The sequence below is a fragment of the Segatella asaccharophila genome (assembly GCF_054687055.1).
Window position 1 is genome coordinate 115,343 of sequence record NZ_BAACAN010000002.1, and the last position, 57,671, is coordinate 173,013.

48 protein-coding genes (2 of these 48 running past the window's edge) are annotated in these 57,671 nt (G+C 49.6%); 25 read left to right on the forward strand and 23 right to left on the reverse strand.

From position 1 onward, the window contains the following. A protein-coding gene (locus ACYRYG_RS01795; RefSeq protein WP_460197441.1) for an AMP-binding protein crosses the window boundary here: on the reverse strand, positions 1-231 show its 5' end (the start). It extends 1,263 nt beyond the left edge of the window; only the first 231 of its 1,494 coding nucleotides appear in the window; the start codon lies at positions 229-231; its stop codon lies off the left edge, out of view. Positions 232-997: 766 nt separating this feature from the next. Here ACYRYG_RS01795 and ACYRYG_RS01800 point away from each other — a divergent pair. Together ACYRYG_RS01800 and ACYRYG_RS01805 are read left to right on the forward strand one after the other, a co-directional pair. Further along, a complete protein-coding gene (locus tag ACYRYG_RS01800) occupies positions 998-1,636 on the forward strand; it encodes a lactate utilization protein (RefSeq protein WP_294075466.1) in 639 nt (212 codons plus the stop codon). Between the two features lie 101 nt (positions 1,637-1,737). Next, positions 1,738-2,148: a secondary thiamine-phosphate synthase enzyme YjbQ gene (locus ACYRYG_RS01805; protein ID WP_293422472.1), complete on the forward strand. Its 411-nt coding sequence runs from the start codon at positions 1,738-1,740 to the stop codon at positions 2,146-2,148. Positions 2,149-2,806: 658 nt separating this feature from the next. Here ACYRYG_RS01805 and ACYRYG_RS01810 read toward each other — a convergent pair. Beyond that, positions 2,807-5,095 carry an NADP-dependent malic enzyme gene (locus ACYRYG_RS01810; RefSeq protein ID WP_460197444.1) on the reverse strand — a complete coding sequence of 763 codons (2,289 nt, stop codon included), beginning with the start codon at positions 5,093-5,095 and terminating at the stop codon, positions 2,807-2,809. 200 nt (positions 5,096-5,295) lie between these two features. Between ACYRYG_RS01810 and ACYRYG_RS01815 the strand changes: the two genes are divergently transcribed. Continuing rightward, positions 5,296-5,901: a TetR/AcrR family transcriptional regulator gene (locus ACYRYG_RS01815; RefSeq protein WP_460197445.1), complete on the forward strand. Its 606-nt coding sequence runs from the start codon at positions 5,296-5,298 to the stop codon at positions 5,899-5,901. Continuing rightward, positions 5,879-6,934 (forward strand): glycerate kinase family protein, encoded by a 1,056-nt coding sequence (locus ACYRYG_RS01820; protein WP_293422482.1) that lies wholly within the window; start codon positions 5,879-5,881, stop codon positions 6,932-6,934. The genes ACYRYG_RS01815 and ACYRYG_RS01820 overlap by 23 nt, the downstream gene beginning before the upstream one ends. Here ACYRYG_RS01820 and ACYRYG_RS01825 read toward each other — a convergent pair. Continuing rightward, positions 6,924-7,904, reverse strand: a complete 981-nt coding sequence (locus ACYRYG_RS01825) for a GNAT family N-acetyltransferase (RefSeq protein ID WP_293416753.1) — start codon at positions 7,902-7,904, stop codon at positions 6,924-6,926. The genes ACYRYG_RS01820 and ACYRYG_RS01825 overlap by 11 nt on opposite strands. A gap of 225 nt (positions 7,905-8,129) precedes the next feature. Here ACYRYG_RS01825 and ACYRYG_RS01830 point away from each other — a divergent pair, with 225 nt between their 5' ends. The 3 genes from ACYRYG_RS01830 to ACYRYG_RS01840 are packed head-to-tail and all read left to right on the forward strand — an operon-like array spanning position 8,130 to position 10,057. Continuing rightward, positions 8,130-8,915, forward strand: a complete 786-nt coding sequence (locus tag ACYRYG_RS01830) for a Rossmann-like and DUF2520 domain-containing protein (RefSeq protein WP_293416750.1) — start codon at positions 8,130-8,132, stop codon at positions 8,913-8,915. Next, the gene (locus ACYRYG_RS01835; RefSeq protein ID WP_293416747.1) at positions 8,912-9,430 is read left to right on the forward strand and encodes a KdsC family phosphatase; all 519 of its coding nucleotides are present in this window, start codon (positions 8,912-8,914) and stop codon (positions 9,428-9,430) included. Before ACYRYG_RS01830 ends, ACYRYG_RS01835 begins: the two co-directional genes overlap by 4 nt. 33 nt (positions 9,431-9,463) lie before the next feature. Further along, on the forward strand, positions 9,464-10,057 hold the full coding sequence (locus tag ACYRYG_RS01840) for a Maf-like protein (RefSeq protein WP_293416744.1): 594 nt from the start codon (positions 9,464-9,466) through the stop codon (positions 10,055-10,057). Positions 10,058-10,092: 35 nt separating this feature from the next. On the opposite strand, the gene ACYRYG_RS01845 is transcribed toward ACYRYG_RS01840, so the two are convergent. The 3 genes from ACYRYG_RS01845 to ACYRYG_RS01855 form a co-directional block, all read right to left on the reverse strand. After that, positions 10,093-11,631: a DUF5687 family protein gene (locus ACYRYG_RS01845; RefSeq protein ID WP_293416741.1), complete on the reverse strand. Its 1,539-nt coding sequence runs from the start codon at positions 11,629-11,631 to the stop codon at positions 10,093-10,095. A gap of 114 nt (positions 11,632-11,745) precedes the next feature. Continuing rightward, complete coding sequence (lolA1, locus tag ACYRYG_RS01850; protein ID WP_293416738.1) at positions 11,746-12,345, reverse strand: outer membrane lipoprotein periplasmic chaperone LolA1; 600 nt, start codon at positions 12,343-12,345, stop codon at positions 11,746-11,748. Between the two features lie 76 nt (positions 12,346-12,421). Next, positions 12,422-14,998 carry an FtsK/SpoIIIE family DNA translocase gene (locus ACYRYG_RS01855; protein ID WP_293432184.1) on the reverse strand — a complete coding sequence of 859 codons (2,577 nt, stop codon included), beginning with the start codon at positions 14,996-14,998 and terminating at the stop codon, positions 12,422-12,424. Positions 14,999-15,105: 107 nt separating this feature from the next. Here ACYRYG_RS01855 and ACYRYG_RS01860 point away from each other — a divergent pair, with 107 nt between their 5' ends. From ACYRYG_RS01860 to ACYRYG_RS01890, 7 genes are all read left to right on the forward strand, one after another. Beyond that, positions 15,106-15,819 (forward strand): 3'-5' exonuclease, encoded by a 714-nt coding sequence (locus ACYRYG_RS01860; RefSeq protein WP_293416771.1) that lies wholly within the window; start codon positions 15,106-15,108, stop codon positions 15,817-15,819. A 1-nt stretch (position 15,820) separates the two neighbouring features. Further along, positions 15,821-17,008, forward strand: coding sequence for a class I SAM-dependent rRNA methyltransferase (locus ACYRYG_RS01865; RefSeq protein ID WP_293416732.1), 1,188 nt, complete (start codon positions 15,821-15,823; stop codon positions 17,006-17,008). A gap of 41 nt (positions 17,009-17,049) precedes the next feature. Further along, a complete protein-coding gene (gene kdsB / locus ACYRYG_RS01870; RefSeq protein ID WP_293416768.1) occupies positions 17,050-17,805 on the forward strand; it encodes a 3-deoxy-manno-octulosonate cytidylyltransferase in 756 nt (251 codons plus the stop codon). Positions 17,806-17,864: 59 nt separating this feature from the next. After that, a complete protein-coding gene (tilS, locus tag ACYRYG_RS01875) occupies positions 17,865-19,196 on the forward strand; it encodes a tRNA lysidine(34) synthetase TilS (RefSeq protein ID WP_460197481.1) in 1,332 nt (443 codons plus the stop codon). A 110-nt stretch (positions 19,197-19,306) separates the two neighbouring features. Next, positions 19,307-20,422: a phosphatidylinositol-4-phosphate 5-kinase gene (locus ACYRYG_RS01880; RefSeq protein WP_293416726.1), complete on the forward strand. Its 1,116-nt coding sequence runs from the start codon at positions 19,307-19,309 to the stop codon at positions 20,420-20,422. Between the two features lie 48 nt (positions 20,423-20,470). After that, positions 20,471-22,495 (forward strand): alpha amylase C-terminal domain-containing protein, encoded by a 2,025-nt coding sequence (locus tag ACYRYG_RS01885; RefSeq protein WP_460197447.1) that lies wholly within the window; start codon positions 20,471-20,473, stop codon positions 22,493-22,495. A gap of 24 nt (positions 22,496-22,519) precedes the next feature. After that, positions 22,520-23,665 (forward strand): DUF6057 family protein, encoded by a 1,146-nt coding sequence (locus ACYRYG_RS01890; protein WP_460197449.1) that lies wholly within the window; start codon positions 22,520-22,522, stop codon positions 23,663-23,665. Between the two features lie 9 nt (positions 23,666-23,674). On the opposite strand, the gene hisC is transcribed toward ACYRYG_RS01890, so the two are convergent. Genes hisC through hisG form a run of 3 tightly spaced genes read right to left on the reverse strand, consistent with a single transcriptional unit; the run spans position 23,675 to position 26,906 of the window. Further along, positions 23,675-24,748 (reverse strand): histidinol-phosphate transaminase, encoded by a 1,074-nt coding sequence (hisC, locus tag ACYRYG_RS01895; RefSeq protein WP_293422500.1) that lies wholly within the window; start codon positions 24,746-24,748, stop codon positions 23,675-23,677. Between the two features lie 2 nt (positions 24,749-24,750). Further along, entirely contained in the window at positions 24,751-26,049 is a 1,299-nt protein-coding gene (gene hisD, locus ACYRYG_RS01900) for a histidinol dehydrogenase (RefSeq protein ID WP_293416718.1), read from the reverse strand. A 5-nt stretch (positions 26,050-26,054) separates the two neighbouring features. Further along, positions 26,055-26,906: an ATP phosphoribosyltransferase gene (gene hisG, locus ACYRYG_RS01905; RefSeq protein WP_293416716.1), complete on the reverse strand. Its 852-nt coding sequence runs from the start codon at positions 26,904-26,906 to the stop codon at positions 26,055-26,057. Between the two features lie 88 nt (positions 26,907-26,994). Here hisG and ACYRYG_RS01910 point away from each other — a divergent pair, with 88 nt between their 5' ends. Further along, positions 26,995-28,197, forward strand: a complete 1,203-nt coding sequence (locus tag ACYRYG_RS01910; RefSeq protein ID WP_293416765.1) for a transglycosylase SLT domain-containing protein — start codon at positions 26,995-26,997, stop codon at positions 28,195-28,197. 23 nt (positions 28,198-28,220) lie between these two features. Here ACYRYG_RS01910 and ACYRYG_RS01915 read toward each other — a convergent pair whose 3' ends face one another. From ACYRYG_RS01915 to ACYRYG_RS01940, 6 genes are read right to left on the reverse strand one after another with little or no spacing between them, the layout of a single operon-like run. After that, positions 28,221-29,003 (reverse strand): hypothetical protein, encoded by a 783-nt coding sequence (locus tag ACYRYG_RS01915; RefSeq protein WP_293416714.1) that lies wholly within the window; start codon positions 29,001-29,003, stop codon positions 28,221-28,223. Beyond that, positions 28,927-31,062: a YgiQ family radical SAM protein gene (locus ACYRYG_RS01920; RefSeq protein ID WP_460197451.1), complete on the reverse strand. Its 2,136-nt coding sequence runs from the start codon at positions 31,060-31,062 to the stop codon at positions 28,927-28,929. The genes ACYRYG_RS01915 and ACYRYG_RS01920 overlap by 77 nt, the downstream gene beginning before the upstream one ends. 13 nt (positions 31,063-31,075) lie before the next feature. Further along, a complete protein-coding gene (locus ACYRYG_RS01925; RefSeq protein ID WP_293416712.1) occupies positions 31,076-31,408 on the reverse strand; it encodes a hypothetical protein in 333 nt (110 codons plus the stop codon). A gap of 26 nt (positions 31,409-31,434) precedes the next feature. Continuing rightward, positions 31,435-34,119, reverse strand: coding sequence for a golvesin C-terminal-like domain-containing protein (locus ACYRYG_RS01930; protein WP_294075445.1), 2,685 nt, complete (start codon positions 34,117-34,119; stop codon positions 31,435-31,437). 59 nt (positions 34,120-34,178) lie between these two features. Next, on the reverse strand, positions 34,179-34,733 hold the full coding sequence (locus ACYRYG_RS01935) for a 1-acyl-sn-glycerol-3-phosphate acyltransferase (RefSeq protein WP_293416707.1): 555 nt from the start codon (positions 34,731-34,733) through the stop codon (positions 34,179-34,181). Between the two features lie 11 nt (positions 34,734-34,744). Further along, positions 34,745-35,023, reverse strand: a complete 279-nt coding sequence (locus ACYRYG_RS01940) for a hypothetical protein (RefSeq protein WP_293442766.1) — start codon at positions 35,021-35,023, stop codon at positions 34,745-34,747. A gap of 195 nt (positions 35,024-35,218) precedes the next feature. Here ACYRYG_RS01940 and ACYRYG_RS01945 point away from each other — a divergent pair, with 195 nt between their 5' ends. Together ACYRYG_RS01945 and ACYRYG_RS01950 are read left to right on the forward strand one after the other, a co-directional pair. Continuing rightward, positions 35,219-36,862 carry a diphosphate--fructose-6-phosphate 1-phosphotransferase gene (locus ACYRYG_RS01945; protein WP_293422506.1) on the forward strand — a complete coding sequence of 548 codons (1,644 nt, stop codon included), beginning with the start codon at positions 35,219-35,221 and terminating at the stop codon, positions 36,860-36,862. A 128-nt stretch (positions 36,863-36,990) separates the two neighbouring features. Next, positions 36,991-37,926, forward strand: coding sequence for a glycoside hydrolase family 25 protein (locus tag ACYRYG_RS01950; RefSeq protein WP_460197482.1), 936 nt, complete (start codon positions 36,991-36,993; stop codon positions 37,924-37,926). A 45-nt stretch (positions 37,927-37,971) separates the two neighbouring features. On the opposite strand, the gene prmA is transcribed toward ACYRYG_RS01950, so the two are convergent. Continuing rightward, positions 37,972-38,844 (reverse strand): 50S ribosomal protein L11 methyltransferase, encoded by an 873-nt coding sequence (gene prmA / locus ACYRYG_RS01955; protein ID WP_460197452.1) that lies wholly within the window; start codon positions 38,842-38,844, stop codon positions 37,972-37,974. A gap of 146 nt (positions 38,845-38,990) precedes the next feature. On the opposite strand from prmA, the gene ACYRYG_RS01960 reads away from it, so the two are divergent. The 4 genes from ACYRYG_RS01960 (at position 38,991) to ACYRYG_RS01975 (ending at position 43,623) form a co-directional block, all read left to right on the forward strand. After that, the gene (locus ACYRYG_RS01960) at positions 38,991-39,506 is read left to right on the forward strand and encodes a hypothetical protein (RefSeq protein WP_460197454.1); all 516 of its coding nucleotides are present in this window, start codon (positions 38,991-38,993) and stop codon (positions 39,504-39,506) included. Further along, positions 39,433-39,969: a hypothetical protein gene (locus ACYRYG_RS01965; protein ID WP_460197455.1), complete on the forward strand. Its 537-nt coding sequence runs from the start codon at positions 39,433-39,435 to the stop codon at positions 39,967-39,969. Before ACYRYG_RS01960 ends, ACYRYG_RS01965 begins: the two co-directional genes overlap by 74 nt. Before the next feature lie 48 nt (positions 39,970-40,017). Next, positions 40,018-41,583, forward strand: a complete 1,566-nt coding sequence (locus tag ACYRYG_RS01970) for an OmpP1/FadL family transporter (protein ID WP_293416695.1) — start codon at positions 40,018-40,020, stop codon at positions 41,581-41,583. 555 nt (positions 41,584-42,138) lie between these two features. Beyond that, positions 42,139-43,623, forward strand: coding sequence for a glycoside hydrolase family 10-like protein (locus tag ACYRYG_RS01975; RefSeq protein WP_294075440.1), 1,485 nt, complete (start codon positions 42,139-42,141; stop codon positions 43,621-43,623). A gap of 52 nt (positions 43,624-43,675) precedes the next feature. Here ACYRYG_RS01975 and ACYRYG_RS01980 read toward each other — a convergent pair whose 3' ends face one another. The 4 genes from ACYRYG_RS01980 to ACYRYG_RS01995 form a co-directional block, all read right to left on the reverse strand. Next, a complete protein-coding gene (locus ACYRYG_RS01980; protein WP_460197457.1) occupies positions 43,676-45,574 on the reverse strand; it encodes a RecQ family ATP-dependent DNA helicase in 1,899 nt (632 codons plus the stop codon). A gap of 35 nt (positions 45,575-45,609) precedes the next feature. Beyond that, the gene (gene recJ, locus ACYRYG_RS01985; RefSeq protein WP_293418005.1) at positions 45,610-47,367 is read right to left on the reverse strand and encodes a single-stranded-DNA-specific exonuclease RecJ; all 1,758 of its coding nucleotides are present in this window, start codon (positions 47,365-47,367) and stop codon (positions 45,610-45,612) included. Positions 47,368-47,455: 88 nt separating this feature from the next. Then, a complete protein-coding gene (locus ACYRYG_RS01990; protein WP_293422521.1) occupies positions 47,456-48,658 on the reverse strand; it encodes a C1 family peptidase in 1,203 nt (400 codons plus the stop codon). 117 nt (positions 48,659-48,775) lie between these two features. Then, positions 48,776-50,185 (reverse strand): aminopeptidase P family protein, encoded by a 1,410-nt coding sequence (locus ACYRYG_RS01995; protein WP_460197483.1) that lies wholly within the window; start codon positions 50,183-50,185, stop codon positions 48,776-48,778. 124 nt (positions 50,186-50,309) lie between these two features. Between ACYRYG_RS01995 and ACYRYG_RS02000 the strand changes: the two genes are divergently transcribed. Next, positions 50,310-51,173 carry a patatin-like phospholipase family protein gene (locus ACYRYG_RS02000; RefSeq protein WP_293418001.1) on the forward strand — a complete coding sequence of 288 codons (864 nt, stop codon included), beginning with the start codon at positions 50,310-50,312 and terminating at the stop codon, positions 51,171-51,173. Positions 51,174-51,270: 97 nt separating this feature from the next. Here ACYRYG_RS02000 and trmD read toward each other — a convergent pair whose 3' ends face one another. Further along, positions 51,271-52,002: a tRNA (guanosine(37)-N1)-methyltransferase TrmD gene (gene trmD / locus ACYRYG_RS02005; RefSeq protein ID WP_293425455.1), complete on the reverse strand. Its 732-nt coding sequence runs from the start codon at positions 52,000-52,002 to the stop codon at positions 51,271-51,273. 136 nt (positions 52,003-52,138) lie between these two features. On the opposite strand from trmD, the gene ACYRYG_RS02010 reads away from it, so the two are divergent. Continuing rightward, on the forward strand, positions 52,139-52,876 hold the full coding sequence (locus ACYRYG_RS02010; protein WP_293417997.1) for a DUF5020 family protein: 738 nt from the start codon (positions 52,139-52,141) through the stop codon (positions 52,874-52,876). 14 nt (positions 52,877-52,890) lie between these two features. On the opposite strand, the gene ligA is transcribed toward ACYRYG_RS02010, so the two are convergent. Next, complete coding sequence (ligA, locus tag ACYRYG_RS02015) at positions 52,891-54,867, reverse strand: NAD-dependent DNA ligase LigA (protein WP_460197459.1); 1,977 nt, start codon at positions 54,865-54,867, stop codon at positions 52,891-52,893. A gap of 127 nt (positions 54,868-54,994) precedes the next feature. Between ligA and coaW the strand changes: the two genes are divergently transcribed. Next, positions 54,995-55,858 carry a type II pantothenate kinase gene (gene coaW / locus ACYRYG_RS02020; RefSeq protein WP_293417995.1) on the forward strand — a complete coding sequence of 288 codons (864 nt, stop codon included), beginning with the start codon at positions 54,995-54,997 and terminating at the stop codon, positions 55,856-55,858. Positions 55,859-55,921: 63 nt separating this feature from the next. Beyond that, positions 55,922-57,151: an L-serine ammonia-lyase gene (locus ACYRYG_RS02025; RefSeq protein ID WP_460197460.1), complete on the forward strand. Its 1,230-nt coding sequence runs from the start codon at positions 55,922-55,924 to the stop codon at positions 57,149-57,151. Between the two features lie 16 nt (positions 57,152-57,167). Here the strand turns inward: ACYRYG_RS02025 and pheS are convergent, their stop codons facing one another. Further along, positions 57,168-57,671: the 3' end of a phenylalanine--tRNA ligase subunit alpha gene (gene pheS, locus ACYRYG_RS02030; RefSeq protein WP_293417991.1), read on the reverse strand. 537 nt of this gene lie beyond the right edge of the window; 504 of the gene's 1,041 nt are visible here — the last part of the coding sequence; its start codon lies off the right edge, out of view; it ends in the stop codon at positions 57,168-57,170.

Below are 57,671 nucleotides of genomic sequence, written 5' to 3' on the forward strand. Positions count from 1 at the left end.
CATCCATATCGCGAGGATGGCTGCGTAGGTGTCCAGGGCATCACTGGCGATCAATCCGATATATTGCTCGTCCGTATGGGCAAGTTTTTCTCTGATCGTCTGGATGCGTGTTGACAGTTGGCCGAAAGTATAGTACTGGTCTTGTATGCAAAAAGCTTTGTTTCCGGCTTTTCCTTCCAATAGCTTCTGTATTGGGGTTAAGATGGTATCGTAAAATATAACGTTTTTCATCTGATGTTTGTTTTTTCTTCTCACGAGAGTAAAGTGAATGCAAATGTACCTATTTTCTGACGATATGCAAACTCTATTTTGATTAAAATGCTGCTGCCGGGGAAACTTTCCACCTGACCCTGGCTTTTCTCATGGGGCGGGCTCTTCTCCGCTGGTCTTTGTCGTCGACAACCTCCTTTGTGGTGAACGGATGATCACGTCAGACAAAAGGTGATTTAGCAACGAGAACGGTCAACTCTTTCCCGGATAGATAGGTTCGTCAACACGCATTTTGAGGGTTGATTTGTTACCATGGGCTGGTAAGCTTCTCTCCACGGCTTGGTAATGAGGTTACCACGGCTTGGTAAGCTCCTCTCCACGGCTTGGTAACGATCTTACCCCGCATCGGTAATGGATTTTTCTGTAAATGAGTAAAGAATATGGTGTGATGCCGGTGTCGTCAGCCTGGTCCTGTCCGTGGGGATTGCTGCGGTGAGGGATGCTGTGGGCAGGTTATTTGAGGAAGGCCTTTCCGGTCGGAAAGTTAAGCTAAATTTCGTAAAATTCATGGCAGAGTCGGAAATAATATCTATCTTTGCAGAGATTAAATGTTTCCTGCCGGCTGTGGTCGGAGGGAGGGGCGGAATGTAACCGGAAATACTTGGAGCGGAGGGATAACCACGACCTGCAAAGGGTCCGTGGCCTCACAGAGGACCTCCGGGGGCTCTGGACTTTCCCCCGGCTTCCCAGGGAGACCAGTACAGACAGATAGATAGATATTTACAGGATGGATAAGGCAATGATTACACGTAATGCGAGACTGGCAGCAAAGTTGGTCTCAGCACTGAAGCGAAGGCATTATGATGCTTGTTTCTGTAACGATACGGCGGCCCTGCTGCAGCGTGTGAAGGAATTGATTCCTGAAGGCAGCAGCATCACCTGGGGAGGATCGATGAGCATTCGGTCGACAGGGGTCACGGGGATGCTGAAGAACGGCAATTATAAGGTTTATGACCGCGATGAGGTGACGGATCCTGATGACAAGGTCAGGATCTATCGCAAGGCTTTCGAGTGTGACTATTATCTGTCGAGCGTGAATGCGATGACAGAGGATGGGATCATCGTCAACATCGATGGGAATGGAAACCGGGTGGCCGCCTTGTCATGGGGACCTGCACATGTCCTCTTCGTGGTGGGCCTCAACAAGGTATGCCGCGACCTCGAAACGGCTGTCAGCAGGGCCCGCTGCGTGGCGGCACCCATCAATATGGCTCGTTTTGATTGTCCGACACCTTGTCAGAAAGACGGGGTCTGCCATGACTGTCTGTCGAAGGATAGTATCTGCAATTATATCTCCATACAGCGGATGTCCCATCCCGCAGGGAGGCATATCGTGTTACTGGTGGGGGAGGACCTGGGCTATTAGCCCTCTGCCTGGCCTGTGGTCTTCCCGGAATGACGGAAGGATTCTGCCGGGCGTGTTGTCAGTTGAATAAGTGGAACGGTTTTTGTAAGGTAAGGGATAGCATGATCAGTCAAAAAGAAATTATACTGAATGAGTATAGCAGGGGATTCCATCTGATTACGGAGGAGATCGTCCGTCAGCTCCCGCAATTGCCTGAGACCGGACTCCTCAATCTGTTCATCAGACATACGAGTTGTGCCCTGTCTGTCTGCGAGAACTGGGATCCGGAGGTCAGGGCGGACATGGAACGGATATATGATCACCTGGTGAAAGAGCGGCAGCCTTATTACAGGCATGTCCTGGAAGGTGATGATGATATGCCTGCTCATGCCAAGACGGTGCTGACCGGCGTCAGCATCAATGTGCCGGTCACCCATGGCCGTTTAAACTTTGGTACGTGGCAGGGCATTTATCTTTGTGAGTTTCGTAATGATGGCGGGCGCCGGCATATCATCGCTACGGCTGTCGGCTGAGAAACCGCCTCTGGGAGTTGGCTGTGAATCCTGCCGGATGCGGAGGAGGGGGATGACGGTAGAGGGAGAACCCCGTGCAGACAGGGCATGAAAAAAGCGATGACCTTCACAGGTGACCGCTCCAAATCTTCAATAGGTATTAGTTTTTTTAAGGTAAAAAGATTGTTTTCAGGATAACAGAAGCAAAGATAAGGCATTTTTTGATAACTGCCAAATTTTTTACTCATAATTTTAAAAAAACATCAAATTATTTTTCTAAAGATTAATTCTTGATCCGTGATCATCATGAGGGACCTGGAGATGAGGGCAGCGGATCAAATGGTCGGGGCATAAAAAAAGCGATGGCCTTCACAGGTAACCGCTCCAAATCTTCAATAGGTATTAGTTTTTTTAAGGTAAAAAGATTGTTTTCAGGATAACAGTAGCAAAGATAAGTTATTTTTTATTTCTATCAAAATTTTTAAATGATTATTTTTAAAGAAATTTTATGTGTGCCTGCACAAGAAAATTTATTAACCTTTCTTGAGGGATGAGTTGGGTGCACGAGGTATCGGATCAGGCTGACAGTCAGGGAATAGTATGAAAAAAGGTTTCCCGTTTTGCACAGGAAACCTTTTCTAAAATATCATGCCCTTTCTGCGGGCTCGTATGGGTCTGCTTACTTCTGTTGCTTTACTTTCTCGACATAAGCATCGATGACAGCTACGGCCGTGATATTTACGACATCACTGACAGAAGCCTCGAAATCAGTAAAGTGGATAGGCTTGTTCAGTCCCATCTGGATCGGGCCGATAATTTCCGTGTCCGGATCCAGTCCCTGCAGGAGTTTGTAGCTGCAGTTGGAGCTGCTCAGATTCGGGAACACAAGCGTATTGACGGTTTTCCCCTTTAATTTGGAGAAAGGAAATTTCTCATCCCTCAGTTTGTTGTTGAGGGCAAAGTTGAGTTGCATTTCGCCGTCGATGGCCAGGTCCGGATATTCCGTCTGCATCTCCTTGACAGCCGAGTGGACCTTGACGGGAGATCCGATGCTGTCCGTTCCGAAATTAGAATAACTCAGCATGGCGATGACCGGTTGGTCATTGAAGAACTGTACCGTATGGGCGCTTAACCGGGCAATGTCTGCCAGGACGTTCTCGTCCGGATGGCGGTTGATCAGGGTATCTGCGATGTAGAACTTCCCCTTTTTCGTGCTCAGGATGTGCATGGTGCCGAAAGTCTTGTAAGGCTGCCGTACCCCGATCACTTCCTTGGCCACTTTGATGGTATTGCTGTATTTCGTGTACAGGCCGGTGATGAAAGCATCCGCATCCCCCTGTTCCACCATGGACATTCCGAAATAGTTACGTTCATACATCTTGTCGTATGCCTCTTCGAAGGTGTATCCCTGGCGGGCCCGCTTTTCTGCCAGATGCTTGGCGTATGTAGCCCGCCGTCCCTGTTCTTTGTCGGCTCTCATGTCCACGATTTCTATCCCCGTCAGATCCAGTTTCAGACGGCTGGCGATACGTTTCAGGCGGTCCTGGTTCCCCAGGAGGATAGGTTGGCAGAAGCCTTCCTGCTTTGCCTGGACGGCAGCTTTCATCGTGGTAGGGTGCCCGCCCTCTGCAAAGACGACACGCTGTGGATGCAGGCGGGCCGTAGCGTGAAGGGTCTGTGTGAGCTTTGTCTCCTGGCCCACCAGTTGTTTCAGTTTTTCCTTGTAGGCATCCCAGTCGGTGATGGTCTTGCGGGCCACCCCACTGTCGATGGCAGCCTTGGCGACGGCCGCACTGACCTCCGTGATCAGCCGTGGATCGATGGGCTTGGGGATAAAGTATTTCCGGCCGAAGGTGAGGTCGACGACATGGTAGACATCATTGACGATGTCCGGAACCGGTTGCTTGGCCAGATTAGCAATGGCGTTGACCGCTGCCAGTTTCATCTCTTCATTGATGGCCGTGGCTTGAACGTCAAGGGCCCCGCGGAAGATATAGGGGAACCCGATGACATTGTTGATCTGGTTCGGATAATCACTCCGCCCCGTGGACATCAGCACGTCAGGACGGGAAGCGGTGGCATCCTCGTAGGAGATCTCCGGAACAGGGTTGGCAAGGGCGAAGACGATAGGATTTTTGGCCATTGAGCGGACCATGTCCTGAGTGAGCACATTTCCTTTGCTGAGGCCTACGAAGACGTCAGCATCCTTGATGGCTTCAGCCAGGGTGTGGACATCCCGCCGGTCGGTAGCAAAGAGTTTTTTCTGTTCCGTCAGGTTGGTGCGGTCAGAGGTGATGACTCCCTTGGAGTCGAGCATGACGATATTTTCTTTCCGGGCACCTAAGGCGACGTACAGTTTCGTACAACTGATGGCCGCAGCGCCGGCGCCATTGACGACGATTTTCACTTTGTCGATCTTCTTGCCTGCTACCTCGAGGGCATTTTTCAGTCCTGCTGCAGAGATGATGGCCGTACCATGCTGGTCATCGTGCATGACAGGTATGTCCAGCGTCTTCTTCAGGCGCTCTTCAATGTAGAAGCATTGGGGAGCCTTGATGTCTTCAAGGTTGATCCCTCCGAAAGTAGGAGCGATACGCTCCACGGTGTCACAGAACTTCTCGGGATCCTTTTCGTTGATCTCGATGTCGAAGACATCAATACCTCCATAGATCTTAAACAAAAGACCTTTCCCCTCCATGACCGGTTTCCCGCTCATGGCGCCAATATCTCCGAGGCCTAACACTGCTGTACCGTTAGTGATGACGGCTACCAGATTTCCTTTGTCCGTATATTTGTATACGTCTTCCGGATTCTTCTGAATCTCAAGACAAGGATAAGCAACCCCAGGCGAATAAGCAAGGCTCAAGTCGTTTTGTGTGCGATAAGGTTTAGTTGGCTTTACTTCTATTTTTCCAGGACGGCCTTCAGCATGATAAGCCAAGGCTGCCTCTTTAGAAATTTTTACCATAATTAATATGTTGGTTGATTAGTAATTTATTATACTTCATTGTTTACTGTTCGGATCGGCATGATGTCAGGCGATCTTAAATGCAAAGATAACGAAAAACTTGCGAACTTATACAAGTTTTTGGTTTTTTTTTGTATCTTTGTCACGAAAAAGTTAAACTTACTTCTAAAATGAATGTTGCGTCTTCGTATAGACTCGATTTGAAAGATAAAATCTTGAAAGTAGCCATGCAGGCATTTTTCTCAAAGGGAATACGTGCGGTGAAAATGGATGACATCGCTAAGATGATGTCTATCTCCAAGCGTACGCTCTATGAGGTTTATGCTGACAAGGAAAGCCTTCTCTATGCCGGTGTCAAAGAGAGGGAGGAGGCATTCCTGGAACACATGACCCAGTTTTCTATGTCTGAGGAGCATAGTGTCATTGATATTCTGGTAGAATTTGCCCATTGCTTACTGGAATATTCAGGGAATATCAATCCCGTGTTTTATACTGACCTTCACGAATATGAGAGAGTATTGAACTATATGAGGCAGAAGCACCAGTCGAGTCGGTCTCATGCGTATTGTTTCTTTCAGAAGGGGGTCAAGGAAGGCTATTTCAGGTCAGACATTGATTATAACCTGGTGATTTTGATCTCTAACATCTGCAGGCAGAAGATCAAGGAGCAGCGGCTTTTCAAGAAATTCGGCATGAAGGAAGTTTTCAGGAGTTGTGTGTTTGTCTTTATCCGTGGGGTTTGTACCCCATTGGGGCAGACCGTTCTGGAAAAAGCATTGGAAAATGAATTATTTATTAATGATTGATTCCTTTAAGGGATGTCTCACCTCTTCCGAGGCGGAGCAGGCCGCGGGTGAGGGGATCAGGAAAGCTGATCCGGAAGCCGTGGTCAGGAGTGTGCCGGTGAGTGACGGCGGCGAAGGGATGCTGGAGGCCTTTCTTGCGGCCCTGGGAGGGCGGAAGGAAAAGGTATGGGTGTTCGATGCGATGATGCGCAGGACGGAGGCTGAATACGGGATCAGCGGAAAGACCGCGGTCATAGAAGTTGCGCAGGCCATTGGTTTGTCCGCAGTCCCCCCGGAGAAGCGGAATCCTCTCGTGGCGACCAGTTATGGAGTAGGACAACTGCTCTGCCATGCGATAGACAAGGGCTGTGACACGCTGATCATCGGTTTGGGAGGGAGTGCTACCAGTGATTGCGGCCTGGGGATGCTGAAGGCACTGGTGGATCATTTTGCACCCGGAAAAGGTTTCGATGCCGTTCCTCTCCGGCCCTTGAAATTCATCTTAGCGTGTGATGTAGACAATCCCTTGTATGGTGATCAGGGAGCGGCTGCAGTCTTCGGTCCTCAGAAGGGCGCTTCACCGGAAATGGTCGCCCTGCTGGACCGGCGTGCGAGGACCTTCGCTACCCTGTCGGCACGTCATTATGGATATGATGATTCTGCCCTTCCGGGTGCCGGCGCTGCCGGTGGCCTGGGGTATGCCTTTATGCAGTATTTGGGCGCGGAGAGAAGGAACGGGACGGATTTATTGTTCCATATCCTGAAGGTCGATGATCTCTTCAGGGATGCAGATGTCGTGATTACCGGAGAAGGGAAGGCAGACCGCCAGACACTGATGGGGAAATTACCCATGGGCATTCTCCGTCATGCCCGGTCTCATCCGGTTTCTGTCGTGCTGATTGCAGGGCAGGTCACTGACTTGAAAGAATTGCTCCATGCAGGTTTTTCCCAGGTGATCTGTATCAATCCGCCTGACTGCCCCCTGGAGGAGGCTTTGAAACCTGAAGTGGCCAGAAGGCGCATAACGGATGTGCTGTTCCACGCTACTCTTTGAACCACCATCCGAGCAGTCGGTTGATCCACGAAATGGAAAACCGGAACCAGCGGTAACGGGCGACGGGTTTGCCGCCAAACTTCAATATGAAGTCAAGGAAGGGATTCTTTTTAAAAGGCAGGCCTACATCCATGAAGAAGATGTGGGCATAATGGTGTTCATAGGCATACTTGATGGCATACCATATTGTCATCGTATTCGGGTGAAGGGTGGGATAGGACTTCCGTTTAGAAGCCAGGTACCACAGGTAAGCATTTCCTTCTGAATAGACACAGGCACTCCCGCCGATCATCCTGCCATGGTAGAGGGTCACAAATATCTGTGCCTTCTCATAATGGTTCAGTTCCAGGAATTGCTTCTCGGGAGGAATCAGGCGGCGGAGCTTGATGCGGTAGAACCCTTTGAGGAGTTTGTAGAAAAGGTGTACTTCTTCGACGGATTGTACCGTGCGGGTCTCAACCCCCTGCGCATAGGCTTTCTTGATGCGCTGACGGGTTTTCTTCGAAAGCCGTTCCTCCGGATTCCTGCTGTGGAGAGAGTTGTGCACTTCCTGCCAGTGGACGGGGAAGTAATGGCACTGCCGGAACATCCGATAGCCGAACATCTTCGGACGCACTTCGGAGAACTCGATGTAGAAGCACAGATGGCGCCGGAGCTTCTGCGTGATGGCTTCCAGCATCATCCTGAAGATTTCTTCCGGATTCTGTACGGAATCATCATATTCTCCCTGGCCGTAAACGCGGCCGTTGGCATACAGGAAAGGTGGGATCAGGGTACCCCGCCTGCGGATCATTGCCAGCAGGTGAGCGATGCATTTTCCACTTTCATCTTCAGCGACAACCATATAGGGAGTTGTCCTCGGGGTCTGTTCCGTAATGCGGAATAACTCGGGACTATGAAAAAAGTTGTCTGCCTTCATTCCGGGCAGTTGGTCACTTTTCTGAATAATTCTGATATGGATACCTTTCATTGGTCTTTCGCTTGATGCAAAGATATAAAAAAAAAGAGAACAAGGATCAGGATTGACGGAAAAATATATTCTGTAAATCCGTATGCAGGCGCATATTTCCTGTGTGAGGGATCTTTTTGTGTTTTCGGCAGGGGGCGGCCCCGTATGCACCCATAAGCTAAAGATTAATAAAAATGAGTTTATGGTCAATGTGTTCTGCTTTAAATCAGTATCTTTGCAGATAATATGAAGATAATATTTATTGGTGCGGGTAATCTCGCAACACAGTTAGCTAAGGCCTTGCTGAAGGCAGGGCATGATATAGTACAGGTCTACAGTCGGACGATGGAGTCTGCCTCCACACTGGCCACCCTAGCCGGCGGGGCGCCGACGACCGATCTGGGAGAGGTCCGCAGGGATGCAGATATTTACATCCTGGCGGTGAAGGACAGCGTGTTAGGTGATCTGATCCCCTCCTTGTGCAAGGGCCGTGAGGGGAGAGTGTTCGTGCATACTGCCGGTTCGATGCCCTTGACCATTTTTCAGGGGATGGCCCTGCATTATGGCGTGTTTTATCCTATGCAGACCTTTTCAAAAAACAGGGATGTCTCCTTTTCCGAGATTCCGATTTTCATAGAAAGTAATGATCAGTTGACCCTTCAGGTCCTGCGGACACTTGGAGAGTCGGTGTCCGGCCGCGTCTATGAACTTTCCTCCCAGGATCGTAAATACCTGCATCTGGCTTCCGTCTTTGCCTGTAATTTTGTCAACCATTGTTATGCGGTGTCCTCGGAAATCCTTTCCTCACATCATATCCCTTTTGATGTCATGCTGCCTTTGATTGATGAGACCGCACGGAAAGTTCACCAACTGACCCCCTCTGAGGCTCAGACAGGGCCTGCCGTGCGCTTTGACGAGAACGTGATCAGGGCCCAGGCTGCATTGCTCAAGGGGGATCCTCTGCTCAAGGATATTTATGAACGGATGTCTTTAAGCATCCATCGTATGGACATAAAAAAGCAGAGACCATGATCAATTATGATTTGAAGAAAATAAAGATGGTGGTTTTTGACGTGGATGGCGTGCTGTCCCGGCAGACCATCGTGATGGCCGGTGACGGGGAACCGTTGCGGACCGTGAACATCAGGGATGGCTATGCCATTCAACTCGCAGTGAAGATGGGACTGCGCGAGGCGATCCTTACGGGAGGGAACACGACGGCTGTCCGGCTCCGGTATGAGCGCCTCGGCGTGCAGGACGTGATCATGAATGCGTCTGTGAAGATCCAGGAGTACAAATCCCTCCTGACAAGATACCACCTCCGGGATGAAGAGGTGCTCTATATGGGCGATGACCTGCCAGACTATGAGGTAATGCGCTGCTGTGGGTGTGCTTGCTGCCCTCACGATGCTGCGCCGGAGATCAAGGAGATCTCTACTTATATCTGTTCCCGTGAGGGCGGGGACGGATGTGGCAGGGAGGTCCTGGAACAGGTCCTGCGTGCCCAGGGCAAGTGGATGAGGGACGAGAAAGCCTTTGGCTGGTGAGGAGCCGTAAGGAAACTTTAAGAAAATGAAGAAATGAAACAGATGCAACCTTTTAAATATCATCTCATATTAGCGAGCGGATCCCCGCGGAGAAAAGAACTCCTTGCCGGACTGGACCTCCCTTTTGAAGTCCGTGTCATCCCCGGTGTCAAGGAAAATTATCCCAGTCAGCTGGAGGCGGTGAGAGTCCCGGAATATATTGCTGTAGAAAAGGCGGCGGCCTACCTGGAAATGATCAGTGCTGAGGACCTGGTGATCACGGCCGATACCGTGGTCATCTGCGACGGGACGGTCATGGGCAAACCCAGGGATGCTGATGAGGCCCGGGCGATGCTTCACCGGCTCAGCGGCAGGCAGCATCAGGTGGTGACAGGAGTATGCCTGACCACACTACGGCAGCAGCGTCATTTCTCCGTGTCCACGGAAGTGGCTTTCAAGGTCTTGACGGAGGAGGAGATCTCTTATTATATCACCCGTTATTCCCCTTATGACAAGGCGGGTGCTTATGGCATACAGGAATGGATCGGATATATTGGCTGCAAGGGATTGAAGGGCAGCTACTATAATGTGATGGGACTGCCGGTACAGAGCCTCTATGAGGAACTGCAGAAATTCCAAAGGGAATAGTCTCTCTCCCGTGAAGCGTGAGACCCCTCTTGACTTTATCTGGAGGCCCTGAAGTTCTCCAGGTGCTCGTATTTCCGCTTCATCATCTTCCTGCAGATTTGCCGGATCCACCATTTGTGGCTGAGAATAAAAGGGATGCTGAAGAGAAGGAGTGCCCAGTAAGCCGTCGCGGGGTTGAAAAGTGCATTGAAGAGGGCAAGGATGATGACGGGCATGAGTATGGCACCCAACTGGAACAGGAGGATGACATAGTTGTAGCTGTTGCTCGTCCGGCTGGTGAGCCTGGTGTTCAGTGGTATGGTCTGGTCATTGAGGATGGCAGCATGCAGGATCATGAGGTTGTTGGGACCTGCGGTGTAGAGGGTATAGGCAATGATCATCAGCAGACTCCACCTGCCCATAAGAAGGGCGATGAGTGAAACAGCTACGGATAGGCAGAGCAGACAGCCATAACAGTAATATTTGGTGAGCAGCAACTGGTACAGGTTGTTCTTGTGTACCATGTAGAAATCGATATAGTTGCCTTCATAGCCCATCAGACGGGAGGACAGTATGCTTCCCGGGATGATGAAGCAGATAAAGCACCAGAAATTCGCATTCCAGTTAAGGGTGCCGCTTTTCCCTGCCAGGCCGGTACTCAGGTATAAGATAAAATTAAGCAGGATATAGAAGATGACGGAATAGAAGGTCTTCCGGGGATTTTTATTGCGGAAGATCAATTTAAACTCTAACTGGATGGCTGTCCCGGCCATCCCGAAACGATCGAGGAATTGATATTTTCTTGCCTTATGGGGGGATCCCGTGTCCTGCCGGGATAATTCTTTCATCACGTGGCTCTCCTGTTCTTTCCGGTTGAGGAAGAAGAGGAGCACAAAACCGGCGATCAGCCCCAGCCAGTACAGTCCGTTCAGTCTGGCGAGATGATTGCCGATCAACGAATAGAAGGTAAGATACTGCTCCCATCCCCGTCCTGTCCCCGCATAGGCGGGCAGCATCAGGACGGCAATCAGGACCAGGGGGAGAAGCAGCCAGAGGAGGGAGTCCTCCATCCGTGTCCTGACCAGAAGGTAGAATTGACTGGACAGCCAGATGATAAACTGATAGGCCAAGACCGTTCCTGCTGCCATGAGTATGCCTTCACGTGGCAGGATGGCCATCAGTGTATAGGGGATAATCATGGCCTGCCAGACAAAGTTGCCTGCACTCAGCAGATTGGAGAGCAGGAAACTCTCTATGCAGGCGTGACGAGGGAGAGGAAGAAGACTGTAAGGCCTGATCATCTGCGCGGGGGTCTGCTGGAGAGCAAAACGCAGGAGGAAGTCGACCGTAAGAAGGAAGGGGGCAAGGCTGAACAAGGTCCCCGCAGGAGAAAGGCCCGGATCTTTCGATACGGCTAACGCCAGCGAAACAGCGAGGAAGATAAGATAGATGAAGATGATGATCCCCACAATAGCCAGTGCTATTTTTGCTGCCTGGTTCTTTCCATGGAACAAACTCCGCTTCTCGGCCAGTTGGCGGTGGTGGAGGAGTTCTTTATAAATGGAAAGTCTTCTGTTTATGTTGGTCTTTTGCATTCAGGATAATGGATTCATGCAGGGCAGTCGAAGGGGGAATGACCGGCACCAGCGGCACCCCTCCACCCCTCAGGGACGGAGCCGTACTGTCTGGGATGGATCTGCCGGTAGGCGTCAGCGTAAATCGATGACTTCAGCCTGAGGATAATCCTTGGACCTGAAGGTGAATATAGCGTCAGGCAGGTCCTTTCCCCTGAAGTGACTTACCGTGATCGTGCTCCATACTTTCCCTTGTCTCATGCGTACCCTGCTGGGGATATAGCTGGACCGGCTGATCGTCAGGTAGAGTTCCTGAATGGTCCGCTTCTTGTTCACGGCAGTGAGGTGGACGATATAGTCCGCTCCCGATCTCCGGAGAGAGGTGCGGTACCCTGTCTTGTAGATATGGATGAAAGTATAGGGATTCATGGACATCTGCTCCGCCTGGGTAGGGTTGCTGATGTTCACTTCACGCGTCCTTTTCATGTAGCTCCATTGTGTCTTCCCGTTATACCAGACGATCGCCTGAGGGGTGGTGGCGCGGAACTTGTCACCTTTGATGGCAATGGTCCCGTCAGTGGAGCCGTACTTGGCCGAAGACATCCTGAACGATGCGCTGGCACCACTCTTACGTCCGATGACAGAAGCACACCGGTCCAGGACCTGGGTGGCTGTCTGGGCTTGCATGGTGCAGGCGAACAGGAAGAAAAAAAATAAAAAAGAGAGCTTTTTCATATTCTTAAGATGTTTGATTTCCTTATCCTAACCTTTGGTGGGGGCGGGTGATGTTGCCCCTTTTATCTGAAGCCGTTCATCCCCTGATCTGGGCGAGAATCGTGTTCAGTTGGTTCTCATCCTGTACGAGTACCTCACGCGGCTTGCTGCCCTGTGCCGTTCCCACGATGCCGGCAGCCTCGAGTTGGTCCATCAGTCGTCCGGCACGGTTATAGCCGATAGAAAAGCGGCGCTGGATCATGCTCGTGCTTCCTGTCTGGGACAGGACGATGGTATGTGCGGCTTCTTCGAAATAAGGATCCAGGGAACGGGTCTTGAGACTGCTGTCATCAGCCTCGTTCTTGTCGTCCGGCTCCGGCAGTTCCATGGGCTCCACGGGGCCGGGCTGGGAGGCGATATAATCGTTGATGCGCTCTATCTCCGGAGTGTCCACGAAGGCACACTGCACCCTGACCGGCTCGTTGCCGTTGACGTAGAGCATATCCCCGCGGCCGATCAACTGATTCGCCCCACTTCTGTCCAGGATCGTCTTGGAGTCGACGGCAGCAGCGACCTTGAACGCTATCCGCCCCGGGAAATTGGCCTTGATATTACCGGTGATGATGTTCGTCGTGGGCCTTTGGGTAGCAATGATCATGTGGATGCCTACCGCCCTGGCCAACTGTGCGATACGGGCGATAGGAAGTTCGATCTCTTTGCCTGCCGTCATGATCAGGTCGCCAAACTCATCGATGACGACTACGATGTAAGGCATGTACTGGTGGCCCTTCGTCAGGTCCAGTCTATGGTTCACGAATTTTGTGTTGTACTCCTTGATATTCCTTGCCCCCGCCATTTTCAACAGATCATAACGGTGATCCATCAATTTGCAGAGCGAGTTGAGGGTCCTGACGACTTTCGTGACATCCGTGATGATCGGTTCATCCTCTTCGTCCACGACAGCCATGAAGTGCTTGGCGATCTTCGTATAGACGGAGAACTCCACCTTTTTAGGATCCACAAGGACAAATTTCAACTCGTTGGGGTGCTTTTTGTAGAGCAGAGAGGTGATCATGGCGTTCAGGCCTACCGATTTCCCCTGGCCCGTAGCCCCTGCCACGAGGAGGTGAGGGATCTTGGCCAGGTCGACCATGAACACATCATTGGTGATGGTCTTGCCTAAGGCCAGGGGGAGCTCCATCTTTGTCTCCTGGAACTTCCTGGAATTCAGGATGCTCTCCATCGAAACGATATTCGGCTTGGCATTAGGGACCTCAATGCCGATGGTGCCCTTCCCCGGTATAGGGGCAATGATACGGATGCCCAGTGCCGAAAGGCTCAAGGCAATGTCATCTTCCAGGTTCTTGATCTTCGAGATGCGCACTCCTTCGGCAGGCTGGATCTCATAGAGGGTAATGGTCGGGCCTACCGTTGCCCTGATCGACCGGATTTCAACACCGAAGTTGTGGAGCACTTCCGAGATCCGGTTCTTGTTGGCGATCTGCTCCTGTTCGTCAATATAAGGCTTTTCCTCATCCCCGTATTTCTTCAGTAAGTCAAGGGTGGGATACTTGTAATTCGTGAAAGGTTCACGGGGATTAATAGGGGTCTTGAGAATGTTTTCGTTATTGACGGTTCTCTTTGTGGCCCGGTCACCTTCTTTTGCGATCTCTATTTCCATCCCTACATTTTTGCTTGCCTCCTCTTCTTCCTTCAGTCGTGCTGCCCGCTGGGAAGCAAGGTAGGAGGGAGTCCCGGTGGTCAGGGGAGAGGGCGGAAGACCGGTGCCCGCGGCGTCTTCAGACAGGTCCGGAGGGGTTGCGGGGATAGCAGATCCTGCAGCGTTTTCTTCTTCCCGGTCTTTTTCATTCAAGTCGATGACCCCATTCTTCAGCGTGGTCTCACCTTCCGGATTGGAGGGCTCACCATCGCGATCACTCTCACCATCTTCTTCTGCATCCTTTCCATACAGGTTCTGGTCAGAGAGCTCCTCCTCTTCGGCCGGATTGGCTTTCAGCCCATTGGTGATGGAAAAAGGAACTTTCAGGTATTTGGAAGGATGGAGGATCTTTACGACCACGGTGATGGTCTCCGTGGTCAGGTAGGTCAGGAAGGCAATGGCGGTGACGATCAGGATAACGGTCAGTCCGGGAGGACCCACCATTCCCTCTAATTTCTGGACACAGAATAGCCCGTGTTCCCCGCCGGGGTTGAAAAAAAGGCTCCCCATGACCGGCGTGAGAAACTTGGCGAAGGTCACAGAGCACCAGATCATCGTGAAGGCCATCCCGAAAAACCATTGCCACAGGCGGAGATGATAAGCCCTTATCAACTGGAATCCTACCAATATCAGGAAAAGAGGAATCAGAAATGCAGGGAAACCGAAATTCTCAGTAATCAGAAAATAGGAGAGGATTGCTCCAAGAGAACCGCAATAATTGACAAACTCGTGATTGGGATTCATCCATTCCCCTGAGCGCATATTCTCCAGGATGCTCTGGTCTTCTGTCCCTGTAAGAAGGTATGATACCATGGCAATGATGATATATACCGCAAAGAAAAAGAGGATGAGCCCCAAGAAAAAGTCCACTTTATAGTGATCTGTGTATTTATTTTGCTTTCTGGTTTTCCTGATCGTTTTCCCCGATTTTGGTTCAGCTTTTTTCTGTGCCATTTTAAAATGCTTCTCTTTTTATTTAGTTGCAAAAATAAAGAAAAACTTCTAAAGGCAGTTACAAATTCATAACTTTTTTCTAAATTTGCAAATTGTAAGATTCGATGATGAAGAAAATTATATATAGTAAATTTGATAAACATGCCATAGGTACTTTGCCGAAGGTCAGTTTCCCGGGACGGATCATTACTATCTTTACTGAGGCTGATATTGATACAGCCGTCGATTATTTATTGGATAGTGATCTTCTGGGAGTTGATACAGAGACAAAACCCGTGTTCAAGCAGGGACAAAGCTATAAGGTCTCTCTCTTGCAAGTTTCAACCCATGATACCTGCTTCCTCTTCCGCCTGAACATGACGGGGATGACTCCTGCAATTATCAGGTTCCTGGAAGATACCAGCGTCCCGAAGGTCGGCCTTTCCTGGCATGATGACATCTTGAGTCTGCAGCGCAGGGAGAAGTTTAAGCCTGGCTATTTCATCGATCTGCAGAATATTGCGCCGGAATTGGGCATAGAGGACAAAAGTCTTCAGAAACTTTATGCCAACATCTTTCACCAGAAGATCAGCAAGTCGCAAAGGCTTACCAACTGGGCCGCCGATCAGTTGAAAGATGCCCAGAAGATGTATGCGGCTACCGATGCGTGGACCTGCATCAACCTGTATGAGGAGATGGAAAGGCTGATGAAGACACATGATTATAAGTTGGTTAAGGTCCCTGATCCGGTCGTTCCCGTTTCCCCGGTGACGTTGGAGCAGACGAGTGCATCAACAGCGGGAGAAACTTCTGTCTCCGTACATTTGACGAAAGAAATTTGATATGGAAGAGTATAAGCAAGTATATCTGAAAAAAGGTAAGGATGAGAGTCTGAAGCGCTTTCACCCGTGGATATTTTCAGGAGCAATCAGTCATAAGGATGCAGGCATTGAGGAGGGGGATGTCGTAAGAGTGCTCACCAGCGAGGGCACTTTCATCGCCCTGGGACATTATCAGTCGGGGAGTATCGCCGTCCGTGTCCTCCGTTTTGAAGACCGTCCGATAGATGATGAATTCTGGCGCTCAAGGCTTGAATCCGCCTTGAAGATGCGGGTAGCCATCGGCATCGCCGACAATCCCCGGGGGAACACGTTCCGTCTCGTTCACGGCGAGGGCGACAACCTGCCCGGACTGATTATCGACTGCTATGGCAAGACGGCAGTGATGCAGGCTCATTCGGTGGGCATGCACCGTTGCCGGAAGACGATTTGCAGGATCTTACTCGAGGTGATGGGCTCCCGCATTGAGAACGTCTTTTACAAGAGTGAGGCTACGCTGCCCTTGCGTGACAAGTATGAAGAGGAGAGCGGATTCCTCTCCGGCGGCAATGCAGATAATGTAGCCATAGAAAATGGCCTGAAGTTTCATATCGACTGGCTGAAGGGCCAGAAGACCGGTTTCTTCATCGACCAGCGGGATAACCGTTCCTTGCTGGAGAAATATTCCCGTGGACGGTCCGTCCTGAATATGTTCTGCTACACCGGAGGCTTTTCCGTCTATGCCATGAGGGGCGGGGCTAAACTCGTCCACTCCGTGGACAGCTCGGCCAAGGCTATCGAGTTGGCCAGGTCGAATGTTGAAATGAATTTCCCGGGTGACCAGCGACATGAGGCCTTCAATGAAGATGCCTTTAAATTTCTGGAAGGGCATGATGAAAAGTATGACCTCATCATCCTTGATCCCCCGGCATTTGCCAAGCACCGCTCGGCGCTGCACAATGCCCTCAAAGGATATATCCGGTTAAATCTCAAAGGATTTCAGCGGATAGAACCGGGCGGGATCCTCTTTACTTTCAGTTGTTCCCAGGCCGTGAACAAGGACCAGTTCCGGGCCGCTGTGTTCACGGCGGCAGCGCAGGCACACCGCCGTGTCCGCATCCTGCACCAGTTGCATCAGCCGGCTGACCATCCTATCAATATCTATCATCCTGAAGGCGAGTACCTGAAAGGATTTGTCCTGTATGTGGAATAACCGGACGATGATCATGGAGCATTTAAGTCACTAAACAGATGATGAAATTTTTAGGAATTATTCCGGCACGGTATGCCTCTACCCGTTTTCCGGGTAAACCCCTGGCCGTCCTGGGGGGCAAGACCGTTATCCAGCGGGTCTATGAGCAGGTGGCAAAATCATTGCCGTGTGTCTATGTGGCTACGGACAATATCCTCATCAGCCAGGCCGTCCAGGCCTTCGGCGGAAAGGTCGTCATGACAAGGGCGGACCACCAGACGGGCACGGATCGCGTGGAGGAGGCGATGGAAAAGATCGGCGGCGACTGGGAGGTGATCGTCAACATCCAGGGGGATGAGCCTTTTATCCGGCAGAGTCAGATCGAAGCGGTCTGCCGGTGCTTTGATGACCCGGCCACGGAGATCGCTACCTTAGGGAAGCGGTTCACCTCCATGGATGCGGTGGAGAATCCGAATTCTCCGAAGATCGTCCTCGACCGTAACGGTTTTGCCTTGTATTTTTCCCGCAGCGTTATACCTTTTATCCGGAATAAGAAGAGGGCTGAATGGCTGGAGGATTATCCTTTCTTGAAGCATCTGGGCATTTATGCCTACCGGCGGCAGGTCCTCAAGGAGATCACGCGGCTGCCACAGGGACGACTGGAAAAGGCGGAGAGCCTGGAACAACTCCGGTGGCTGGAAAACGGCTATCATATCAAGGTCGGAATGACGGAGGTGGATACGGTCGGAATAGACACGGCGGAAGACCTGAAAAGGGCGGAGAGGTTTTTGAGAGAACAGGGTTTACAGGAGGACTGATATTGGATCGCAGGGAGTTTGATAAGAGCATTGCCCGTTTTATTGCTCATCAGCATTTGATGGAGAAAGGGCGGTTATACCTTGTGGCTCTGTCCGGAGGACCGGACAGTGTCGCTTTGCTGAGGGTGCTGGCAGATCTGGACTATCAGATCGAGGCGGTACATTGTAATTTCCGCCTCCGGGGTGACGAGTCGGACAGGGATGAGGCCTTTTGCCGCCACCTTTGTCAGTCCTTTCATGTCCCCTTTCACGTGACGCATTTTGATACCCGTACTTATGCTGCCCTGCACAGGGTGAGCATCGAGATGGCCGCCCGCGAACTCCGCTATCCGTATTTTGAAAAACTGAGACAGGCCATCGGAGCTGCGGGCATCTGCGTCGCTCACCACCAGGATGATTCCGTGGAGACGGTGCTGATGAACCTCCTGCGGGGAACGGGACTGAAGGGCCTGGAAGGCATTCTTCCACAACAGGGCTATCTGATCCGTCCTCTCCTTGGCGTGAGCCGTTCTGACATCGAGCAGTACCTCAGCTCCATCGGCCAGGACTTTGTCATCGACAGCACGAACCTCATTGATGACGTAACACGTAACCGGATGCGCCTGGATATTATCCCTGCGCTGGAAAAGATCAATCCTGCCGTTAAGGAGAACGTGGCCAGGACGGCCCGGTATGCGGGAATGGCCGTGCATGCGCTGGAACATTATATCAACAATTATATCTCCTTGAAGTCAGGCATCGAACTCTATCTGCCCCAGGAGACGGGGGATGAGACGATCAAGGATGCCTCTGCCGTGATCACCGTACAGAGCATCCGGGCATTCCCTTCTCCTGAGTTGCTGCTCTACACGATGATTTACCTTTATGGCTTCAGCGGCTTCCAGGCCGAGGAGATCTATGAATCCTTGGACAAGTCCGGGAAGGTGTGGCGCTCGAAAACCCATGAGCTCTTACTGGACAGAGGTAAGATCGTGATCCAGCCCCTGCCTGGACAACCCCTGAAGGACCTGCGGATCCCTGAGCCGGGGACTTATGTGCTGGCGGACCGGAGACTGCGGATCGCTTATGCCCGGCCTGTAATATCCAAGGACAGTGATGCCGCCACACTGGATGCCGGGAAGGTTGAATTCCCCTTGACGCTCCGCCTTTGCCATCCCGGTGACCGGTTTGTCCCTTTCGGAATGCAGGGAAGCCGGCTGGTAAGTGACTTCCTGACGGATCTAAAATGCAATCTTTTTGAGAAGCAGCGGCAATTAGTGCTGGCGGATGCTGCCGGGAAGATCCTCTGGGTGGTCGGAAAACGTACGGATAACCGTTTCCGGATAGATTCCCATACGGTCAAGGCTTTGGTGGTGACCAGCATTGATCCTTCTCGCGAGGGAGATTTTTAATAAGTTCCCGGATTGAATCGCGGGGAGATCCTCTTCCTTAATTTTTCCAAATAATTTGGTAGTTAGATGGGAATTAACTATCTTTGTAGATGTTATCAAAGCATTTCCCCATGAACTTTAAAACTCAGATACTGACATTATTATTCGTGCTTATTCCGTTAGCAATCAGTGCTCAGAAGATTACATTAGGCTCTTGTACGACCCGTGATGGGGGGATGTATAAGGGTGAGATGTCAGGCGGGAAACCTTATGGAAAAGGGAACACCCTCTACAAGAACGGTGATTCCTATGAAGGGGAGTATGTCAAGGGCAGGCGCCAGGGGTATGGCGTCTACACCTTCAGCAATGGTGAGAAATATGAGGGGCAATGGTTCCAGGACCAGCAGCATGGGAAGGGGACTTTCTATTTTGCCAATAATAACAAATATGCAGGCCTCTGGTTCCGGAACTTCCAGCAGGGCCACGGTGTCATGTATTACTATAATGGGGACCGCTACGATGGTGACTGGGTTCATAACCAGCGCCAGGGAAGGGGAACCTACACCTTCTCTACGGGAGCGTTCTACCGCGGACAATGGAAGAATGACGAGAAGGAAGGCAAGGGGTTCTTCAACTGGGGCGACGGCTCTACCTATGACGGGATGTGGGCTGATAACATGCGCAACGGAAAGGGAACCTATAAATATTCCGACGGTGACGTGTATACCGGAGACTGGCAGAATGATATTCAGAACGGCAAAGGGGTATATAAGTTTCAGAATGGTGATCGCTACGAGGGAGATTATGTACAGGGCGAACGGACCGGACAGGGCATCTTCACCTATTCAGATGGTGACCAGTACACCGGCCAGTTCAAGGAAGGAATGAAGGATGGACAGGGTACCATGCGGTGGAACAATGGTGACCTGTATACGGGCCAGTGGAAAAATGATGTCCAGGACGGGACCGGCAAACTGATTAAGAAAAACAAGGATGTGTTTGAGGGCCAGTTCAGCAAGGGCAAGGTGGATGGAGAGGTCTTCATCCACTATGCCAATGGTAATACTTTCAGAGGGGTGTATAAGGATGGCCAGCCCAATGGACCGGCTGTGGAGGTAAACAAGGATGGAACACGCTTTGAAGGTAATTATGTCAATGGACAAAAGGACGGCAAATACGTGGAAAAAAATAGTAATGGTCAGATAACGGCTCAGGGAACCTATCATCATGGGGTGAAGGAAAACTGATCTGTCATGACTAATGTTTTATGTGATTATCTTAATTAATCAATCATCATGATAAATAAAACGGAGAAACCTGAAATGGGAATTATAAAGAATGATCCATATCTGGAACCTTATGCCGGCGCGATCAGTGGAAGACACGATCATGCGGTATGGAAACTGAACCAGTTGACGCAGGACGGCCGGATGTCGCTCCGCGACTTTGCTGACGGTTATGACTATTATGGACTCCATAAGTCTGCTGACGGCTGGGTGTTCCGTGAGTGGGCTCCTCATGCAACGGGCATCTGCCTGGTGGGCGATTTCAATGGATGGAAGGAGACGGATGCTTATCGCTGCACCCGTCTTGAGGGAACCGGAAACTGGGAACTTCATCTTCCTGAGAATGCCGTCAGCCATGGCCAGTTGTATAAGATGCATGTGTACTGGGACGGAGGGGAAGGAGAGCGGATCCCCGCCTGGGCACAACGGGTCGTCCAGGACGACCAGACAAAAATATTTTCCGCACAGGTATGGCATCCGCGCCGCTATGTGTGGAAGAAGAAAAAATTCATACCTACAACTTCTCCTTTGTTGATCTATGAATGTCATATAGGGATGTCCCAGGATGCAGAAAAGGTGGGCACCTATACGGAATTCAAGGATAATGTCCTTCCGAGAATCATCAAGGATGGTTATAACTGCCTTCAGATCATGGCCATTCAGGAACATCCTTACTACGGGAGTTTCGGATACCATGTGAGCAGTTTCTTTGCTCCCAGTTCGCGCTTCGGCACACCTGAGGAGTTGAAGGCGCTGATAGACGCGGCTCATCAGGCGGGACTGGCCGTAATCATGGACATCATACACTCCCATGCGGTCAAGAATGAAGTCGAGGGACTGGGAAATCTGGCGGGTGATCCGGATCAGTATTTTTATCCCGGCGACCGTCATGAGCACCCGGCATGGGATAGCCTGTGCTTTGATTATGGGAAGGATGATGTCATTCATTTCCTGTTGAGCAACTGCAGATACTGGCTGGAAGAATTTCATTTTGACGGTTTCCGCTTTGACGGCGTGACCTCAATGTTATATTACAATCATGGACTGGGAGAGGCCTTCACGAATTATGGTGACTATTTTAACGGCCATGAGGATGATAACGCCATCTGCTACCTGATGATGGCCAATCAATTGATCCATGAGGTTAACCCTCATGCCATTACGATTGCCGAAGAGGTCAGCGGCATGCCCGGCCTTGCCGCAAAGTTTGAGGACGGCGGCTATGGCTTCGATTACCGGCTGGCCATGAATATTCCTGATTTCTGGATCAAGATCATCAAGGAGAAACGCGATGAAGACTGGAAACCGAGCAGTATTTTCTGGGAGGTGAAGAACCGCCGCTCGGATGAGCGGACCATCTCTTATTGTGAATCCCATGACCAGGCTCTCGTGGGGGATAAGACCATTATCTTTCGTCTGATCGATGCGGACATGTACTGGCATTTCCGGATTGGTGACGAGAATGAAACGGTACACCGGGGCATTGCGCTTCATAAGATGATCCGTCTGGTGACCCTTTCAGCCATGAATGGCGGTTATCTGAATTTTATGGGGAATGAGTTCGGACATCCGGAATGGATTGACTTCCCCCGTGAAGGTAATGGCTGGAGCTATAAGTATGCCCGCAGGCAATGGCATCTCGTGGATGACCAGGGTTTATACTATCATTACCTGGGTGATTTTGACCGGGAGATGCTGGAGGTGGTAAAGGGGGAGCCTGATTTTATCCGGACCCCCGTGAAAGAAATCTGGCATCAGGACAAAGATCAGATCCTGGCTTTTATGAGAGGAGACCTGCTCTTCGTCTTTAATTTCTCTCCCACGCGTTCTTTCACTGACTATGGTTTCCTGGTTCCCAAGGGGGACTATCAGGTGGTGCTTGACACGGACAGTCAGGCCTTCGGGGGCGATGGGCGGAATGATGATGCAATGAAGCACCTGACGAGTTGTGATCCGCTCTATGCCAGTCAGAATAAGGAATGGCTGAAACTGTATATCCCTTCCCGTTCTGCGCTGGTGCTTAAGAAAATGTGATCAATTGCTATAAATATTTAGATGATGAGAAGGAGTAAAAATAGCACAGTGATCATGATGGTGATCTGTACTATTGTTTTCATGGTTTTCACTTTCTGTTATCTGTTCTTCTATCAGAATGACATCCTGGCAGTAGAGCAGCATGTACTTTCTGGGGGACGAACACACTATAATCGGATATTGGGAGCGATCCTCATCACCGGTATATTATATCTTGTCCAGGTCGGCGTTTTCGCCGTTGCACGACTGAGGAAGCGGACCCACGCCTTAACCTACTTGCCGTCGTTCCTCCTGTTGATCTTCATAACGGATGTCAGCCCCCACATTGACCAGGGCTTTTCTTTCGGGGCCTGGATATGGGTGTTCCCCTTAGTCCTGATCCTGTATGTCCTGTGTGTGATGTTTGCCAGGGGATTCCAGACCATTGAACCGGACATGAATTCTACGGGGATTTTTTCCCAGTTGACCTGGACGAACCTGCTGGAGATGGTGGCGATGATGCTTTGCGTAGGTTTTTTCAGTAATAACAATGAGGTGTTTCATCACCGGATGCGTGCCGAGTCCTGCCTGATCAAAGGAGACTGGAGGGGAGCCGTGAAGGCTACCGAAGGGATTGACGAGGCGGACAGCAGTTTGACTTTTCTCAGGGCTATAGCCCTTTCCCATGAAGGGAAATTGGGCGAAAAAATGTTTGAGGTACCGGTGACAGGAGGAAGTGAGGCCATGCTGCCCAATGACAGGAGTGTGAAATGCATGATGTATCCTCAGGATTCCGTTTACTTATGGCTGGGGAAGCTCTATGTCCAGTATATGTCCCCCCTGCATTACCTGAATTTCTCTTTCAGGCATCATTCCGCAAAGAAGGCCGCGGGAGACTATCTCCTTACAGCCTATCTGATGGATAAGAATCTGGATGCGTTTGCCGCTACCATCGGGCTGTTCTATAATCTGGACAGCGTGATCCCCAAGCATTACAGGGAAGCGCTCATCCTTTACACGCACCATCGTGCAAGGCCACGGATCGTTTACCATTCTACCGTGATGGATGCTGATTTCCAGGATTATCAGACCCTGGAACGCCAGAATCCGAATCCGTACCAGCGGCAGGCTGCCATCCGTGACACATATGGAAATACTTACTGGTATTACTGGCAGTACGGAGGGAAATGAGGTGATCTCTTATTCTTTCGGAGGAAGGGTGCCGGGATTCTTCTTCTCGGCATATTTCCGGAGTGCAGCCAGCAGTTCCTGGTTCTCGCTCTTTTTGCCGATCGTGATCCTGAGGCAGTTGCCGCAAAGACGTACCCTCGTGCGGTTCCGGACGATAATCCCATCGCTGACCAGATAATCATAGATGGACTGGGCGTCTGTCATCCGTGTGAGGAAGAAATTTGCCTCTGTGGGATAGACCTTTTCACAAATGGAAAGTTCCTTGACCGCCTGCATCATCTTCCCCCGCTCCAGAAGGATGATCTTTACCCATTTATCCACGGTAAACGGATCCTTCAAGGCTTCCAGGGCTTGCCTTTGAGTCAGCATATTGACATTATACGGGTATTTTACCTTATTGAAAAGGCCGATGATTTCCCCGGAGGCAAAGGCCATTCCCATACGGATAGCTGCGCATCCCCAGGCCTTGCTCATCGTATTGAGGACAATGAGGTTGGGGTGCTGTCCCAGTTCCTTCCTGAGAGGACTCTCTGACGAGAAATCACTATAGGCTTCATCGACGATTACGATGCCTTGGAATTTTTTCAGTACCCCTTCTATCGTATCCCGCCGGATTAAATTTCCACTTGGATTATTAGGGGAACAGATCCATATCAACTTGGTGTTTTCATCACAGGCATCAAGGAGTTTGCCGGCAGTGATCTGAAAGTCTTCGTCAAGCAGGACGGGCCGGTATTCGACATCATTGATATCCGCGCATACCTTGTACATCCCGTAGGTCGGTTCGATGGCGACGACATTATCCCTCCCCGGCCTGCAGAAGATACGGTAAGGCAAGTCTATCGCCTCATCGCTCCCGTTGCCCAGGAAAATGTTCTCCGGCGGCACGCCTTTTACCTTGCTCAGCGCTTCCTTAACGTTGCGCTGGAGAGGATCCGGATAACGGTTAAACGGTGCATTGTACGGGTTCTCGTTCGCATCCAGGAAGACATGAGCTTCATGTCCTGCATATTCATTACGCGCGCTGGAGTAAGGCGCAAGATTCCATATATTCTCTCTGCACAGGTCTTTTAAATCCTTCATAATCAGTCACTTTCCTGTTTCTTTATGGACTGTATCCTCAGTCTCATGGCATTGGCATGTGCTTCAAGTTGTTCATTCTCAGCCATGCATACCACACTTTTTCCGATACTTTCTATGCCTTGCCGGTCAAGGTGCTGGAACGTAATCTTACGGTTATAACTGTCCAGGTTGACTCCATTATAAGCCAGGGCATAACGGTGTGTGGGAAGGGTATGATTGGTCCCGCTGGCGTAGTCTCCTGCACTTTCACAGGCATACTCTCCCAGGAAGACAGAACCGGCATTGATGACCTTCCGTGCGAGTTCGTCATAGTTGCTGACTGCCAGGATAAGATGCTCAGGAGCGTAGCAATTGCTGAGGTCAATGGCCTCGTCAAGGTCATGGACAAGGACGAAATGGGAATTGTCAAGTGCTTTTGAAGCGATTTCCTTTCTGGGCAGTCGGACAAGTTGGGTGGTTATCTGCTTTTGAATTTTATCCAGGTTGGCCTCTGAATCCGTGATGAGCATGACTTGGGAGTCAATACCATGTTCAGCCTGAGACAGGAGGTCTGCTGCTACAAATACAGGATTACTGTCCTTGTCAGCGATGACACACACCTCACTCGGGCCGGCCGGCATGTCGATGGCCACGTCGTGCAGGCTCACCTGTTGCTTGGCAGCCATGACATACTGGTTTCCAGGCCCGAAGAGTTTGTAGACCTTGGGGATGCTCTCTGTGCCGTAAGCCATGGCGCCGATGGCCTGGACTCCTCCTGCCTTATAGATCTGGCTCACTCCTGCGATCTGGGCTGCAGCGAGGATGGCAGGATTCACTTTTCCCTCCCTGTCAGGAGGTGTACAGAGTATAATTTCCCCGCATCCTGCGATAACGGCAGGCGTGGCCAGCATGAGCACGGTGGAGAAAAGAGGGGCCGTTCCTCCGGGAATATAGAGACCGACCTTCTCGATCGGCACGCTTTTCTGCCAACAGGTAACCCCCTTGGCCGTCTCGATCTTGCTGCCGGTGAACTGCTGGGCTTCATGAAATCTGGCAATATTGTGATGTGCGAGTTGCAGGGAATCCATTAATTCTTTCGAGCAATGTTTCACCGCTTCCTTCTTCTCTTCTTCCGTAACTGCCAACTGTTTGAGAAGGACATGGTCAAATTTCTCTTCATAGCGTTTTACCGCTTCGTCACCATTTTCTTTGACCTCCTGCAGGACCTCGCGGACCGTTGCATTCAGTTGGGAAACATCCAGGTGGGGACGTTTGACGATCTCTTCCCAGGAATCCCGTGCGGGATATTTGATAATATTCATTATGCTTAAAGTATCATTTTCTCTATCGGAGTCACCAGTATGCCCTGAGCCCCTAATTCTTTTAACTTACCGATAATTTCCCAGAATCTCTCTTCGTCGAGGACGGTGTGGATAGAGCACCATCCCTCGTCAGCTAATGGGATGATCGTCGGACTTTTGATGCCGGGTAGGACTTTCGTGATGGCACCTACCTTCTCTTTCGGACAGTTCATCATCACGTATTTCTTCCCTTGTGCCGACCTTACGGCCGCGAAGCGGAAGAGCATTTCGTCCAGGATCTTGTGTTTCTCTTCATCCATGTTCCGGTTCCCGATCAGTACCGCTTCACTTTTCATGACCACTTCCACCTCTTTCAGGTTATTGCTCATCAGCGTGGAACCCGAACTGACAATATCAAAGATCGCGTCGGTCAGCCCGATCCCCGGACTGATTTCTACGGAACCTGTGATGACGTGAATGTCGGCACTGATATTGTTCTTCTTCAGGAATGAACGAAGAATATTCGGATAGGATGTAGCAATCCTGCGGCCATCAAACCATTGCAGTCCGGTGTAATGGACCTCTTTGGGGATGGCCAGACTCAGGCGGCATTTGCTGAATCCCAGACGGGATATGATCTGAGCCCTTTCTTTTCTTTCTACAAATTCGTTTTCTCCGACGATGCCGATGTCGGCCACACCGTCCGCTACACTTTCAGGAATGTCGTCATCCCTTAGATAAAGTACTTCCAAGGGGAAATTATTTGCCTGGACAAGAAGAATCCGTTTGGATGCAGTAACTCTGATATCTGCCTCTTTGAGCAGGTTCATCGTGTCGTCGAATAAACGACCCTTTGATTGAACAGCTATTCGTAACATGTTTAACTTTCTGATATAATTCATGCAAAAGTACCTTTTTTTGTTCATATTTGCAACAATATTTGTATTTTTGTACCGGATTTGCATGATGAAAAAAATTTTATTGATTATATTTCCACTATTCCTGCTGGCAGGCTGTTCAAACAGGCAGGCTCCAGAGATCACTCCGTGGGGGACTGTCGTAGGAGGGAGCGGGACGAGTGCCGAGACGTCACCGGGCAGAAGGTTTTCACTGGATGACATCATGAACAATGGCGAGATGATTATGCTTACTCTTTCCGGTCCTGAATCTTATTATGATTATCAGGGGAAAGGTATGGGACTCCAGTATCTCCTGTGTGATCAGTTCGCCCAGAATCTCGGTGTCTCCCTCCGGGTCGAGGTGTGCAAGGATACGACAGACATGATCCGCCAGTTGGCTGAGGGCAATGGTGATGTCATCGCCGTTCCCCTGAGCCGGAACTTGCCGGAGAAAATAAAGAAAGACCTTCTCTTTTGCGGAGTGAGCATGGATTCGGCAAAGACACAGTGGGCCGTGAACAAGGACAACAAGGAACTGGCGGATTCACTTAACCATTGGTTCAAACCGGAGATGATTGCGAAAACGAAAAGGGAGGAAAATTTCCTGTTGAGCACGCGGAGCATCGTCCGTCATGTCTATTCTCCAATGCTCAACCCTACTGCGGGGATCATATCCCGCTATGACGGCTACTTCCAGATGTTTGCTCCTATGGCCAGGATCGACTGGCGGCTGATGGCGGCACAGTGCTATCAGGAGAGTTGCTTTGACCCTAATGCCCATTCCTGGGCGGGGGCTGAAGGACTTATGCAGATCATGCCTTCGACGGCCTCTCACCTGGGGCTGGATATGGGGCAGTTGCATGATCCTGAGGCTAATGTGGCTGCTGCGGCAAAATATATGGCTGAATTGGGCGGACGTTTCAGTGATATTCCTGATCCGGCCGAGCGCTGCTATTATGTGCTGGCCAGTTATAATGGGGGATACCAGCATATCCGCGATGCCATGGCGCTGGCTTCCAAGTTCGGGCGGAATCCTTATAGCTGGGGAAATGTATCTGAGTTTGTCCTGAACCTGACCATGCCTCAGTTTTATAATGATCCTGTGGTCAAACACGGATATATGAGAGGGGATGAAACGGTTGATTATGTGAACCGGATACGGAGCAGATGGTCAGAATACCGTGGGGTTGCCCGTGGCAAAGGATTCAGTCCGGGTGGCTTTGGCATCATGACCCCTCATCGTTCCCGTCATCGGAACCGTTTCCGTTGAGGCTTGCATCTCTGGCAGGCAGGTTACGGGCGGAAGCGGATATATGCACGGTCATCAAAGCTCTTGTTGCCTGCCTTCAGCCCTTTGGTTGCCAGGAAGGTCCGGAGATTTTGCGGGTCTTGCTCCAGTTGGCGTGCCAGCAGTTGTTCACTTTCTTCCAGCGTGGGGCGGAGGAAGGGATAGCCGTCACTGGCCAGCACCAGTTGTGTATCCGGTGAACAGGGACAAGGGATGACGATGATCCCCTTCCGGTAAACAGGGAAACCGTCAATGACGGCATAAGTCTTGTTCTGTCCTTCTCTCATCGCCTTGATCAAGTCGGGGATGATGGCCTTCCTTGCCTCTTCCGGAGACAGGCCGTGAAGGATCAGCGAGACCCGTTTGCCGGCGATTTCCTTCTCTTCCGGTTTGCTGTTTTCCAGGAGTCTGCGGTTGATGATCCCCTGGCAGTCACCGATCATCCATATTTCATTTCGTGACCGGCTGTAGAGGATAACACTTGCGGTCATCCTGTCTTCAGGATGAGCGGAAAGATGATCCATGCTTTCCCTGGAATAGTGACCTCTGATCACTTCTGTTACCCCGTCACAGAACTCATCCACTGTAGTTTCACGGGGGAGACGGCGGAGAAAGTCAGAGATGAGGAGCATACAGTAGCGTCCGTTTCTTTCTTTCCCCGAGATGCGTGAGTCTGTTTTGCTTGTGCTGCCGTCAATGACACCGATGAAATCATCGGTGGTCACGATTCCATCTTCGCAAGTTTCCTGACTTTCCTTTCCTGTTATTCTGCTTTCCAGTATATTCATGATGATTTTCTCCCCTGGCCGTTGTCCTGGTCATACGTTCCCCTCTGCGGTCTGCACGGTTGCTGCTCTCCCTCGTCGTCCGGAAGTTCTTCGCGTTCCCGTTCTGCCGGGGATGGTCTCCGGTATGGGTGTGCTCCTGATCCGTTCTTGAACGGTCTTTTTTCCATTCGAATCCTCCGCCCACGGGCCTGTCATTGAAATGAACATGGCAGGGTTTGCCCTGGGGGGAATAGGTCCCCTTAGGATAGAGACGATCGATGAGGTCTGCACGGCCGATACGGCGCAGCTCATGCTCTATATTGCGGCGTTCCTCCGGCAGGTACCAGAAGAAAAACTGCCGCTGGGCTTTCTTTTCATTCTGGGTCTTTGCCGAATATACCGGTTCAAGGGTATACGGATCATATCCGGTATACCACATTTCTGTAGCGATCGTCATCGGCGTCGGCGTGAAATCCTGCACCTGTTCCAGATGGAAGTTCAAGTCTTTGGTGATGACGGCTAGTTCTGCCATGTCCGCTTCATGACATCCGGGATGCGAACTGATGAAGTAGGGGATCAGTTGTTCCCGGAGTCCAGCTTCTTTATTGATCTGGTCAAAAATCCGCTTGAAATCATAAAATTCACTGAAATCCGGTTTCCTCATGAGTTTCAGAACATGAGGAGAGGTATGCTCCGGTGCTACTTTCAGCCGGCCGCTGACATGCCTGGTGATCAGTTCCCGGGTATATTGCCTGGTGGACTCATTGGCCTTTTCATCCTTGCTCTGATGGAGCAGCAGGTCATACCGTATACCACTGCTGATAAAACTCTTCTTGACTTCTGGTAACGCATCCACAGAGTGGTAAATATCCAGGAGCCTGGAATGGTCTGTAATCAAATTCGGGCAGATCTGAGGATTGATACACGAGGGGCGTTTGCAGTGCTCACAAGCTTTCTCATTCCGGCCGTGCATCCCGTACATGTTGGCCGAAGGGCCTCCCAGGTCAGAAATATATCCCTTGAATCCGGGCGAATGTACCACTTGTTCAACTTCTCTCATGATGCTTTTCTTGCTCCTGCACACTACAAATTTGCCCTGGTGGGCAGAGATCGTGCAGAAGGCGCATCCTCCGAAGCATCCCTGGTGGATATTCACGGAAAACTTGATCATCTCGTAAGCAGGGATGACCTTTCCGCGGTATTTCGGATGGGGCAGCCGTGTGTAGGGCAGGTCAAAACACGCATCCAGTTCGGGTGTCGTCAGCGTAGGATAGGGAGGGTTGACCACGGCATAGACCCCGTCGACTCCCTGAAGCAGACGGTGGGCATGCTTCATGTTGGCGGCCTCCTCGATATATTTATAGTTCTCCGCTTCCGCCTTTTTTGAACGCAGGCACTCTTCATGGGAGTGGAGCACGATGTCCTCATCCGTAATCCCTCCGTCAATATCCTCCTTACGGGCCAGATAAACGGTCTGAGGGATGTCATGGATGGATCTTACCGGCCGTCCATCCTCTAGTTGATGGCAGAACTCGATGATTGATTTCGGTCCCATCCCATACAGGATAAGGTCAGCGCCGGAATCACAGAGAATACATTTCCGCAGATGGTCCTGCCAATAGTCATAATGGGTGAGCCTTCTCATGCTGGCTTCCACACCTCCGAGGACCACAGGAACATCCGGAAAAAGTTGCTTGAGGATCCTGGTGTAGACGATGGTGGGATATTCAGGTCTGCAGTCATGGCGCCCGTCAGGGCTGTACTCATCCTGGGACCGTAACCGTTTCCCCGCAGTGTACTTGTTCACCATGGAATCCATGACACCTGGAGAAATCGCAAAGCACAGTCTCGGCCGTCCCAGTTTCTTGAAATCCCGGTAGTCGCCGTGCCAGTCGGGCTGGGGTACGATGGCTACCTTATAACCTGCTGCCTCCAGGCTGCGGCCGATGACCGCCTGTCCGAATGACGGGTGGTCAACGTAAGCATCCCCTGAGAAGATGATCACGTCGAGTTGATCCCATCCCCTCAATTCACATTCCTTCCGGGTTGTCGGAAGGAAGTCGGTCAATTGATAAGCCAATTCTTTTGTCTGTTTAATCAGTTACATCCAGCGGGTCTTCGCAGGAAGTTTGCTGTTTTGTTTCCCAGTTTTTATACAGATCGACCAGTTTCTGGAGTCCGAAGGCTTTCATGTTGTTGTTGTAGACGACGTCAAGGCAAAGGTCGAGGAGATTCTTGTCCTTGCCGGCTTCTGATTCGAGCAGGGAGCGGATATTATATCTCAATTTATCCAGGACATCTTCATTTACAATTCCATTGCTGTCAACGAGATTCCGTAACAGTTGGTACTTTTCTATTGTTTTCAAGTGGGCATCGCTGACTTCAATGCTGCGAGTCCCTGAAGGATTGGCTTGAATCTTATGCATAGTTGTTAATTTAATAATTATTGATGTTATTTTCTTAATGAATCATTTTGTCGTTTGTGCTCCCGGGGAGGGCTTGAAACAGGGAGCCCCTCAGGATGCAATGGTTTTAGATAGTTCAGGATGCCCTGCATGATCCTGGTGCGGTCATGGTCATTCTTGATACATTCAAAGGGGAAGCCCATGGTGAAGCACTTGTAATCATTGCCCTGATAGGCCACGGCAGCTGGGCTGCCGTCACTGTATTGCATGGCGCAGATGGCGCTTCCGGTGGGAGAGAGGATGTCCGGATGGGTCGCGGCATAATGCTTGTCGTTGAGGCGGTGCCAGAACCCAAATTCCATTCCCAGTCCGTTGACGGTCTCCTGAATATCTGCGGCACTGTCCGCCTGGTCAACGATCTTCAAGTTGTCCCGTAACCACTCCTTCTCATCGGCTCCAGTCATATCTGACCCTATATAAGAGCCGCTGACCAGAAGGCTCCCGCCCTGAAGGAGGTAATGGTGCAGGAGTGGGCGAAAGGAATAAGGGAAGGTCTTATAGAATTCTGGCGTATAACCGTCGAATTTTTCCAGGCCCAGTATGAGGTCTACAATGGCATAGTTCTCTAATTTCACTTTTCCGCTCTGGACAGATTCCTCCGAACAACTTGCCACCTGATATTTGCCACTTCCGGCAATGGCCTCTGTATGGCAGAAGGGGTAGTCGAAATCATTTCCTTCTACGAAATGCCCGGCCATCTCATCCCCGCCGTACCCGAGTCCGCCCGGTCCTTCTTTGCCGATCCGGGAGCGATCGAAACATTGCTGAAGGCCATTCCATCCTGCGGTAAGCCCATAGCTCACCCCCGGATCTGCGCTCATGTCAAATCCCTGGAGGGAATCATTGTCAATCACCTGCGGTGAGGCCAGCCGGTCAAAGCCGTTGATGATCAGCAGGGTACCCTTGGCCTTCGGGCAGTATAAAGCCGACAGGATTTCCGAAGGGAAACTTTCTCCACCGGCGTTGCAAGCTGTAATCTTAAAGCGATAGGGGATATTGGGCAGCAGCGGGATTTCACAGGCATTTGTCCGGATATTCGTGCCATTGTCGAATCCTCCCTGCCCTTTTGCCACATAGACATTATAGGAAGAAGGAACGGCTGTCGGTTCCTGTGGGTCACGCTGGCCATTCCAGGACAGCACCGCTTTGCCTTTATCTTTCAGGATTACTGAAAAGTTGGTCGGAGGAAGAGGCTCTACGGTATAGTCCTGCCCATGGTTGGTGCTGATAAAGCGGAGGATGGTCTTATAGATGGAGCGGGCCAACGTAAACTTGAACATGGGATCCTGTGCAAGTTTGACATCTGGGAAATTCTGATGGGAAAGAGTTTCCAGGATAGCTGACGGAACTTCCGGAATGCGCGTTTCTGAATAGTTGCGGTCCCAGAGATAGCGCTTGTTCCACTGGTGGTATTTTGCAGTGATGTCCGTCGTGACATTATTCAGAAGAGCCCTGGCAAAATCCTTGGACGTTTGCCGGGAGATGCCGGAACTCAGCATACCGTCATTAAAGTCAGTTGTGCACACGGCTAGGCTGCCCACCAGACTTCTCCCGTCAGGAGCGAACCCTGCATCACTGTGTATGGCCAGGGATAATTCGATGGGCACATTCTTACCTTCCAGCGTAGGCATGTAGACACTGCCGCCACCTAACCAGTTGGTCATCAGTGACCTTGCATTAATATCATCAGCATAATCGTCGGTTCCCTTTCTACTGCTGTATACAGAATAGGGTGCACCACTCCACTGTGCAGCATAGCGTGCCCCTTCCAGGCAACGGGGCAGACCGGAAACCATTCCGCCACGGGCAATATTTCCCATTCCGCCACCGAAGCGTACGGCATCGGTAGTGACAATACCCTTTTTAGAAGCCTGGTTCGTCACGACTACCCGGTTTGCCGGCGAGCACCCCTGGTCGAAACGGAAGGTGCCTAAGTATACCCACGTTCCGCCTCCCATTCTCTGGTTGACCGTGAACGTTGTAGACTGCCCCTTGTGATAAACGATATAATGAGCATCTTTCACGCTGTTCGGGAGGGTCTGATAGCTTACATAAACGGCATATCTGCCCGTTTCAGGGATGTTAGGCTGATAGTCAACTTCGCTGTAATGTTTCTTCCTGGTCGTCTTGATTTGCCGTAGTGTTCCCCTTCGGAAAGGGTTGTCTCCATCATGCAGGATCTCCCCATGATAGGCAAAGCCTACGGAGTCACAGGTCTTCCAGTCCTTCCCGTCATTGATCTCCTTATAATAGGGGAGATGGATGGAGTCATCATTGTCTACGATCACTTCATGTGTCTGCCAGTCACGTTCCCGAGGCGAGAAAACCGTTGCTCCGGCATTTTGGAGCATCGGAATGAGAAAGGGGATCACGATGGTCTGGGTGAACAGATCCTCCGTGGTGCAGAAGAGGTTAGGCCGCTGCCATACCCATCGGTCCCGGTTATTGTCATAGTATCTGCCATGTGAAGCCCACAGTGAGATATGCCGGTCAAGTAGTCCTCTTGTAATCAGATTCGGACGCGAGACATTGAACACCCAGGGATCATCCTCATAATTGATCTTCCCCCATGCTCGTGTATTCCCGTCCAGGTATTGTGCGGGGAGAGTCTGGGTAACCGCCAGCAGACTGAGCAGCAGTAATGATTTTTTAAATATCGGTGTATATTTCACTATGTACCTCTAATAGAAAAGAATTCGTATCCCTGATGCTTCCGTCGGAGTGATATTCTTTATAGTTCGCCAATTGTGAATTTTTCGGGCTTCTTACCTTTGAAATCCTTGAAATAGAGTTTGATCCTTCTCATGTCTGCGTCAATGTCACCGCTGGGGGAGAGCGTTTCCGTACACTGGATGAGTTTCCGCTGGTAGTCACAGCCATAGAGGAGGATGGGCAGGTGGGCATTAAAGGCAATGTAATAAAATCCTTTCTTCCAGTCCGGGTTCAGGCTCCTGGTTCCCTCCGGTGTGATGCAGAGCACAAAATGTGGCTCTTTCAAAGCTAACCGGGCGAGGGTTTCTGTCATGCGGGAGTGCTTCTCGCGGTGGACGGGGATGCCGCCCATCTTTCGAAAAAAAGACCCTAAAGGCCAGAAGAACCATTCTTTCTTCATTAAGAAATTTGCCTTGATCCCTTCTGCGTGGGCATATAATTGTCCGATCAGCAGATCCCAGTTACTGGTGTGCGGGGCTAAACAAAGAATATATTTTCCGGGCTGGGGCTGGGTGACTACTTTATGCCATCCCATCTGCTTATATAACAGCCATTTGCAGACTTTCTGTAACATGAATGTGATTTTTAATTTCCTAAGTTGGAAATCTGGTCGATGATTTCTGAAATCTGCTTGTTGAAATCTTCTTTCAAATCCTGGAAATATTTCTGGGGTTTCATGCCTGGCTCCGGATGGGAGATGCGACTGATAAAATTGGAATGAACGGTCAGTATAGAGGTCAGCAGTGCTTCCACATCTTCCTTCTCCGTCTTCCGCCCTCCATAAAGATCTGCTGCAATACATTCTGCAAAAAGATCACTACAGATATAATTGATCCTGCGTTTTAAGAAACGTTTATTTTTCATTTCATCTTTACTATTAAATGATTGATTTTTTCTGTTAGCCAGTTCAAAGATAGATAAATTTCGGGAAACAAGGAAACTTCTTCGTGAAAAAACTTATAAAACTCAGAATTTAGTAATCATTCTTTCGTTTTATCAGAGAAAAATCCTAAATTTGCATAAGATTTAATATTTCAACGATTACTAAATTAATAAACGATGGAAAAAAGTGTTTTACAGGTAGAGAGAGCTGCTTATCAGCCTAAACTGCCTAAGGCCCTTCAAGGCGGCGTACAGGTCAGTGAAGGGGCTCCTACCCAGAGTGTGGCTGACCGGGAAGAAATCAAGAAACTGTTTCCGAATACTTACGGTTTGCCTCTCGTAGAATTCGTGCCGGGAAAGGAAACCGGAGTGTCAAGGAAGTTGAACGTTGGGGTTATCCTTTCCGGTGGGCAGGCTCCCGGCGGACATAATGTGATCTGCGGTATCTTTGACGAACTGAAAAAACTCGATCCTTCCAATCGCCTTTATGGCTTCCTGATGGGCCCTGGTGGCCTGGTGGATCATCAGTATATTGAGATCACGGAAGACCTTCTCAAAGACTACCGGAATACAGGCGGTTTCGACATGATCGGCTCCGGACGTACCAAACTTGAGAAGGTGGATCAATTTGAAAAGGGATTGAAGATTATCCGTCAGTTGGATCTTAAAGCTATTGTCATCATCGGCGGCGATGACTCGAATACAAACGCTGCCGTTCTTGCGGAATATTATAAAGCCAAACAGTATGGCGTACAGGTCATTGGATGCCCGAAGACGATCGACGGCGACTTGAAAAATGATCAGATCGAGACCTCTTTCGGTTTTGATACGGCTACGAAGACCTACAGTGAGGTGATCGGTAACATTGAGCGTGATTGTAACTCTGCTCGGAAGTACTGGCATTTTATCAAACTGATGGGTCGTTCTGCTTCTCATATTGCTCTGGAATGTGCCTTGCAGACTCAGCCGAATATCTGTCTGATCTCAGAGGAAATCCAGAAAAAGGATATGACCTTGAACCAGATCGTGGAGAATATTGCCAAGGTGGTTGCCTGTCGTGCTGAGCAGGGACATAATTTTGGCGTTGTCCTGATTCCTGAAGGCCTGATAGAGTTTATCCCCGCTATCGGCCGGTTGATCGGCGAATTGAATGACCTGCTGGCTGCCCATGGCGCTGATTACAAGGATCTGGATAAAGATGCCCAGCGGAAATATATCATGGCCCATCTCTCCCGTGAGAATGCCGAGACTTTTTCGACCCTTCCTGAAGGTGTAGCACGTCAGTTGTCCCTGGACCGTGATCCTCATGGAAATGTCCAGGTATCCTTGATAGAAACAGAGAAACTGCTTTCTGAAATGGTAGGTGATCTGCTGGCTAAATGGAAGAAAGAAGGAAAATATAATGGGAAGTTTGCTGCTCAGCATCATTTCTTCGGTTATGAAGGTCGTTGCGCCGCTCCTTCTAATTTCGATGCAGACTATTGCTATTCTTTAGGAACCAGCGCTGCACAGTTGATCGTCAACGGGAAGACGGGCTATATGGCCATCGTGAAGAACCTGACAGCCGGCACGGATAACTGGAAGGCCGGAGGGGTGCCTATCACGATGATGATGAACATGGAGAAACGTAATGGGGAGATGAAACCCGTGATCCGGAAGGCTTTGGTCGATCTTGAGGGCAAACCGTTCAAGACTTTTGCTGCTCGTCGTGAGGAGTGGGCCAGGGAAACGGAATACGTCTATCCTGGACCTATCCAGTACTGGGGTCCTTCTGACGTATGTGACCGTACGACAAAGACCCTGGAGCTCGAACATAAATAAGTTTGATTTTTTCAGGAGTCACAGAATAAACGGCTTCCGCATCGGTAAGGGCGGAAGGGGGAGAGAAGGGTCTTGCCTTTGACCTCGTACGTTTTTTCTGTGGCTCTTTTATGATCATGACGAAACGAATGACACATCCACGCAAAACAACTTCTGCCTATTCGGCGAATAAGAATGGGAAGAGGAAGAAGTCCACTTCGACGACCCGCCGGAGATACGTTCGTCATGCTCGTCACCCATCCTTTTTCTCTCCTTATTCTTTCCTGCATTTTCCCTCTATCAAGAAAAACAAGTGTGCCTGGCTTATCGGGGCGATAGGGATCATGATCCTTTATATCTGGGTCTTCTATCATTTTTTCGTCGGTCCCACAGGATTCCGCTGGAGAGCCCTTTACAGCGATGCTGATTATCCTCAGGGATATGAGATAGAAGGTATTGACATTTCACATTATCAAGAGAATATTGACTGGGAAGAACTCCGTAATGCGATGATTAACGGTTGCCCTGTACGTTTCATCATCGTCAAGTCTACGGAAGGTGCTTCACAGGTGGACAGCAAATTTTACAGTAACTTCCGGAATGCCCGTGAATATGGCTTTATCCGTGGGGCCTATCACTACTGGAGCAATAAGAGCAGCGCACGCCAGCAGGCTTACTATTTTCTTGAAAAGGTGCATCTTACGGAAGGAGACCTGCCACCGGTATTAGACGTGGAGCACAAGCCGCCCAAGGAATCTACGGAGGACTTCCAGAGGGATGTGCTGACATGGTTGCATATCGTGGAAGACCGGTATCATGTGAAACCGATCATCTATACTTACTATAAGTTTAAAGACCGTTATCTGAGCGCGCCTGTCTTTGATGATTATCCTTACTGGATCGCTCACTATTATGTCAAGAAGGTGGAATACAAGGGCAACTGGAAATTCTGGCAGCATACGGACGCCGGCAAACTTTCGGGGATCAAAGGATACATCGACTTCAATATCTATAATGGGTCTTATTATGACCTTAGAAAACTGACGATTGGTTCCCAGGAAGATACTTTTGATGATGATAATTGACCGGATGCAACCTGCCCGCAGGAGGTATTTGCCGTCTTCCGTCCTTCAGGGGAGCCTGAAAGAGAGGCAGGCCCATTCCCCATCGTTTCGCTGCTGCTCCCTTTCGAGTCCTGATTGGCTGGCTTTTCTCAAGAGGACAGGTATATCGGAGAGATAGAATCCACTGATCGCTAAAACTCCTCCCGCTTTCATGACAGACTTGAATACGGGCATGTCCTGCAATAGGATATTGCGGTGAATGTTTGCAAGGACACAGTCGAATTTTTCGTTAATCTTCCGGAGAATACCGGAATCGCCCTGCAGAACTTTCAGATTACGGATTCCGTTGATCTCTGCATTGTGTCTTGCATTCCTTACGCTCCAGTCGTCAATATCGTAACCGACGGCTTCTTCTGCACCCATCTTTAATGCTGCTATCCCCAGGATGCCTGTCCCGCAACCACAGTCCAGGACCCTCTTCCCGTTTAAGTCCATTTGCAATAAGGTTGAGAGCATCATGCGTGTGGTCGTATGCGTGCCGGTTCCGAATGCCTGTATGGCATCAATGCCGATCTCGATGTGATCAGATGAGATTCCCGGATGAGGATCTCTGTGATGTCTGGCATCATATATAAGTATGGTGTCATCAACAGTGATCGGCTCGAAACCGCTGTCTTCCCAGTCCTTGTTCCAGTCTTTATCTTCTATCCGACGGGTCTGGTAACTGATGTTAACCCCTTTGACCGGCAGCGTCTGGAGGTCCCGGATCAATTCCGTTTCATCAAATCGTTGTTCCTGGACATAACCGTCAATGCCTGCCGGAGTATTGACAAAGGATTCAAAACCTGCCGGAGTCACGGCGTCTGCAAGAAGATCCCTGACGGTCTGGAAGAGAGCTTCTGGACTTTGTATGCGAAAATGAGTTACTAAATATTCCATATCAATGTTAAATTCTTATTGCAAATATATAAAAAATAGGGAAAAACCTACTTCCATTTAGGGTTTTTCTGTACTTTTGTAGCATACAAAGTTTTATCTTTGTAATGAAAATAAAATAAAAATTATTCATCAAAATAGGAGTAAATATGAAAAGGATAGTTCTTATAGCTCTTCTTGCAGGCCTGGTGCCGATGTCCATGATGGCTCAGGACGACCTTTACTTTTCTCCTTCAAAGGAGAAGAGGGCAGAGAAAGCCATTCGTCCACAAAATACTGATCCGATGGCCGATAATTACTGGTCGGGGTCCAGGAGAAATACGGACGAATACAATCGTGATGGACATTTCGGGAGCAGTTACCAGAATGTCGGTAAGGACTCCCTGGGAAACGATATTGTAATGTTTGACAGGGGCATGCATCCGGATACAACCTATATAGATACTGCCTTTGCCGATGAATATGGTCCTGGTGATGAGGATTATAGATATGCCCGGGACATGAGCCGCTGGGATGGATATTATGATCCATGGCTGTACGATGAATATGGCTGGGGACCTTATTACTGGCGTGCTCCCTACTGGGCATGGAATGATCCCTGGTTCGGGGATTACTACTGGGGGCGATCCCTGGTTCTATGGAGATTACTGGGGAGGCTGGTATAATCCCTGGTATTACGGCTATGGCTGGGGTGGCTGGTACAACCCCTGGTACTATAATTATTGGGGCGGCCCGTGGTATGGCTACTGGGGCCCGACTTATGTTTATGATAACCGTGACTATGGTCACATGGGCGGTTTGACGGGTGGCCGGAACTGGAGCCGTGCTGATGACAGAGGCGGTTCTGGCAACTTTGGACGTTCCGGCAACTATAACTCGAATTACCGTACTTATACGTCCGGGCGCTCTCATTCTTTCGGTGGCAGAAGTTATAATAATACCACCAACTCCGATCGTAATTACAGTTCCAGCCGCAGCATGCCTTCCAATTCATTTGGAAACAGCAGTTTTGGCGGAAGTCGTTCCGGTGGCAGTTTCGGAAGTGGCAGCTTTAGTGGCGGTGGCTTCGGCGGTGGTCATTCCGGTGGCGGCTTCAGTGGTGGTCACTTCGGAAGTGGCAGAAGATAAACAGACGTTTTAGTAAATCCTTTATGACGTTTTAGTAAATTCTTTATAATGAAAACGAAATATATTTTAGCGGCTTTGGTGCTGGGAGCGGTACCGGCCGCTGCTCAGGAGACTTATCAGGATGCTAAATTGATGGAAACGGACCTGAATGGGACTGCCCGGTATATCGGTATGGGGGGTGCCATGGAGGCATTGGGAGCAGATATTTCAACTATTTCTTCCAACCCTGCAGGTATCGGCTTATTCCGAAAAAATGTGGTGAACCTGACGGGGGGAATGGTTATGCAGTCGGATGCCAAGACCCATTTCAGTGCCAATGGCATCAATGATTTCCATTTTAACGGTCATTCAAATCTTCCGAGTTTTGACCAGGGTGGCTTCGTATGGTCATCGCGGACAGGCATGGATTCGTATTTGAACTTTGGTTTTAACTATCATAAGAGTCGTAATTTTGATCAGATCCTCAGCGCTGCAAATACGTTGAGCAATGCGTCACAGAACAAACTTACGGCCATCAAGGACCGTAACCTGCCGGCAAATGCGGACTGGGCGTGGAATGGCGTGGATCATAATTACAGTCAGCTGATGGGTAAAAGCTCGGATGGATACCTGGATTACCTGAATGGCTCTGCTTATGCGTTCGGACAGTATGCTCATGGATATATCGGGGAATATGACTTTAATATCAGCGGTAACATTCATGACCGTATCTTCCTGGGTCTGACTTTCGGCGTACATGATGTCCACTTTAACAGCCAGAGCTATTATACGGAGAATCTCGAACAGAGTGCTATCTCTGAAGACTGGGAGCATCTGCGTATCACCGGAACGGGATATGATGCAAAGTTTGGTGCAATCTTTCGGCCTATAGAAAATTCTCCTTTCCGTATCGGTGTCTATATCAGTACTCCGACTTTCTATGATCTGACGCTCAATGGATGGAATGATCTGACGATGACAGGGGTGAAGGATGGTAAGACGGAGAGTGATAGTCCTCAGAATCCGTCTTATGCCGACTATGATTTCAAACTCTATTCTCCCTGGAAGTTCGGTATCTCTCTGGGACATACTATCGGCAACTTCCTCGCTTTAGGAGCTACATACGAATATGCTGATTATGGAAGTATAGATAACCGTATTAATGATGGCAGCTATCAAGACTGGTACGGGAATACCTATGATGATTCCCATAGTGACGGCAGGATGAACGATAATGTGGAGAACGTGCTGAAAGGGGTGAGCACTCTCAAATTTGGTGTTGAGTACAAACCTATACAGAATCTGGCTTTCCGCATCGGGTACAACTATTTATCCCCGATGTTTGATAAGGATGGTATCCGTGACGGCTCCCTCGAGTCTCCGGGGGTGGCCACGGCAATGTCAACAGACTATACCAACTGGAAGAGCACGAACCGCTTTACTTGTGGCGTTGGCTATCAGTTGAACCAGTTCTCAGTTGACCTGGCTTATCAGTACAGTCAGACGAACGGTGACTTCTATCCTTTCATGACCTATACGGGTGCTCAGGATGCCGCTGACAATAATATCGCAACGGCTTCAAAAGTCAACTTGAAACGCAATCAATTGGCTTTGACGTTAGGATACAGGTTCTGAATGATCCCGGTCATCGTGGGAGGAGGGGCGTTCCAGAATCCTGGGTGACTGGATGCCCGAAGATAGAATTCCCGATGCAGACATCATTACCTGCATCGGGTTTTTATTTGCCCGAAAGTGACGGATTCTTCCCGAACATGATCCTTAGGATGAATTTTCTGTTGCCGGGTATTCCTGATCATTTTATAAGGTTGGGCTTTTAACCATCTTATTATGTTTCAGGAATAAAGTGGCTCAAATCATAGGGTTGTTGTTTACAGTATATCTATGATTCTATGGCCTTAAAGTCACAGACCTTGACATCTGATTCAGGGGGGTATAGTCCTTGAGGAGCAATATGCACCATTTTGGGGTACCGAAATGGTGTATATTGGGGGGCGAAATGCACCATCGGCTACAATTGACTATCGTGAGAATCAGTGACTATGATTCTTACTTATCATTAAAACAACAACAATATTATTTGAACCGGTATTCCCTTTTGCAGATACGTGAAGACTTGACTTGCTGAAATGAAAATTTTTATTTACCTTTGCCTGCAACAAAGTATTTGTCATGAAAAAAATAACTCTCTTCCTTTTATTGTGTCTTACCAGTCTGTCCCTTTTCTCTCAGAACAAGAGAGAGTTCCGGGGAGCCTGGATACAATGTGTTAATGGCCAGTTTATCGGCAAGTCCACCGGAGAAATTCAGAAAATGCTCTCCCTTCAATTGGATTCCCTCCAGGCAGATGGCGTCAATGCGATATTCTTTCAGGTACGTCCTGAATGTGACGCCCTGTATGATTCCAAGTTGGAACCGTGGAGTCGTTTTCTTTCCGGCAGACAGGGACAGGCTCCATCCCCTTATTGGGATCCGTTGCAATGGATGATCGGGCAGTGTCATCAGCGGGGGATGGAACTGCATGCCTGGATCAACCCTTTCCGGGCCAAGACCACGACGACACAGGAGTTGTCCAGTAATCATATCGTCATCAGGCGCCCTGATCTGGTTTTCAGTTATGCAGGACAGTTTATCCTGAATCCCGCCTTGCCGGAGGTGAGAGATTATATCTGCAAGGTGGTCGATGGCATTGTCAGCCGTTATGATGTGGACGGTATACATCTTGATGATTATTTCTATCCGTATCCGGCGGCAGGACAGGTCATTCCTGACCAGGAAGAGTTTAATCGGAATCCTGCAGGATTCTCGAATATCGGCGATTGGAGAAGGAACAATGTCAATCTTTTCATCAAGCAACTTTCGGCAACGATTCATCACGAGAAGCCATGGGTGAAATTCGGGGTCAGCCCCTTTGGTATTTACCGGAACCAGAAGAGCTCGCCCACCGGATCGGCAACCAACGGTCTTCAGGACTATGATGATCTTTATGCGGATGTGCTGCTATGGATCAATAAGGGATGGGTGGACTATTGTGTTCCCCAACTTTATTGGCGGATAGGATACCCGGTAGCAGATTATTCCACCTTGATAAAATGGTGGAATCAGTATGCGGGTAACCGGCCATTATATATAGGAGAGAATGTGACCGGAACGGTTCAGTCGGCTGATCCGGAGAATCCGGAATCTAATCAGATGCCGGCAAAATTCCGGTTGCATGCCCAGAACAAGAATGTGGAGGGAACAGTTCTCTGGTATGCCAAGGCGGTAGCTGATAATGTGGGAAATTATGGTCATGTGCTGCGACGCTATTATTGGCGGTACCCGGCCTTGCCTCCGAAGATGCCCTTTCTGGATGATAAGGCCCCGAAGCATCCCAAGAAGGTCAGAATGACCTGGACGGCTAAGGGACCTTTCCTGACCTGGAAGTGCCCGAAAGCGAAGAGATGGGGAGATGTCGTCAACCGTTATGTCGTCTACCGGTTTGAAAAGGGGGAGAAGGTCAACCTCTCTGATCCTTCAAAGATCAAGGTGATTACGTATGGTACGAACTATCCGCTGCCTTACCTTACGGGGAAAACCAAAGTTACTTATGTGGTGACATCCCTGGACCGGGTGGGGAATGAGAGTAAAGGGGCGAAGAAGAAAGTGAAACTTTAATTCTTGTTGTGTCTGGGCATTACTGGTAAAGGGGGAGAGTCATACGATATGATTACTGATGCAGGAAAGATCCTTCAATATGGATGGTCTCTTCGTCGATCAGCTCTTGTAATGCTCCTTTCAGTGCCGTTTCAGTCACATTGAACTGGCGCAGTTCTGTGAGAGGATGTTTCTTCCCGTCAGACAACAGATCCAGGATCATCTGCCGGACAGGGGCCAACCGCTTTTCCGAATAGAGATCCGTCTGATGGGCCAGGCAGACATCACATTGCCCGCAATCCTTGGTGTGTTCCTCCCCAAAATAATGCAGGAGTTGTCTGGAACGACAGATATGGTCATTTTCGGCATAACTCAGCAAAGCACGGATCCGACGGATGTACTGGTCCTTTCTGGTCTCGTATACTTCTTTGGGGATGATGATCTGGTCAGCATCCTCCCGCCTTTGCAGGTAGGTGATATAAGGCGTTTTCTTTTGAGGAATAAAATCGATGATTCCTTGTGCACTTAATGTCTTCAGGACGATATAGACTTGTTGCTGGGTATAGCCCGACTGCTGGGCCAGAAAACTTTCATCAATGTACACGTAATCAGTGAACAGTCCCCCGTAGAGTCTAAGGAGGGCAGTAATGACCCGTTCTTCAGCCTTTTCCCGGTCTTGCAGCCGGTAGAGTTCATCCCTTCCGATCTTGAACATGAGCCGTGCCTGACCGTCGGGCTGACTCTCATAGTGGATGTATCCGGAATGTTCCAGGATGTGAAGGGCAGAATCAACCGGGATCGGAAAATATTTATAAGTATAGCAAAACCGCTCAATGTCAAATTCAAAAGTCCTTCCCGTTCCCGTGCCTGTGGCAATCTGATAGAAATAGGCCAGATGCTCATAGACATCCCTGATATAATCTTTTGGCGGAAAGGTGTTGGCTGCACGCTGCTTCAGTATCCTGTGATCGCTCTGGTTATAGAGCAATACGGCATACGCTTTCCTGCCATCACGGCCGGCACGCCCTGCTTCCTGGAAATAGGCTTCTATGGAGTCGGGGAAATCTGCATGTACGACGCAGCGTACGTCTGCCTTGTCGATCCCCATACCGAATGCGTTTGTGGCCACGATGACCCGGGCTTTCTCTTCCTGCCAGGCTTTCTGCCGTTCATCTTTTGTCGCCGGAGTCAGTCCGGCATGATAATAGGTAGCGCTGATACCTCCATCTGTCAGCAATTTGCAAATCTCCTTGGTTTTTTTCCGGCTTCTCACATATACGATCGCACTGCCTTGAAGGGAAGAGAGGATATGGATCAGTTCTGCATTCTTGTCAGTGGTCTGCCTGACCACGTAAGCCACGTTCTTTCGTTCGAAACTCATGCGGAAGACGTTCTTCTCTCTGAACTGTAGTTTTTCCTGAATGTCATCTACCACTTCCGGCGTCGCTGTAGCTGTCAGGGCGAGGACAGGCACCCCTGGTTTCATCTTTCTGACCTCAGCAATATGAAGATAGGAAGGTCGGAAGTCATATCCCCACTGACTGATGCAGTGGGCCTCGTCCACGGTAATGAGACTGACCCGGATATGACGGAACTTTGCCTGAAAGAGTTCTGAAGAAAGTCGTTCCGGAGAGATATAGAGGATCTTGATCCCCCCGAAGATGCAGTTTTCCAGGATCTGGACAATCTCGTTCCTGGATCTTCCTGAATAGATGGCATCAGCGCGGATCCCTCTTTGGCGGAGGTGCATGACCTGGTCTTTCATCAAGGCGATGAGTGGTGTGATGACGATACATACCCCTTCCTGGGCCAGTGCCGGAATCTGGAAAGTAATGGATTTTCCGCCTCCTGTCGGCATCAGCCCTAAAGTATCCTTTCCTGAACAGATACTTTCTATGATGGGTCTCTGGATACCCCGGAAGTCGGAATATCCCCAATACCGTCTGAGTAAATCGAGATATTTATCGGTCATATACCTTTCTCCGAAAGATGCTGTTTTCAGAAGATTTACTGCTCTACAAGATCATCAGCCGAAGGCCGGATGTCTTCTATCTGGAGCTGTACCTGATTGTGCTTGAAAATATTGTCTTCAATGGTATAGGCAATATCGAAACTCCTTTTGCTCTTGATGTATCTTGCGGATGCACTCTGTCCGAAAGCGATGCCATTAAGGACATTGCTCGACTTGGAGTCAACTAATTCTAATTTGATATGTTCCTGATTCCGTCCCACCACTTTGCTGGTTCCATAGTCATATACGCCTATCGTACAGAATATGGGCTTTTCATTCAAAGGGCCGAAGGGAGCGAATTTCTTCAGGTCACATCTTAATTTATGTGTGATATCCTTAAAATCAATGACCCCTTCGATATTGATGATCGGTTCTATCTGCTCGGGTGAGATATGCTCTTCTACGTATTTTTGAAACCGGTCACGGAATTTCTTCACGTTTTCCCATTTCATGTTCAGGGCTGCAGCATAGGGATGCCCTCCGAAACTGGTCATTAGGTCACGGCAGCTTTTGATGGCCTGGTATACATCGAATCCCGGTACACTCCTGGCAGAACCGATAGCGAACTCGCCTGCTTTCGTCGTATCTTTCGTGATGATAATCGTAGGCCGCGTATAGATCTCTGTGAGCCGGGAAGCAACGATGCCGATAATTCCCTTCTTCCAGTTCTCGTTGTAGAGTACGATGGAGGAGCGGTGTACCTGACTATCCAGCCGTGATACAATGTCATTAGCCTCCTTGGTCATTTTCTTATCAATGCCTTTTCGCTGCTCATTGTACTGGTCTATATTCCGTGCCATCTTCAAGGCCGTGTCATAATTTTTCTCCACCAGCAGTTCTACGCTCTCCTTTCCGTTCTCCATACGTCCTGAAGCATTGATCCTCGGCCCTATCTTGTAGACGATGTCGCTCATCGTAATCTCCCGTCCGCTGAGGCCACAGATGTCAATAATGGCTTTCAGGCCGACATTCGGATTTTGGTTCAACCGCTTGAGGCCGTGAAAGGCTAAGATCCTGTTCTCATCTATGACCGGCACGATATCAGCGGCAATGGCTACGGCACAGAAATCCAGCAAGGGGATGAGATGGGAGAATGAAATTCCATTGTTCTTGGCGAATCCCTGCATAAACTTGAATCCGACGCCACATCCGCAGAGGTATTTGAACGGATAAGAGTCGCCGGGCTGGAGAGGATTGAGAACGGGGATGTCGTCCGGCAACTGTTCTTCCGGATCAATGCCGTGATGGTCACAGACAATAATGTCTATATCCTTGCTCCTGGCATAAGGCAGCATCTTCTCAATTGCCTTGAAACTGCAATCCAGGATAATGATGAGTTTGACACCTTCTTCCTTTGCCTTGTCTATTCCGATTTTGGTCAACCCGTAGCCTTCATTGTAACGGTCTGAAATATAGTAGTCAATATTGGAATAGAACTGCTGCAGGAATTTATATACCAGAGCCACGGCCGTGCATCCGTCCACATCATAGTCTCCCCATACGCGGATGCGTTCTTTCCTTCCCATTGCATCATTCAGCCGGTCAACGGCCAGGTCCATATCTTTCATCAGGAAAGGATTGATGAGATCAGCCAGTTGGGGGCGGAAAAACCTCTTGGCTGCGGACTCCGTGTTAATGTCCCGATGGATTAACAGCCGTGCCAGGATAGGACTGATGTTCAGTTTCTCTCCCAGTTCTTTAGCTGTCTTTTCTTGCTCTGATGTAGGTGTTGTGTATTTCCATTTAAAATGCATTTTAATCGTTTTTATTTCTGTGTGTAAAGATACAAAAAAATGCGCAAAGTTGAAAACTTCACGCATTTTTTATGAAATGGATCTTTAATCAAATCCCGAGTTTTTTCCGAATATCTTTAGGAACAGCATTCCTGTTGACCATGAAATCCATCGTCTTGTAAGCGATATAAGCCTTGGTCATATACCATATACCCTTATAGTCTCCATATTTGCCCCAGGAATTCTTGACCATATAATATTCCTTTCCGTTCTGGTCTTTGGCGATGCCGAAGATATGCATTCCATGATCATCCGTAGTCTGCCAGTCATCAAAGGCTTTCTGCCTCATCTCCTGTGTCGGTACGACCTCCGGGGCATTGATGCCTAATGAATCCAGTTTGTCCTTTTTCTTGTCACTGGAGAGTTTGAACCAGTGGTCGGCATCAGTACCGGTCATGGAACGGGCCTTTTTCTCATCCAGAGCGATACCCAGACCTTTACGCGTGAAGCCGTCTTCGGTCACATCACCTCCCCAGGCTATGGTATAACCATTGTTGATCGCATTGTCGATGATCCGGCAGATGTCATCAATAGGGACGTTCCAACTTGGAGCCCAGCGCCAGTTGTCTTGTACCTCTACCGGAAACTCTGTCCAGAAAGGATGGTGGGTATAAGAGGTAAAACTTACATAGTCATTCCAGTTCAGGCCGAGACTTGCTGCAAAACTTTTCGGAGTATAGGATTTGCCCTCATAGACGAAGTGGTCAGGACATTTGCCCAGGTAAGCGTCCAGGATACCTTGCAGTCCGTTGATCCATGCCCCTGAGAGTTTCTTTAAGTTGCTTTTTGCAATTCCGTCAACGTATGGGGTCATTGCCTTGAAAAACTCCCCGAAATCGGCCAGGGAGTCTCCGTATAATGTTCCAGGTGCAGGCATGGCACTTTCCGGGACTATTCCGTAGTGTTCGATGCAATACAACGGATCGTAGGATGAGCCTCCCTCAGAGAAACTGACATCCCCGTGCATGCGCACGCTCATGATCGCACGGTCACGATAGGTCTTATTGGCAACGTACATCTCGCCGAGATCATAGGTCTTCCCCGTCTTCTTCAGAATTTCACTTTCAAAGAAACTCAGGGTAGAGTAGTCCCAGCAGGTGCCGCTTCTGTTCTGGTCCTTGATGCTTGTAATCGGGTTCTCCTTGATTACCGTAAAGACAGGTTTGTTCTTGTTGACTGAATCTTTTGTTACCTTGGCATTCGCTCCTGTGGCAAATAGAGCCAGGAGCGCGAAAGCTAATACTTTTTTCATCTTTTTCGTCTTTTTATAATTGTTGATGGATGTTAATAGGATGTCAGTTGATACACATCCCTACTGACTGTCAGACCATTCTCCGGCAGTACTCTATAGGAAGGAAAAGGGGGATGGTTATTCCTTGATATTGTTTGCCATGAAGGCTTCTATATCTTTTGGATGATAAGGGATACGGTCCTTTCCCAGGAATCTGCAACCGTCCTTGGTGATGAGGACATCATCCTCAATACGGATTCCTCCGAAATCCTTATAAGTCTCGAGTTTGTCAAAATTGATGAACTCCTTACAATGGCCACTTGCTTTCCAGTCATCGATCAGAGCGGGGATAAAATAGATGCCCGGTTCATCGGTCACGATAAACCCCTCTTTCAGTCGGCGCCCCATCCTGAGGCAGTTGGTCCCGAATTGTTCGAGATTGGGTCTGGTTTCTTCATCAAACCCGACGTGGGTCTGCCCTAAGCTTTCCATGTCATGGACATCCATGCCCATCATGTGTCCCAGGCCATGAGGCAGGAACATGGCGTGGGCTCCGGCCTTGACGGCTGCTTCAGTATCCCCTTTCATCAATCCTAACTCCTTGAGTCTTTCGGTCATCAGTTTGCAAATGGAGAAATGCACATCCATCCATTTCACCCCGGGTCTGGCAATTTTCAGGGTATAGTCGTGGCAGGCTTCTACGATAGAGTAGATTTCCAGTTGCCGCTGTGTAAACCGTCCGTTTACCGGATAGGTGCGGGTGTTGTCAGAACAATAATTATGAATGGTTTCAGCTCCGGCGTCACAAAGGACCAGGCGCCCGGATTCCAGTTGGCTCATGGACGGGTTGCCGTGCATGATTTCCCCGTGTTGTGAATAGATGGTCGGGAAGCTGACCATGGCACCGTATGATTCTGCTATTCCGGTGACTTGTCCTCCGATATATTTCTCCGTTATTCCAGGGCGTGTCAGGCGCATGGCAGTCGTATGCATCTTGTATCCGATTGCCGCTGCCCGTTCCAGTTCTTCTATTTCTTCAGGAGATTTTGTTGACCGCTGGCTGACCACTGCCTGGATCAGGTCGATGCTTGCTTCATCCTGTTGCTGGTTAGGATGGATACCCAGCAGATCAAATATCTGGAGCTTTATATCATACCGGTAAGGAGGAAGGAAATGTATCTTCCGCTTTTCGATGAGTGCCTGGTGACAGATCGTCTGGAGCTCTTTCATCGGGGCAGAACACTTTACTCCTGCCTGTTCAGCCATATCCTGTACACTGTCCACACTGCCATACCACACAATATCATCGATGCCGATGTCATTGCCGATCAGCGTTTCCTTGTCGTTGTCGATGTCAATTACTCCTACGAGGCCATCTCTGTTTAATCCGAAATAATAGAGGAAGGTTGAATCCTGACGGAAAGGATAATAACCGTTTGCAGGGAAGTTGCACGGGGCCTCGTTATTCCCAAATAAAAGGACAACGCCATTTTTGACAAGGGTCTTCAACTCTTTCCGGCGCTGTATATAAGTTTTTTTATTAAACAACATATTTTAATTACTTTCTCAATATTACTACGCAAAAGTACACATTTTTAACTGAAAAAGTGTTATATTTGCAACAAATATTGAATAATAGATTGAAATTTATAAATTATTAGCGTTTGATCTTATGGAGATAATCAGGAATACAGGACTGGTCTTGGAGGGTGGAGGCATGAGAGGTGTCTTTACAAGTGGGGTCCTGGATGCTTTCATGAAGCATGGTCTGTATTTCAAATATATTGTAGCTGTTTCTGCGGGAGCATGTAACGGGATGTCATACGTGTCACGGCAGCCGCGGCGGGCACGTATCTCAGACATTGACTATCTTGCCCGTTATAATTATATCGGTCTCCGGCATTTGGTGACGCAGGGATGTATCTTTGACCAGAAGCTCCTTTATGATCAGTTTCCTAATCAGTTGCTGCCCTTTGATTTCGATACCTTCTTCAATTATTCAGCAGGTTTTGAAATGGTAACGACCAATTGTCTTACGGGGAGAAACTTGTATCTGACGGAGACTTCCGACAAGCAGAGGGCCTTGGATATTGTCCGTGCTTCCAGTTCGCTGCCTTATGTCAGTAAGATTGTTCATGTGGACGGCGTGCCGATGCTGGATGGGGGAATAGTGGATTCTATTCCGGTCATGCGGTCCATCAGCACGGGGCATCGGCGGAATGTGGTGATCCTGACCCGAAATAAGGGGTGGAGGGATGACAGCAAGGATAGGAAAGTGCCCTATTTTATATATAAGAATTATCCCCGGCTGCGGGTTGCCTTGAGCAAGCGACATGTGTCTTATAATGAGCAACTCCAGATGGTGGATGACCTGGAAGCTGCTGGGCAGATTACCTGTGTCCGTCCGCAACGGCCTATGGAGGTGAAACGGATAGAGAAGGACACGGATAAACTGGAGCGTCTGTATGAGGAGGGTTTCTCTATGGGTGAGGTATTCTGTTCCCGCCAGGCGGCAGGGGATATCGAATTAGACTGAAAAGGACGGGCTGCTGGCAAGACCGGCTTTCTTGTCTGATCATAGTGAAGGGGTGCATGACAGGCCCTTTGAGGGCGTGGCCTTCCTCCGGCAGTTTTTATTCCTGCTCTTTCGGAGAATGGTGGCGCGTCCCGTCGGCTTTTTCCACATCCGTCTTTTTCAACAGGTCAGGGCGGAGCCGCCGGGTTCTGTCTACGGCCTGGTCAAATTCCCATTGCCGGATCTTGGCCTCGTTTCCGCTCAGGAGAATGTCCGGTACTTTCCATCCTTTATAGTCTGCTGGCCTGGTATAGATCGGCGCAGCCAGCAGATCGTCCTGGTAGCAGTCGCTCAGTGCACTTTGCTCATCGCTGATGCTTCCCGGTATGAGCCTTACTATCGCATCCGAAATCACCGCTGCGGCGAGTTCCCCTCCTGTGAGGACATAGTCGCCGATGGATATTTCCTTCGTGATGAGATGGTCCCGGATACGCTGGTCGATGCCTTTATAATGTCCACAGAGAATGATGATGTTATGAAGCAGTGACAGGTCATTGGCCAGATGCTGGTCGAATTGTTCTCCGTCAGGAGAGACGTAGATGACCTCATCATAGTCCCTTTCTGCTTTCAGTGCGGAGATGGCCCGGTCAATGGGTTCACACTGCATGACCATCCCTGCGCTTCCACCGTAAGGATAGTCATCCACTCTTCTCCACTTATCCAGGGTGTAGTCGCGGAGATTATGGAGTTTAATTTCCACAAGGCCTTTTTTCTGTGCCCGTGCCAGAATGGATTCGTCAAGGAATCCTTTGATCATTTCCGGCAGAACGGTGATGATGTCTATTCGCATATTACCGCAAAGGTATGTAAAAAAGGTCTGTTATACAAAAAAGGAAGCTTATTTCATCATTTCTATAAAGAAATCGTCGCCGTTTGTTAAAAAAAATGTAACTTTGTGCCCGATTAATGAATAACTTTAATTTCTAATGAAAAGAATCTTTTCCCTGGCCCTATTGATGGCAGCTTTTATGGGTATGTCTGCTCAGAATATCCAGTTGCATTATGATTTAGGACATTCTCTGGACAAGAGCCTGACTTCAAGGCAGAGTGTGACGACAACGGCCGAACTGTACAAGGCTGACAAGTGGGGCAGCACCTATTCCTTTATTGATATTTATTATCAGAAAGATGGAGTATCGGGGGCGTACTGGGAGTTTGGCCGTGACCTGAACATTACGAAAAACAAGCAGTTTGCTGCTCATCTGGAGTATAATGGAGGATTAAGCTCCAATGAGACGACGTGGCAGGCTACCCGTTTTCAGCATGCTGTCCTGGCGGGTCCGGCATGGAACTGGCACAACAGGGATTATAGTGCCACTTTCACGGTGCAGACCTTATACAAATATTATTTTAGAAGCCGTCATTACGAGGCTCATGCGTATAACAGTTTCCAGTTGACCGAGGTCTGGGGCGTTCAACTTGCCCATCATCTGATCACCCTGTCGGGGTTCTGCGATACGTGGTATGACCCTCATGTCAATGGCAAATGGATCATAACGAGTCAGCCCCAGTGGTGGATTAATCTGAATGCTGTCAGAGGTTGTGAAGTTCCGTTGAGCCTTGGCGGTGAAGTGGAGGTCAGCAACAATTTCGTCTATAATGACTATGGCCGTAACAATCGTTTCTATGCCATTCCGACTTTAGCCCTCAAGTGGACGTTCTGAAGTCCGCCTTCCTGTCAGTGTTCAGAGGCAAATCTCCGTATGAATTCATCTTCCGAAATCACCTCGACTCCCAGTTGGTGTGCTTTCTGATTCTTCCCGCTCGTGGAAGTAATATCATTATTGATCAGGTATGAGGTTGATTTACTTACGGATCCTGTCGCTTTCCCTCCCTGACTTTCTATATAGGCTTTGAGCTCATTCCGGTTTTTATAGTGATAGACATTTCCGGTGATGACGAAGGTCAGGCCCTGGCACCGTTCTCCTTTAGGTTTGCCGTTGTCCTGGGATACGTCAAGAAGATTCCAGAGACGGTCAAATTTTGCCTTGTTGTCCTTGTCCTGGAACCATTTTACGATCTGGGCACTCTTTTCCGGCCCGATGCCGGGGATCAGGGCAAAATGATCATCCTGCACATTTTCAGCTGCCGCTTCCTTGACCAGTTCTTCTATCGGGTAGGTACTCAGCAGTCGGTTACAGACATCTTTCCCGCACAAGGGGATACTCAGCGCGTAGAGGAGATGCCGGGCTTCTACCTTCTGGGAATGCTCGATGGATTGCCGGATATTCATGGCACTTTTGTCTCCGAACCCGTCCATGTTGGCTATTTCTTCAATGTGGTCCTTGAGGTGGTACAGGTCGGCATATTCGTTGACCCATCCCCGATTGATAAATTTATCCAGGGTCTGTTCTGAGATCCCGTCAATATCCATCCCGTCTTTACTGACAAAACGGGCAAACTTCTTCAACTGTTTGGCAGGGCATTTCTGGTTGGTGCAATGCAGGGTTTTCGTGTTGCTGCTCTCACTGATGACGATCTTTGTGGGAGCACCGCAGACCGGACACCGGTCAGGGATGGTCAGTTCTCCTACTTTCTTGTCTACCTGGATGACCTTAGGGATAATCTTGTTCGCCTTGATGACACGGATGACCGTTCCTTTTCCTCCGATGCCCAGTCGTTCACATTCGCTGATATTGCAGAGAGAAGCACGCTTGACCGTTGTCCCTTCCAGGCTGACGGGCTCGAACACGGCAACCGGAGAGATCGTTGAGGTGGCACAGCTCCATTCGATATGGTTGAGGACTGTACGGGCATTCTCGTCCTGCCATTTAAAGGCAAGGCCGGCTCGTGTGGCATGATGCCCGGTGATGGACCCTGTCTGCGAGTAGGCCCAGTCATCGTATGCGATGACCAGTCCGTCTACCGGGTAAGGGTTCTCCCGGTTTGTGACTTTGTGGGTCCACCGTCTGATGGCTTCATCCATATTCTCGCGGGTAGGGGATTGGATATATTCCCGGTCTACTGCCTTCATCCCATTTTTCTCAATCTGATTCATCCGGTCACCCCAGTGCGGCAACTCCTCTTCCGTATAGACGAGAGTGAAAGGAATCCACTGCAGATGCCGCTGCTTCACTTCCAGTGGATCCTTGAGGGTCAGGGAGCCGGAAGCCAGGTTACGGGGGTTGGCGTAGTCTTCATCACTCTCCAGAAGGAATCGTTCGAAATCGTTGTAGGAGATGACACATTCCCCTCGGATCACGGCGTGGCCTTTATAGGGAATGTTCTGGGGGATGCCCCCGATCGACTGTGCAAGATGGGTGATATTCGTTCCGATATGCCCGTTTCCACGTGTAACCACTTTCGTGAGGTGTCCCCCGTCAAAGGTGACTACGAGCGTCAACCCGTCGAGTTTCCAGGAGAGCCATACGGGTTTGCCGCCGGCCCACTTGACCAGATCTTCGGTTTTCTTCGTCTTCGCCAGAGAGAGGGCAGGAAATTCATGAGCTTCTTTCTGCCCGTTGATCTCATCGGCTGAGACATGATTGGTGGGAGAGTCTGCCAGGGTGATCCCCGTCTCTCTCTCCATCTGCCGGAGTTGGTCAAAAAGGTGGTCCCACTCATAATCTGTCATCATTTCCCTCTTGCCATTGTAATAGGCATCGGACGCTTCGTTCAAGCGATCGACGAGTTCCCGCATTTTATTTTCAGCCATCATATTTTCAGAATCTAAATCGACATTCAAAATGGAGGATGAAGGACGACCCTTGAATCCTTGTGCAAAGATAATAAATTTTCCGAAATCATTGGTGCCTGTGATGCAAAATGATTACCTTTGCAGCATGGACAAGAAAATCATTATCGGAATAGATGTCGGAATCTCAACGACGAAGATTGTAGGGATCAACCAGGAGGGAACCGTGATCTCTCCGATGCGTATCACTGCTGCTGATCCGATCACTTCCCTGTATGGGGCTTTCGGGAAATACCTTCATGAAAACAAGATACATCTGGATGAGGTGGAGCATATCAAACTCACGGGGGTAGGCTCTGCTTATATCAATGAAAATATTTACGGGAGACCTACTTCCAAGGCGGAGGAATTTATCGCGGACGGATTAGGGGCCCGCTATGAATCGAACCTGAACAGGATGATCGTCGTCTCCATGGGCACGGGGACCAGTCTGGTCCAGTGTGAGGGGGATGAGATTCGGCATATAGGCGGCATCGGCATTGGTGGAGGAACGCTCGCCGGACTGTGCCGTATCATGTTAAAGACGGATGATATGCGCCAGATAGTGGCTCTGGCTACGGAGGGGAATATTTACAATATCAATCTCTTCATTAAGGATATTTGCGCCAAGCCGCTTCAGGGACTTCCGATGTCTGCGACGGCGAGTCTGTTCAGTAATGCTAAGGCGAATGCTTCGCGGGAAGACATTGCCATAGGACTGATATATATGGTGCTGCAGGCTATCGGGAGCAGCAGTATCCTGAGCAGTCTGAACACGGGTATCCGCGATTTTGTCATGATTGGAAACCTTACCCTCCTGCCTCAGTGCCGGGAGGTTTATCCGGCTATGGAAAAATTATATAATGTCCGTTTCCGTATTCCTAAATACAGTGAGTTCTGTACCGCCATCGGCTCGGCTTTGAGTTATTTGCGGGAAAGGAACCAGGGGACGGCTCTTAAACAAAGTGATTAAGGGGGACAGAGGGACTATTGGACAATGGTTTCTACTGTGGATTGATGGAATAAGAAATAGTGTATGGAATCTTTAAGGGAATTATACAGAATAGGAAAGGGGCCCTCATCCAGTCATACGATGGGCCCTCAGAAGGCGGCACAGATCTTTTTGAAGCGCCATCCTGATGCGGCCGGCTTTGAAGTTACTCTTTACGGTAGTCTGGCTGCTACGGGGAAAGGGCACATGACGGATAAAGTCATCGAAGAGGTGCTGAGTCCTGTTGCACCGGTAAATATAGACTGGCAACCCCAGAAATTCCTGCCTTTTCATCCCAATGGGATGGAGTTTGTTGCCCGTGACCCTGGAGGAAACGTGCTGGAGGACTGGACCGTTTATAGTATTGGCGGGGGTGCCTTGTCTGAAGGAAAAGGGGTGAATGATCCGTTCAGGACGAAGGATATTTATACTATGAACAGCCTGACTGAAATCAGGGACTGGTGCGATCGCAATGGACGAAGTTACTGGGAGTATGTACAACAGTGTGAGGATGTCGGGATCTGGGACTATCTGAGAAAAGTGTGGCTGATGATGCAGGATTCCGTGGAGAGAGGGCTGAATCATGAGGGAGTCCTTCCCGGGCCATTGAATCTCCCCCGGAAGGCTGCAAATTATTACATCAAGGCCAGTGGATATAAACCTTCTCTTCAGAGCCGGGGGATGGTCTTTGCTTATGCCTTGGCGGTGAGTGAGGAGAATGCGTCCGGGGGAATGATCGTTACGGCTCCTACGTGTGGCGCCTGTGGCGTGTTACCTGCCGTGCTCTATCATTGTTACAAGTCACATGCTTTCTCTGAAATCAGAATTCTGCATGCTCTTGCAACAGCTGGACTCATCGGCAATCTGGTTAAGAAAAATGCGTCTATCTCCGGTGCTGACGTCGGTTGCCAAGGGGAAGTGGGGGTGGCTTGCGCCATGGCTTCCGCGGCAGGCTGCCAGCTTTTTGGCGGTAGTCCTGACCAGATCGAATATGCTGCGGAGATGGGACTGGAACATCATCTGGGGATGACCTGTGACCCGGTGTGCGGACTGGTGCAGATCCCTTGCATCGAGAGGAATGCCTTTGCTGCCGCCCGTGCTCTTGATGCTCAACTCTATGCTTCTTTTTCTGACGGTAAGCATTGTGTCTCTTTTGACCATGTGGTCCATGTGATGAAGTTGACAGGGCACGATCTGCCTTCGTTGTATAAGGAGACTTCTGAGGGAGGACTGGCAAAAGAGTATCTGAAAGATAATATGAATTTACAGAAATAAATCTTTTGCCTTCTGATCAATAGACACTTTCAAATTCTTTCAGGAAGTTGACATCATTCTCTGAGAACATTCTCAGATCACTGACTCTGTATTTCAGGTTAGCGATCCGTTCTACTCCCATGCCGAAGGCATAGCCTGTATAGACGGTACTGTCAATACCTCCTGCTTCCAGGACGTTCGGATCCACCATTCCGCAGCCCAGGATCTCAACCCAGCCGGTATGCTTGCAGAATGCGCAACCTTTGCCACCGCAGATATTACAACTGATATCCATCTCTGCACTCGGTTCTGTAAAAGGAAAATAACTCGGGCGCAGCCGTATTTTCGTGTCTGGTCCGAACATCTCACGGGCAAAGGTCAGCAGGACTTGCTTCAGATCCGTAAAACTCACGCCTTTGTCTACATACAGACCTTCTACCTGGTGGAAGAAGCAGTGGGCACGGGCGCTGATGGCTTCATTGCGGTAAACTCTTCCCGGGCATAGGATACGGAAAGGCGGCTGGTGCTCTTCCATGTAGTG

What these genes read in the sequence shown, in the direction of transcription:
- ACYRYG_RS01855 (WP_293432184.1), bottom strand. Translation starts at nt 14,998, where the DNA reads ATGGCACAGAAAAAAGCTGAACCAAAATCGGGGAAAACGATCAGGAAA.
- ligA (WP_460197459.1), bottom strand. Translation starts at nt 54,867, where the DNA reads ATGGCTGAAAATAAAATGCGGGAACTCGTCGATCGCTTGAACGAAGCG.
- ACYRYG_RS01965 (WP_460197455.1), top strand. Translation starts at nt 39,433, where the DNA reads ATGATCCCTGGTTCGGGGATTACTACTGGGGGCGATCCCTGGTTCTAT.
- ACYRYG_RS01980 (WP_460197457.1), bottom strand. Translation starts at nt 45,574, where the DNA reads ATGACCGATAAATATCTCGATTTACTCAGACGGTATTGGGGATATTCC.
- ACYRYG_RS01835 (WP_293416747.1), top strand. Translation starts at nt 8,912, where the DNA reads ATGATCAATTATGATTTGAAGAAAATAAAGATGGTGGTTTTTGACGTG.
- ACYRYG_RS01865 (WP_293416732.1), top strand. Translation starts at nt 15,821, where the DNA reads ATGGAAGAGTATAAGCAAGTATATCTGAAAAAAGGTAAGGATGAGAGT.
- coaW (WP_293417995.1), top strand. Translation starts at nt 54,995, where the DNA reads ATGGACAAGAAAATCATTATCGGAATAGATGTCGGAATCTCAACGACG.
- lolA1 (WP_293416738.1), bottom strand. Translation starts at nt 12,345, where the DNA reads ATGAAAAAGCTCTCTTTTTTATTTTTTTTCTTCCTGTTCGCCTGCACC.
- ACYRYG_RS01805 (WP_293422472.1), top strand. Translation starts at nt 1,738, where the DNA reads ATGATCAGTCAAAAAGAAATTATACTGAATGAGTATAGCAGGGGATTC.
- ACYRYG_RS01890 (WP_460197449.1), top strand. Translation starts at nt 22,520, where the DNA reads ATGAGAAGGAGTAAAAATAGCACAGTGATCATGATGGTGATCTGTACT.
- ACYRYG_RS01915 (WP_293416714.1), bottom strand. Translation starts at nt 29,003, where the DNA reads ATGAATATACTGGAAAGCAGAATAACAGGAAAGGAAAGTCAGGAAACT.
- ACYRYG_RS01830 (WP_293416750.1), top strand. Translation starts at nt 8,130, where the DNA reads ATGAAGATAATATTTATTGGTGCGGGTAATCTCGCAACACAGTTAGCT.
- ACYRYG_RS01845 (WP_293416741.1), bottom strand. Translation starts at nt 11,631, where the DNA reads ATGCAAAAGACCAACATAAACAGAAGACTTTCCATTTATAAAGAACTC.
- ACYRYG_RS01840 (WP_293416744.1), top strand. Translation starts at nt 9,464, where the DNA reads ATGAAACAGATGCAACCTTTTAAATATCATCTCATATTAGCGAGCGGA.
- hisD (WP_293416718.1), bottom strand. Translation starts at nt 26,049, where the DNA reads ATGAATATTATCAAATATCCCGCACGGGATTCCTGGGAAGAGATCGTC.
- ACYRYG_RS01825 (WP_293416753.1), bottom strand. Translation starts at nt 7,904, where the DNA reads ATGAAAGGTATCCATATCAGAATTATTCAGAAAAGTGACCAACTGCCC.
- ACYRYG_RS01935 (WP_293416707.1), bottom strand. Translation starts at nt 34,733, where the DNA reads ATGTTACAGAAAGTCTGCAAATGGCTGTTATATAAGCAGATGGGATGG.
- ACYRYG_RS01925 (WP_293416712.1), bottom strand. Translation starts at nt 31,408, where the DNA reads ATGCATAAGATTCAAGCCAATCCTTCAGGGACTCGCAGCATTGAAGTC.
- ACYRYG_RS02025 (WP_460197460.1), top strand. Translation starts at nt 55,922, where the DNA reads ATGGAATCTTTAAGGGAATTATACAGAATAGGAAAGGGGCCCTCATCC.
- ACYRYG_RS01885 (WP_460197447.1), top strand. Translation starts at nt 20,471, where the DNA reads ATGATAAATAAAACGGAGAAACCTGAAATGGGAATTATAAAGAATGAT.
- ACYRYG_RS01910 (WP_293416765.1), top strand. Translation starts at nt 26,995, where the DNA reads ATGAAAAAAATTTTATTGATTATATTTCCACTATTCCTGCTGGCAGGC.
- hisG (WP_293416716.1), bottom strand. Translation starts at nt 26,906, where the DNA reads ATGTTACGAATAGCTGTTCAATCAAAGGGTCGTTTATTCGACGACACG.
- ACYRYG_RS01940 (WP_293442766.1), bottom strand. Translation starts at nt 35,023, where the DNA reads ATGAAAAATAAACGTTTCTTAAAACGCAGGATCAATTATATCTGTAGT.
- ACYRYG_RS01950 (WP_460197482.1), top strand. Translation starts at nt 36,991, where the DNA reads ATGACACATCCACGCAAAACAACTTCTGCCTATTCGGCGAATAAGAAT.
- ACYRYG_RS01820 (WP_293422482.1), top strand. Translation starts at nt 5,879, where the DNA reads ATGAATTATTTATTAATGATTGATTCCTTTAAGGGATGTCTCACCTCT.
- ACYRYG_RS02000 (WP_293418001.1), top strand. Translation starts at nt 50,310, where the DNA reads ATGGAGATAATCAGGAATACAGGACTGGTCTTGGAGGGTGGAGGCATG.
- recJ (WP_293418005.1), bottom strand. Translation starts at nt 47,367, where the DNA reads ATGCATTTTAAATGGAAATACACAACACCTACATCAGAGCAAGAAAAG.
- trmD (WP_293425455.1), bottom strand. Translation starts at nt 52,002, where the DNA reads ATGCGAATAGACATCATCACCGTTCTGCCGGAAATGATCAAAGGATTC.
- kdsB (WP_293416768.1), top strand. Translation starts at nt 17,050, where the DNA reads ATGAAATTTTTAGGAATTATTCCGGCACGGTATGCCTCTACCCGTTTT.
- ACYRYG_RS01880 (WP_293416726.1), top strand. Translation starts at nt 19,307, where the DNA reads ATGAACTTTAAAACTCAGATACTGACATTATTATTCGTGCTTATTCCG.
- ACYRYG_RS01945 (WP_293422506.1), top strand. Translation starts at nt 35,219, where the DNA reads ATGGAAAAAAGTGTTTTACAGGTAGAGAGAGCTGCTTATCAGCCTAAA.
- ACYRYG_RS01800 (WP_294075466.1), top strand. Translation starts at nt 998, where the DNA reads ATGGATAAGGCAATGATTACACGTAATGCGAGACTGGCAGCAAAGTTG.
- ACYRYG_RS02010 (WP_293417997.1), top strand. Translation starts at nt 52,139, where the DNA reads ATGAAAAGAATCTTTTCCCTGGCCCTATTGATGGCAGCTTTTATGGGT.
- ACYRYG_RS01960 (WP_460197454.1), top strand. Translation starts at nt 38,991, where the DNA reads ATGAAAAGGATAGTTCTTATAGCTCTTCTTGCAGGCCTGGTGCCGATG.
- ACYRYG_RS01970 (WP_293416695.1), top strand. Translation starts at nt 40,018, where the DNA reads ATGAAAACGAAATATATTTTAGCGGCTTTGGTGCTGGGAGCGGTACCG.
- hisC (WP_293422500.1), bottom strand. Translation starts at nt 24,748, where the DNA reads ATGAAGGATTTAAAAGACCTGTGCAGAGAGAATATATGGAATCTTGCG.
- tilS (WP_460197481.1), top strand. Translation starts at nt 17,865, where the DNA reads ATGGAGAAAGGGCGGTTATACCTTGTGGCTCTGTCCGGAGGACCGGAC.
- prmA (WP_460197452.1), bottom strand. Translation starts at nt 38,844, where the DNA reads ATGGAATATTTAGTAACTCATTTTCGCATACAAAGTCCAGAAGCTCTC.
- ACYRYG_RS01860 (WP_293416771.1), top strand. Translation starts at nt 15,106, where the DNA reads ATGAAGAAAATTATATATAGTAAATTTGATAAACATGCCATAGGTACT.
- ACYRYG_RS01810 (WP_460197444.1), bottom strand. Translation starts at nt 5,095, where the DNA reads ATGGTAAAAATTTCTAAAGAGGCAGCCTTGGCTTATCATGCTGAAGGC.
- ACYRYG_RS01975 (WP_294075440.1), top strand. Translation starts at nt 42,139, where the DNA reads ATGAAAAAAATAACTCTCTTCCTTTTATTGTGTCTTACCAGTCTGTCC.
- ACYRYG_RS01990 (WP_293422521.1), bottom strand. Translation starts at nt 48,658, where the DNA reads ATGAAAAAAGTATTAGCTTTCGCGCTCCTGGCTCTATTTGCCACAGGA.